The organism is Affinirhizobium straminoryzae, from assembly GCF_007004135.1.
Lineage (GTDB): Bacteria > Pseudomonadota > Alphaproteobacteria > Rhizobiales > Rhizobiaceae > Neorhizobium > Neorhizobium straminoryzae.
In genome coordinates this window covers 1-50,978 of the sequence record NZ_VJMG01000065.1, presented here as the reverse complement: position 1 = coordinate 50,978, position 50,978 = coordinate 1, and the positions used below count along the sequence as shown (strand labels likewise).

65 protein-coding genes and 1 pseudogene are annotated in these 50,978 nt (G+C 60.4%); 49 read left to right on the top strand and 17 right to left on the bottom strand.

Annotation, left to right across the window (positions count from 1 at the left end; genetic code table 11):
* Positions 1-1,085 (top strand): hypothetical protein (locus tag FNA46_RS20230; RefSeq protein WP_210245906.1); only part of this gene is annotated, 1,085 nt, incomplete at its 5' end.
* Between the two features lie 378 nt (positions 1,086-1,463).
* Here FNA46_RS20230 and FNA46_RS20225 read toward each other — a convergent pair.
* Entirely contained in the window at positions 1,464-1,970 is a 507-nt protein-coding gene (locus FNA46_RS20225) for a hypothetical protein (protein ID WP_185969932.1), read from the bottom strand.
* Positions 1,971-2,239: 269 nt separating this feature from the next.
* Between FNA46_RS20225 and FNA46_RS20220 the strand changes: the two are divergent.
* Together FNA46_RS20220 and FNA46_RS20215 are read left to right on the top strand one after the other, a co-directional pair.
* Positions 2,240-2,962 (top strand): annotated as a pseudogene (locus FNA46_RS20220) (Tn3 family transposase); the annotation flags it as partial.
* Between the two features lie 129 nt (positions 2,963-3,091).
* Positions 3,092-3,571, top strand: a complete 480-nt coding sequence (locus FNA46_RS20215) for a YfbU family protein (protein ID WP_185969931.1) — start codon at positions 3,092-3,094, stop codon at positions 3,569-3,571.
* 44 nt (positions 3,572-3,615) lie between these two features.
* Here the strand turns inward: FNA46_RS20215 and FNA46_RS20210 are convergent, their stop codons facing one another.
* Positions 3,616-4,290, bottom strand: coding sequence for a hypothetical protein (locus tag FNA46_RS20210; RefSeq protein WP_143127013.1), 675 nt, complete (start codon positions 4,288-4,290; stop codon positions 3,616-3,618).
* Positions 4,291-4,488: 198 nt separating this feature from the next.
* Between FNA46_RS20210 and FNA46_RS20205 the strand changes: the two genes are divergently transcribed.
* On the top strand, positions 4,489-5,343 hold the full coding sequence (locus FNA46_RS20205) for a restriction endonuclease (RefSeq protein ID WP_185969930.1): 855 nt from the start codon (positions 4,489-4,491) through the stop codon (positions 5,341-5,343).
* A 49-nt stretch (positions 5,344-5,392) separates the two neighbouring features.
* Entirely contained in the window at positions 5,393-6,127 is a 735-nt protein-coding gene (locus FNA46_RS20200; RefSeq protein ID WP_143127011.1) for an HNH endonuclease, read from the top strand.
* 167 nt (positions 6,128-6,294) lie between these two features.
* Here FNA46_RS20200 and FNA46_RS20195 read toward each other — a convergent pair whose 3' ends face one another.
* From FNA46_RS20195 to FNA46_RS20175, 5 genes are all read right to left on the bottom strand, one after another.
* Positions 6,295-7,005 carry a helix-turn-helix domain-containing protein gene (locus FNA46_RS20195; RefSeq protein ID WP_143127010.1) on the bottom strand — a complete coding sequence of 237 codons (711 nt, stop codon included), beginning with the start codon at positions 7,003-7,005 and terminating at the stop codon, positions 6,295-6,297.
* A 195-nt stretch (positions 7,006-7,200) separates the two neighbouring features.
* A complete protein-coding gene (locus FNA46_RS20190) occupies positions 7,201-7,431 on the bottom strand; it encodes a ribbon-helix-helix domain-containing protein (RefSeq protein WP_246103236.1) in 231 nt (76 codons plus the stop codon).
* A 296-nt stretch (positions 7,432-7,727) separates the two neighbouring features.
* Positions 7,728-7,907 carry a hypothetical protein gene (locus FNA46_RS20185; protein ID WP_143127009.1) on the bottom strand — a complete coding sequence of 60 codons (180 nt, stop codon included), beginning with the start codon at positions 7,905-7,907 and terminating at the stop codon, positions 7,728-7,730.
* A gap of 294 nt (positions 7,908-8,201) precedes the next feature.
* Positions 8,202-8,531, bottom strand: coding sequence for a hypothetical protein (locus FNA46_RS20180; RefSeq protein ID WP_143127008.1), 330 nt, complete (start codon positions 8,529-8,531; stop codon positions 8,202-8,204).
* Between the two features lie 57 nt (positions 8,532-8,588).
* Entirely contained in the window at positions 8,589-9,305 is a 717-nt protein-coding gene (locus FNA46_RS20175; protein ID WP_143127007.1) for a hypothetical protein, read from the bottom strand.
* Between the two features lie 48 nt (positions 9,306-9,353).
* On the opposite strand from FNA46_RS20175, the gene FNA46_RS26670 reads away from it, so the two are divergent.
* From FNA46_RS26670 to FNA46_RS20145, 6 genes are all read left to right on the top strand, one after another.
* On the top strand, positions 9,354-9,599 hold the full coding sequence (locus tag FNA46_RS26670) for a helix-turn-helix domain-containing protein (RefSeq protein ID WP_143127006.1): 246 nt from the start codon (positions 9,354-9,356) through the stop codon (positions 9,597-9,599).
* Positions 9,600-9,920: 321 nt separating this feature from the next.
* Entirely contained in the window at positions 9,921-10,427 is a 507-nt protein-coding gene (locus FNA46_RS20165; protein WP_143127005.1) for a hypothetical protein, read from the top strand.
* Positions 10,428-10,431: 4 nt separating this feature from the next.
* A complete protein-coding gene (locus FNA46_RS20160; protein WP_143127004.1) occupies positions 10,432-10,659 on the top strand; it encodes a hypothetical protein in 228 nt (75 codons plus the stop codon).
* 190 nt (positions 10,660-10,849) lie between these two features.
* On the top strand, positions 10,850-11,269 hold the full coding sequence (locus tag FNA46_RS20155; RefSeq protein WP_143127003.1) for a hypothetical protein: 420 nt from the start codon (positions 10,850-10,852) through the stop codon (positions 11,267-11,269).
* Positions 11,266-11,775, top strand: coding sequence for a hypothetical protein (locus FNA46_RS20150; protein WP_143127002.1), 510 nt, complete (start codon positions 11,266-11,268; stop codon positions 11,773-11,775). Before FNA46_RS20155 ends, FNA46_RS20150 begins: the two co-directional genes overlap by 4 nt.
* Positions 11,772-11,978, top strand: a complete 207-nt coding sequence (locus tag FNA46_RS20145) for a hypothetical protein (protein ID WP_143127001.1) — start codon at positions 11,772-11,774, stop codon at positions 11,976-11,978. Before FNA46_RS20150 ends, FNA46_RS20145 begins: the two co-directional genes overlap by 4 nt.
* 143 nt (positions 11,979-12,121) lie before the next feature.
* On the opposite strand, the gene FNA46_RS20140 is transcribed toward FNA46_RS20145, so the two are convergent.
* Together FNA46_RS20140 and FNA46_RS26665 are read right to left on the bottom strand one after the other, a co-directional pair.
* Entirely contained in the window at positions 12,122-12,508 is a 387-nt protein-coding gene (locus tag FNA46_RS20140) for a type II toxin-antitoxin system HicB family antitoxin (RefSeq protein ID WP_143127000.1), read from the bottom strand.
* Positions 12,509-12,547: 39 nt separating this feature from the next.
* Positions 12,548-12,733 carry a type II toxin-antitoxin system HicA family toxin gene (locus FNA46_RS26665; RefSeq protein ID WP_143126999.1) on the bottom strand — a complete coding sequence of 62 codons (186 nt, stop codon included), beginning with the start codon at positions 12,731-12,733 and terminating at the stop codon, positions 12,548-12,550.
* Between the two features lie 131 nt (positions 12,734-12,864).
* On the opposite strand from FNA46_RS26665, the gene FNA46_RS20130 reads away from it, so the two are divergent.
* The 3 genes from FNA46_RS20130 (at position 12,865) to FNA46_RS20120 (ending at position 17,090) form a co-directional block, all read left to right on the top strand.
* Positions 12,865-14,220 carry a primase-helicase zinc-binding domain-containing protein gene (locus FNA46_RS20130; protein ID WP_185969928.1) on the top strand — a complete coding sequence of 452 codons (1,356 nt, stop codon included), beginning with the start codon at positions 12,865-12,867 and terminating at the stop codon, positions 14,218-14,220.
* Positions 14,213-16,006, top strand: coding sequence for a phage/plasmid primase, P4 family (locus tag FNA46_RS20125; protein WP_143126997.1), 1,794 nt, complete (start codon positions 14,213-14,215; stop codon positions 16,004-16,006). The genes FNA46_RS20130 and FNA46_RS20125 overlap by 8 nt, the downstream gene beginning before the upstream one ends.
* A gap of 316 nt (positions 16,007-16,322) precedes the next feature.
* On the top strand, positions 16,323-17,090 hold the full coding sequence (locus FNA46_RS20120; RefSeq protein WP_143126996.1) for a hypothetical protein: 768 nt from the start codon (positions 16,323-16,325) through the stop codon (positions 17,088-17,090).
* A 137-nt stretch (positions 17,091-17,227) separates the two neighbouring features.
* Here FNA46_RS20120 and FNA46_RS26585 read toward each other — a convergent pair whose 3' ends face one another.
* Positions 17,228-17,935 carry a hypothetical protein gene (locus FNA46_RS26585; protein ID WP_185969933.1) on the bottom strand — a complete coding sequence of 236 codons (708 nt, stop codon included), beginning with the start codon at positions 17,933-17,935 and terminating at the stop codon, positions 17,228-17,230.
* A gap of 108 nt (positions 17,936-18,043) precedes the next feature.
* Here FNA46_RS26585 and FNA46_RS20110 point away from each other — a divergent pair, with 108 nt between their 5' ends.
* From FNA46_RS20110 to FNA46_RS20000, 24 genes are all read left to right on the top strand, one after another.
* The gene (locus tag FNA46_RS20110; RefSeq protein ID WP_246103234.1) at positions 18,044-18,634 is read left to right on the top strand and encodes a hypothetical protein; all 591 of its coding nucleotides are present in this window, start codon (positions 18,044-18,046) and stop codon (positions 18,632-18,634) included.
* A gap of 146 nt (positions 18,635-18,780) precedes the next feature.
* Positions 18,781-19,434, top strand: coding sequence for a hypothetical protein (locus FNA46_RS20105; protein WP_143126994.1), 654 nt, complete (start codon positions 18,781-18,783; stop codon positions 19,432-19,434).
* Between the two features lies 1 nt (position 19,435).
* The gene (locus tag FNA46_RS20100) at positions 19,436-21,406 is read left to right on the top strand and encodes a phage terminase large subunit family protein (protein ID WP_210245905.1); all 1,971 of its coding nucleotides are present in this window, start codon (positions 19,436-19,438) and stop codon (positions 21,404-21,406) included.
* A 95-nt stretch (positions 21,407-21,501) separates the two neighbouring features.
* Entirely contained in the window at positions 21,502-23,034 is a 1,533-nt protein-coding gene (locus tag FNA46_RS20095) for a phage portal protein (RefSeq protein ID WP_246103232.1), read from the top strand.
* Positions 23,035-23,037: 3 nt separating this feature from the next.
* On the top strand, positions 23,038-23,307 hold the full coding sequence (locus FNA46_RS20090) for a hypothetical protein (protein ID WP_143126993.1): 270 nt from the start codon (positions 23,038-23,040) through the stop codon (positions 23,305-23,307).
* Between the two features lie 13 nt (positions 23,308-23,320).
* The gene (locus FNA46_RS20085) at positions 23,321-24,394 is read left to right on the top strand and encodes a head maturation protease, ClpP-related (protein ID WP_143126992.1); all 1,074 of its coding nucleotides are present in this window, start codon (positions 23,321-23,323) and stop codon (positions 24,392-24,394) included.
* A gap of 16 nt (positions 24,395-24,410) precedes the next feature.
* Entirely contained in the window at positions 24,411-24,773 is a 363-nt protein-coding gene (locus tag FNA46_RS20080; RefSeq protein ID WP_143126991.1) for a head decoration protein, read from the top strand.
* A 12-nt stretch (positions 24,774-24,785) separates the two neighbouring features.
* Positions 24,786-25,805, top strand: a complete 1,020-nt coding sequence (locus FNA46_RS20075; protein WP_143126990.1) for a major capsid protein — start codon at positions 24,786-24,788, stop codon at positions 25,803-25,805.
* Positions 25,806-25,856: 51 nt separating this feature from the next.
* A complete protein-coding gene (locus tag FNA46_RS20070; protein WP_143126989.1) occupies positions 25,857-26,357 on the top strand; it encodes a hypothetical protein in 501 nt (166 codons plus the stop codon).
* Between the two features lie 4 nt (positions 26,358-26,361).
* Complete coding sequence (locus FNA46_RS20065) at positions 26,362-26,751, top strand: hypothetical protein (protein WP_143126988.1); 390 nt, start codon at positions 26,362-26,364, stop codon at positions 26,749-26,751.
* Positions 26,748-27,533 carry a hypothetical protein gene (locus tag FNA46_RS20060; protein WP_143126987.1) on the top strand — a complete coding sequence of 262 codons (786 nt, stop codon included), beginning with the start codon at positions 26,748-26,750 and terminating at the stop codon, positions 27,531-27,533. The genes FNA46_RS20065 and FNA46_RS20060 overlap by 4 nt, the downstream gene beginning before the upstream one ends.
* Positions 27,523-28,059, top strand: coding sequence for a baseplate assembly protein (locus FNA46_RS20055; RefSeq protein WP_185969927.1), 537 nt, complete (start codon positions 27,523-27,525; stop codon positions 28,057-28,059). The genes FNA46_RS20060 and FNA46_RS20055 overlap by 11 nt, the downstream gene beginning before the upstream one ends.
* 14 nt (positions 28,060-28,073) lie before the next feature.
* Positions 28,074-28,289, top strand: coding sequence for a hypothetical protein (locus FNA46_RS20050; RefSeq protein ID WP_143126985.1), 216 nt, complete (start codon positions 28,074-28,076; stop codon positions 28,287-28,289).
* On the top strand, positions 28,276-28,665 hold the full coding sequence (locus tag FNA46_RS20045) for a GPW/gp25 family protein (RefSeq protein ID WP_143126984.1): 390 nt from the start codon (positions 28,276-28,278) through the stop codon (positions 28,663-28,665). The genes FNA46_RS20050 and FNA46_RS20045 overlap by 14 nt, the downstream gene beginning before the upstream one ends.
* Positions 28,662-29,606 (top strand): baseplate J/gp47 family protein, encoded by a 945-nt coding sequence (locus FNA46_RS20040; protein ID WP_246103230.1) that lies wholly within the window; start codon positions 28,662-28,664, stop codon positions 29,604-29,606. The genes FNA46_RS20045 and FNA46_RS20040 overlap by 4 nt, the downstream gene beginning before the upstream one ends.
* Positions 29,603-30,268, top strand: a complete 666-nt coding sequence (locus FNA46_RS20035; RefSeq protein WP_143126983.1) for a phage tail protein I — start codon at positions 29,603-29,605, stop codon at positions 30,266-30,268. Before FNA46_RS20040 ends, FNA46_RS20035 begins: the two co-directional genes overlap by 4 nt.
* Before the next feature lie 9 nt (positions 30,269-30,277).
* Entirely contained in the window at positions 30,278-32,542 is a 2,265-nt protein-coding gene (locus tag FNA46_RS20030; RefSeq protein ID WP_143126982.1) for a hypothetical protein, read from the top strand.
* An 11-nt stretch (positions 32,543-32,553) separates the two neighbouring features.
* Positions 32,554-32,721, top strand: a complete 168-nt coding sequence (locus FNA46_RS26175) for a hypothetical protein (RefSeq protein ID WP_185969926.1) — start codon at positions 32,554-32,556, stop codon at positions 32,719-32,721.
* Complete coding sequence (locus FNA46_RS20025; protein WP_143126981.1) at positions 32,705-33,907, top strand: hypothetical protein; 1,203 nt, start codon at positions 32,705-32,707, stop codon at positions 33,905-33,907. The genes FNA46_RS26175 and FNA46_RS20025 overlap by 17 nt, the downstream gene beginning before the upstream one ends.
* A gap of 338 nt (positions 33,908-34,245) precedes the next feature.
* Entirely contained in the window at positions 34,246-34,470 is a 225-nt protein-coding gene (locus tag FNA46_RS20020) for a hypothetical protein (protein WP_143126980.1), read from the top strand.
* A 100-nt stretch (positions 34,471-34,570) separates the two neighbouring features.
* A complete protein-coding gene (locus FNA46_RS20015; protein WP_143126979.1) occupies positions 34,571-35,803 on the top strand; it encodes a phage tail sheath protein in 1,233 nt (410 codons plus the stop codon).
* Positions 35,804-35,866: 63 nt separating this feature from the next.
* A complete protein-coding gene (locus FNA46_RS20010) occupies positions 35,867-36,379 on the top strand; it encodes a phage major tail tube protein (protein ID WP_143126978.1) in 513 nt (170 codons plus the stop codon).
* Positions 36,380-36,386: 7 nt separating this feature from the next.
* Positions 36,387-36,746 (top strand): phage tail assembly protein, encoded by a 360-nt coding sequence (locus tag FNA46_RS20005; protein WP_143126977.1) that lies wholly within the window; start codon positions 36,387-36,389, stop codon positions 36,744-36,746.
* A 3-nt stretch (positions 36,747-36,749) separates the two neighbouring features.
* Positions 36,750-38,609, top strand: coding sequence for a phage tail tape measure protein (locus tag FNA46_RS20000; RefSeq protein ID WP_143126976.1), 1,860 nt, complete (start codon positions 36,750-36,752; stop codon positions 38,607-38,609).
* Here the strand turns inward: FNA46_RS20000 and FNA46_RS19995 are convergent.
* A complete protein-coding gene (locus tag FNA46_RS19995; RefSeq protein ID WP_143126975.1) occupies positions 38,606-38,845 on the bottom strand; it encodes a hypothetical protein in 240 nt (79 codons plus the stop codon). The two genes, FNA46_RS20000 and FNA46_RS19995, sit on opposite strands and share 4 nt — an antisense overlap.
* A 98-nt stretch (positions 38,846-38,943) precedes the next feature.
* Here FNA46_RS19995 and FNA46_RS19990 point away from each other — a divergent pair, with 98 nt between their 5' ends.
* The 8 genes from FNA46_RS19990 (at position 38,944) to FNA46_RS19955 (ending at position 44,394) form a co-directional block, all read left to right on the top strand.
* Positions 38,944-39,387 (top strand): phage tail protein, encoded by a 444-nt coding sequence (locus tag FNA46_RS19990; RefSeq protein ID WP_143126974.1) that lies wholly within the window; start codon positions 38,944-38,946, stop codon positions 39,385-39,387.
* Complete coding sequence (locus FNA46_RS19985) at positions 39,387-39,611, top strand: tail protein X (protein WP_143126973.1); 225 nt, start codon at positions 39,387-39,389, stop codon at positions 39,609-39,611. The genes FNA46_RS19990 and FNA46_RS19985 overlap by 1 nt, the downstream gene beginning before the upstream one ends.
* A 4-nt stretch (positions 39,612-39,615) precedes the next feature.
* On the top strand, positions 39,616-40,647 hold the full coding sequence (locus tag FNA46_RS19980) for a phage late control D family protein (RefSeq protein WP_143126972.1): 1,032 nt from the start codon (positions 39,616-39,618) through the stop codon (positions 40,645-40,647).
* A gap of 74 nt (positions 40,648-40,721) precedes the next feature.
* Positions 40,722-41,663 (top strand): glycoside hydrolase family protein, encoded by a 942-nt coding sequence (locus FNA46_RS19975; RefSeq protein ID WP_143126971.1) that lies wholly within the window; start codon positions 40,722-40,724, stop codon positions 41,661-41,663.
* On the top strand, positions 41,663-41,917 hold the full coding sequence (locus tag FNA46_RS19970) for a hypothetical protein (RefSeq protein WP_143126970.1): 255 nt from the start codon (positions 41,663-41,665) through the stop codon (positions 41,915-41,917). Before FNA46_RS19975 ends, FNA46_RS19970 begins: the two co-directional genes overlap by 1 nt.
* Positions 41,918-41,920: 3 nt before the next feature.
* Positions 41,921-43,684 (top strand): phage head spike fiber domain-containing protein, encoded by a 1,764-nt coding sequence (locus tag FNA46_RS19965; protein ID WP_143126969.1) that lies wholly within the window; start codon positions 41,921-41,923, stop codon positions 43,682-43,684.
* Positions 43,681-44,013, top strand: a complete 333-nt coding sequence (locus FNA46_RS19960) for a hypothetical protein (RefSeq protein ID WP_143126968.1) — start codon at positions 43,681-43,683, stop codon at positions 44,011-44,013. Before FNA46_RS19965 ends, FNA46_RS19960 begins: the two co-directional genes overlap by 4 nt.
* A gap of 54 nt (positions 44,014-44,067) precedes the next feature.
* Positions 44,068-44,394, top strand: coding sequence for a phage holin family protein (locus FNA46_RS19955; protein WP_143126967.1), 327 nt, complete (start codon positions 44,068-44,070; stop codon positions 44,392-44,394).
* 23 nt (positions 44,395-44,417) lie between these two features.
* Here the strand turns inward: FNA46_RS19955 and FNA46_RS26170 are convergent, their stop codons facing one another.
* Positions 44,418-44,588 carry a hypothetical protein gene (locus tag FNA46_RS26170; protein ID WP_185969925.1) on the bottom strand — a complete coding sequence of 57 codons (171 nt, stop codon included), beginning with the start codon at positions 44,586-44,588 and terminating at the stop codon, positions 44,418-44,420.
* A 181-nt stretch (positions 44,589-44,769) separates the two neighbouring features.
* Between FNA46_RS26170 and FNA46_RS19950 the strand changes: the two genes are divergently transcribed.
* Positions 44,770-45,090 carry a hypothetical protein gene (locus FNA46_RS19950; RefSeq protein WP_246103228.1) on the top strand — a complete coding sequence of 107 codons (321 nt, stop codon included), beginning with the start codon at positions 44,770-44,772 and terminating at the stop codon, positions 45,088-45,090.
* A gap of 44 nt (positions 45,091-45,134) precedes the next feature.
* On the opposite strand, the gene FNA46_RS19945 is transcribed toward FNA46_RS19950, so the two are convergent.
* A complete protein-coding gene (locus FNA46_RS19945) occupies positions 45,135-45,443 on the bottom strand; it encodes a hypothetical protein (RefSeq protein ID WP_143126965.1) in 309 nt (102 codons plus the stop codon).
* 310 nt (positions 45,444-45,753) lie between these two features.
* Between FNA46_RS19945 and FNA46_RS19940 the strand changes: the two genes are divergently transcribed.
* Positions 45,754-46,590: a DNA adenine methylase gene (locus FNA46_RS19940; RefSeq protein ID WP_143127017.1), complete on the top strand. Its 837-nt coding sequence runs from the start codon at positions 45,754-45,756 to the stop codon at positions 46,588-46,590.
* A gap of 289 nt (positions 46,591-46,879) precedes the next feature.
* Here FNA46_RS19940 and FNA46_RS19935 read toward each other — a convergent pair whose 3' ends face one another.
* From FNA46_RS19935 to FNA46_RS19925, 3 genes are all read right to left on the bottom strand, one after another.
* On the bottom strand, positions 46,880-47,584 hold the full coding sequence (locus FNA46_RS19935; protein ID WP_143126964.1) for a hypothetical protein: 705 nt from the start codon (positions 47,582-47,584) through the stop codon (positions 46,880-46,882).
* Positions 47,585-47,804: 220 nt separating this feature from the next.
* On the bottom strand, positions 47,805-48,092 hold the full coding sequence (locus tag FNA46_RS19930; protein WP_143126963.1) for a hypothetical protein: 288 nt from the start codon (positions 48,090-48,092) through the stop codon (positions 47,805-47,807).
* Positions 48,089-48,763 carry a ParA family protein gene (locus tag FNA46_RS19925; RefSeq protein WP_143126962.1) on the bottom strand — a complete coding sequence of 225 codons (675 nt, stop codon included), beginning with the start codon at positions 48,761-48,763 and terminating at the stop codon, positions 48,089-48,091. The genes FNA46_RS19930 and FNA46_RS19925 overlap by 4 nt, the downstream gene beginning before the upstream one ends.
* Before the next feature lie 307 nt (positions 48,764-49,070).
* Here FNA46_RS19925 and FNA46_RS19920 point away from each other — a divergent pair, with 307 nt between their 5' ends.
* Positions 49,071-49,676, top strand: coding sequence for a hypothetical protein (locus tag FNA46_RS19920; RefSeq protein ID WP_143126961.1), 606 nt, complete (start codon positions 49,071-49,073; stop codon positions 49,674-49,676).
* A 71-nt stretch (positions 49,677-49,747) separates the two neighbouring features.
* On the opposite strand, the gene FNA46_RS19915 is transcribed toward FNA46_RS19920, so the two are convergent.
* Entirely contained in the window at positions 49,748-50,341 is a 594-nt protein-coding gene (locus FNA46_RS19915) for a recombinase family protein (protein WP_143126960.1), read from the bottom strand.
* Positions 50,342-50,978: the final 637 nt, after the last annotated feature.

Below are 50,978 nucleotides of genomic sequence, written 5' to 3'. Positions count from 1 at the left end.
ACAAATCTCGGGGCTATTCAAACCTCACTCTCTCGCAGGAGGAAGGCGACCATATTTTTGACGCCCTAAAGAGGCTCAATCATGGACGTGCTGTCTGGCCTAAAACTATGGCTGACGGAACCTCGCGGTCGTTTGGATCGATGTGTACAACCTATCTTCTCGACCCTCACATTGGGCTACCTAGCCAAACGACCGCCGAATCTATTCTCGCACAAGCAAGTGAAAGTCAGGTATCAAAAGGTGAAAGGCGTGTGATATTTCAGGTATTGGATTCGCTGTGTGACTTAATCCATACCACAGCAGGTACTCGAGAATTCCGACGAGGACTTTTGGAGCAGTGTATAGCCCGCGTTCTAAATTGGCCGATGTCTGATTTTTATGAGCGTATATGGAGAGAACCTGGCGCGCTGGGCGAAACATTACGTTCTAGCGTAAGAATGATTTCTTCAGTGTACGAGCTAAACCAGTCCCAAAATTTTGGAACAAGCCTGCTCTTTACCCTCGAGCAAGATCCTATTGTTGCTTTTAACGAGGAAACATCATCAATCATAACGCAAGGGCGTGTCGCAACTCATGCCGTTGAGCTTATGAGGGAAGTTAATTTTGGTAAGCTTACAGTAACAGATATTGGTGAGATCCGAGACGAAAGCGAGAATGACCTGTTTACACAGGCAAAAAAATTTCGTCGAGAAGCCCTTATAAACAAGGACATTACCTCAGTTGAACGCTTAAGTAACTTCTTAAGACAGGAATACGTGCCTCACATTCTGAAGCGGGCGCCACATGCAAGGCGGGCTCCTATTGAGAGCACATCCCGAAGCGCCGTCGATTGGATCGGAAAAGCTGGTGCTGCGAGCACGGTACTTTCACTAGTTGTTGGAAACAGGATTGGTATTGGAATTTTTGAACCGGCATATCAACATACCATGGATATCATAACAGTTCTTGGTCTTACAGGTCTCGCGACTGAGAAGGCTTACAAGCGCGTAGGGGAAGCAGACCGGTTCTTCTTCAATGATCCCTCCCACAAAGCGGCGCTGCTGCAGCTTCAACGAGAATTTAGCATCATCGACTCTTACCGCTGATAGTCGCAGCAACTATAAATCTTACGCAAAGCAGTCGTCAGTGATTTTCTGGATCGATGCACCCGAAAATCTTTTCCAAGTCAATGAAAAGCAGGTGTCAGGTTTCCGGTCGTTTTCGTTACACTAGTTACAACGCTGTAACCTGTCGCTAGTCCATGCAGCTTAATCTTCCAAGATGCTGTTGTCTTTGCACCACTACCAGTCGCAGTGGAGATAAGTGGCTTTCGGCTTTTTACACGGCGTCAGTGGATCTTCCGAACAATATACAATGTGATTTTTGTCGCTGTTTCGCAGACAGCACGCGCCATTCTAAGTAGGGCTACCGGATATTATTATCTAAAGCAATTATAAAGTGCAAATTACGATATATAAAAATAATTACTCTTTTGGACTTTTTTCGCTTCTATTTGAAGAACCATTCTCTAATTCATCAATGATAGCCTGAAAATCCGCAATATTGTTCAGCGTACGCTCTTCGCCTCCTACCTTCACCTTAAGGGTCTTTCCTTTGCGAAGGTTATTTAAATCGTTGAGTGTTCCCAAAAGGTTGCGCAAAAATACGACGGCTCCTGTAGCGCCTACGCATACAACCTCGATTACATGCCATATCTCCTGAGCGCCGTCTGGCGGTATCCAGTATGCTTGAGAAGCGGTACCATATTCTTCTTCAACATCCGTACCAAATTTTGGATGTTCTTCACTGTCGAAATTCGGAATATTCTCCACCCGGTTGAATTCATGAGATTCTTTTGTTTTAAGGCCAAGTTCAATCGCGGTGTATAAGATTCTTTCAATGGTATCGATGTCCGGCAATATTGTCTGCTCAGAATTTGCCGCACGATATTCGTATGTAGAGAACACTAGCTTTATCGAGTTATCTGACATATATCACCCTCAGATTGATATAAATTCCCAAGAATCAAAACATATATTCCACGCATAATATCCCGAATTTTATTATGTAAATGTAATTTTTGCTATATTTTAAACGGTTTCGAGATTTCACACAATAGTTTCATAGGAGTTCTCAAAAATCGCTTTGCAAGGTCCTGCTCCGATATCTGAGAAAACGGAGCGTCCGTTTCCGCCCGAACTTCTCGTATCTCGGCACGCATTCCCTCTAGTCCTTCATAGCTGATTAGCTCCTCCACCTTGTCGTTCGCCATCATGTCGATGGCGGCGGTGTCAGCGATCTAGTCTTCGCCTTCTGTCATGCGCTCGGTTTTGCCTTCGTGCCGCGAATTCCCGATCTCGACGGCCGATGCCTCTATGGCTTCGCTCCTGGCAAACAGTATGGCATTCTCCAGAATGTCATGGGCGATCGCATCGATGTCGACCTGATCCGGGCGCACTGGGACGAGATTCTGCGTCTCATGACGTCGCTGCGCACCCGTACCGTCAGCGCCTCGCTCGTGCTCAAAAGGTTGTCATCAACAACCAGGCAGAGCGGTCTTGCTCAAGCACTGCGCCAGATGGGCAGGATCGAGCGAACCCTGTTCACGCTGGACTGGATCAACGACGAGGAATTGAGAAAGACGACAACGGCAGAGCTGAACAAAGGGGAAAGCCGCAACAGCCTGGTGCGAGCTGTCAATCTCCATCGACTCGGCCGCTTCCGCGATCGCAGCCAGGAAAACCTCTCGATCCGGGCATCCGCCCTCAACCTGGTCGTCACCGCCATCATCCACTGGAACACGATCTATACCGGCCGCGTCGTCGATGCCTTGCATGCCGACGGGCAGAATGTCCCTGATCATCTGCTATCGAGTTTGTCGCCGCTCACCTGGGAGCACGTGAACCTCACCGGCGATTACATCTGGGAGGACAAGCCGGCGATCGACGAAACAGGCTTCCGAACCTTGCCGTTCTCTGTCTGATCCGCCAACCGTATATCTGTGCCCCTTTAATGTTCAGGGGCCCTTTTGCCGGCCCGATACTACGGCTAGCGCTAGGTATTGATTCCGCGCTTCGGCAACCCCATGTTGTGGCGCCCGAAGGAGAGCTATATGAATCTTACATCTTATGAACGTCTTATGCTGTCTCTGAAGCTGCGCAGCCTTGCTGAGGAAGACCCCTCATACGCACCCCAAGCCGAAATTATCGAGCAGGGTTATACTTTTCTTTACTCAGAAGTTTTCGGATCGACTGCCGAGCCTGAACTTCCGCAGGAAGTCCAGGAAGAGGTCTTCGATATTCTCGATATGTTTCGCGCACTCCATCCTGGACACGAAGTCGGTCCCGACTGGAACCCCGAGGGAAACAGATATTACCAGAAGTTCCGCGGCTTCGACGGCAACAATGATCCTCACTACGGCTTCGCTCGCTTCCTAATCGAGAAGTTCGGACGTTTCGAAGAATCAAAGTCTGAACTCAATTCTCATGGCCCGACGCTGAGCACCTATCGCGGAATGTTCCGACGCTGGAAAGCACTCGGAAAGCCGAGCAGCCCCACCGAAGAACAGATCGACGGGATTATCGGGTCATAACCGACTTTTAGCACCTAGTGCCGAACCACCGCTGCCGCAGTGTTTCAAGGCACCTTTGAAGGTCGAAGACTTATAAGCATCGACACTCTCTGGATACGATCCATCCAGGCAGCGGCCGTCGGATTTCTCCACTCCACCATCTGGTGGATGCGCTGATATTCGACGGCAACATCTCGCGTGAAAATCGGCTCGTGATGGGCGATGCGATTGCGCAGCTCGCGGATGGCCTGGAGTGCGGCAAAGGCGTCGGCTCGCGCCATGGGGATGGATCTTGCTGCGGGAATACCCGGGAAGGCGGCCCTCATATGGGGAAGCCAGAGACGGTTGTCCTGGCCTGCAGTGAAGGTCTTTTCCCAGAAGGCGAATTTCAGTTCGGCCACCACCTTGCCAGCGGTCGGCATGCGAGCGGCAACCGTTCTCAGGTCGGTCTGCGGATTGTAGTGCCAGGGCTTCTTGGGAACGGGCAAACTGCGAATGAAACCGTTCGACCAGGGCCAGTTTGCGCCGTGCACCTTCTCCAGAACCTCCACGACACCGTTGCGAACGGCGACCTCGCAGATCTGCAAAGGCACGATGAAGGCGGCAGAAAGCTCCAGATTCCACTGATAGAGGGCGAGCGCGTCGGCGCGGTGATTACCCGTCGCCTGCAGATAGGTGGCAAACCGTGGCGCAGAGATGACATCCGGCAGGTCGTTCAGCTCGCTCGTCGAAAACGCCAAAAAGCCCTCCCTGGCATGCCGCGGCCTTGATTATGCGCCCTCTGTGGCGTATATCCGCTGCATAGGCTTTGAGACACGCGAGCGCAAGCTCCCCCTCATCGTCACCGGAAGAGCGAGGGCTTGCCAGAAATGGCGAGCCCTTTTCTTTTTTGTTTTGTCAGATGTGCGGCCCTATCAGCAAGGGCCTGCTTTTCGTGAGTGGTTAAAACGGGTATCGATTTTCGTATATCCGTTGATACCTCGAAATTTGATAATATGTCTGCATTACCCGCTGTTTCGATAATCTTATTATCCGTATTCGTGCTCGTCGTTTTTGTTGTTCTAAGCGGGAAAAGAAGCCCGCAAGAAGCAAACAACTCGTGGCAAAACATAAAGCGGAATGAACCGCGCCACGCTGGTGAGACGATGGAGGCCGCCCTGAAGCGAAAGTTCCTCGCCTTTAACGGCAGTGAGCTTGATCGGGTGGCGCGACGTTACTTAGATCTTCAGGCGCGAGGCTACGACACGGAGCGTTTCCGGAAGACGTTCGCCCCGGAGCTGGCGGGTTTTATCGAGAACCACCTCTGGGGAGAATTGTCAGATGAGGAAAGGGATTTTCTCCGCCATACTCGTAATGAAGGCGACGAAACCCTTTTCCATCTGTTTGAGCCACGAATCCTATTGCGAGCGACCTATCTAAAAAGCTCATATCGCTCGCCGACCATGACACCCATCGAGTTTGAGAAATGGTGCGCAAAGATGCTCCGCGCAGCCGGTTGGTCAACGCAGGAGACGAAGGCAACTGGGGACCAAGGGGCCGATGTCATCGCCACGAAGGGTGATCTTCGCCTCGTCGTACAGTGCAAATTCTATTCCTCGCCCGTCGGCAATAAGGCGGTTCAAGAGGCCTTTGCAGCGAAAACGCATTATGCCGCCACCCATGCAATGGTCGTTACAAATGCCTCGTTTACGCCCGCCGCGCAGCGTTTGTCGACTTCGACGCGTGTTATTCTCGTCCATGCAGACGATCTCATCAGTGTGGATCGTTGGATTCAACGACAGGACGGAGTCTGATCGCCGATTGGTCCTAATCGCCAAGATCGCAGACTGAAGGGAGAAAGCCGTGCCAATTACGAAAGGCCAGGGAAATCCGGACTGGACGCGAGACGAAACCGTCTTGGCGCTCAGTCTGCTCTACAAACACGGGAAGCCCGTCGATCGGCATCATCCGGACGTGCATGCTCTTTCGCGGTTGCTGCGCGAGGCTACGATCCATCCGCCGGCGGACAGGAATGAACGATTTCGGAATCCCGATGGGGTAGCGTTGAAGCTGCAGAACCTATTTTCAGCTGTTGATCCTAACAGGGGCCTGTCTTCATCAAAAACAGACCGGGCGTTGGTTGAAGATTATCCGCCCGAAAAGGCTGCAGATCTCGAGCGTCTCGCATCAACCATTCGGGATCTCATCGGGCGGGCAGAGCAATTTCAGCCCAGCAGCGAGGACGACGAAAGTGCCTTCTTTGTGGAGGGGGAGTGGCTAACTACACGACACAGGCGGAGAGAACGGAAACTTCGGACCAAAGTGCTTGCGCGCCGAACCGAACAGCAACTGCGCTGTGAAATTTGCGCATTTTCAGCGCCGCGCCATTTAGATCGGTTCGTCCAGGAGAGCTATTTCGAAGCCCACCATACGATCCCGCTGGCAGAAGCCGAGGGAACGCGGCTGACGCGTGTTTCCGACATGGCGCTGCTATGCGCCTGCTGCCATCGAGTGATCCACAAACTCATGTCGTCAAAGCGGCGGTGGATTGGCATTGAAGAAGCCCGAACCCTGCTGGTTTCCGCGAGTGAGACATAGAATATTTTTCCACTTCCCCCTCCTCCTTAAATCTTCCTAAGCCCATTGCGACCTTTCCGCGGCTGATGTTGGTTCTGTTTGGCTGTTACGGTGCAGCCCGAACCGCATAACAGGCGGTTCGGAACCGCCGCAGGGACGCGTGAGCGGCCCGAAACAGCGGCGTCCGCTCATTCCTTTCCTATAGGAATAATCTTAGATCCGGGTTCAGTCTGTCTGGCGGACTCACGCTGTTGGACAAATTTCCCGAGGCGGGCGAGGGCCCGGCCGAGCGGGTTATCACCGGTTTCGAAGAGGGCCAGCTGATCGAGGTCGAGGCTGTTGCGGTACTCGTCCAGGATCGCCACTTGGGCGGCCACCCGCTGCTCATGATCTTCCGGCGGGGGAGGGGCTTCGCCATAGCGGCCGAGTGCCGCCTCGCCCTTGGCAGGCAAAATGAGGCGATAGGCATTGCTGGTCTGCTTCACCTGCGGGCCAGCGCCTTCGTTGTCGGTCGGCACGTAGCGGCGCAGCCAGTCGATGAAGCCGTGGCTGCGTAGCGCCTTCAGCGCCCGCACGATCGCATCGCGTGAGCGGCGCAGTTTGTTCATCATGGTGTCGATCGAGGGCTCCAGGCGGCCGCTCTTGTAATCGACCAGGTTCGCCAGAAGCTCCAGCACCTCGATCGCGACGGCGCCCAACGGGCCATTACGCCGGCCGGCTTCCTTGTTGGCGATCTCGTAGCGGCGAGCGGCAAGCACAATGCGGCGCACGTCCTGCCGGTTCGTCCTGCGCCAGAACATGGCTTCGCATTTGCCTGCCTCGCGAGAGTTGCGACGCACGGGCATGCGGCTTCGCCGCGACGGCGCATGTCGCAGCGCCGCCCTCATCAAACTCGACATGGTTGGTCCCCATCTCCTTCGTCGGGAGAGCCGGGGCAACGGCAAAGATTTAGCGTTCCCGCAAGAATAGACTCTTGCCGGTTCGTGAAATCTGACCTATGTTGAGGGTGTCTTTGGACCGTAGGTCTGTCTTCTCAACACAGGCTTGCTGTCATCCCAAAAACCCCTGCCGCGCCAACGGCGGGGTTTTTTCGTTTATGCTCTCATGTTTTCGATATAAAACCTCACGGCTTCCTCGATCAGCGGCGCACGCGAAGATGCGCCACGTTCGTCCTTCATGCGGTCGAGCTGCTGAACAGTCTCGGCCGACAGATATGTGTTGACCGCCACCCGACCGGCAGCAGCCTGCCGCGCCCGATGGGCAGCCACATTCTTGCGAATCTCTTCGGGTGTGCGTTTCGTCATGATTACGAGTAAGCGCATCATGTTTCCGATTCTGCAACCATCGAATTTCCGGATTGGCGCATCCCGGGCATTCGTCCCCTTCATTCCGGGGGCTACGGCAGTCTTCGGGCAGCCGATTTTCAATGCCGCGTCCGGTCAGAGAAGCACAAACCCGATCGCGGCCAACGCCAGGAAAATGAGGGCGCAGATGCGGCGGGCGTGCTGCACGTGTTCAATGAGGTGCAAATGGTGGTTAGGCATCCAGATCTCCATCTGTTCGGATAGCCTCTTCGGCAGGCCCCGCAATGCAGGCGAAGAGGCTGCGCCGAGCAGGTGCGTCAGGCCGCTGCGCGTTCGGCCATTGCCGCAAACAGCGCGGCTGCCTCGTTGATGTTGGCGTCGGAAAGTTCGCTCTCCGAATAGCCGAGGCTGCGGAAATCGGCACGTGTGAGCGCCTCCCCCCGTTCCCGTTGGATCTGGGCAAGTTCGAGGGGCACATTGCGGTGTCGTGTCGTCATGGGCTGTCTCCAGAGGCGTTGAATGAGCGCAAGACATCGCCGCCCGCTTCCGTAGGGGCATTGGTTACGGGCGACGATGTCGGGTTTCACCGGTCACGAGGTGCGGTGATGAGGGTCAATATGCATTTAGCACATTTCAGCGTCAAGCGATAAAATGCATAACGCACACTGACCGGGAAATACGCCCCGCAGTGTGCAAAATGCGTGTAATTTTTACTGACACGGCGAACAAATGAAAAAGGAACTGCGTCATCGCAACCCCTTTCTTCACCTGCGCGGCATTCGACTGGCTTGTTACTTCTGCTTCAAAAGCCCGGGCACATTGGCGCCATTGGGGCCATACAACATTAGACCAGCGATGCAGGCGCTTTCAGTAGGCTGCCCGGTCCAAGGAGCCATCTGGTTCAAAACCTGCGTTCTTAGCTCGGTTTCGTCCCTCTTGAAGTCAATCCCGAAACGGGTGGCCATCAGGGCTATCGGGCCCGTTTGCGGCTCGAGACTTGGGCACAGCTGGTTGATCGCAACCACCTGGGCGATGTGGTTTAGCGCATTCTCGCGCGGACCTGCCACGGCCGGTGCAATGCCAACGGCACATGAAGCGCCCAAAAGGGCAAGTAGCTTCAATCTCACTTTGCTCTGCCCCCTCCGTTGAACCGACCGACAGATTGCTCAGGTTGGAAATCAGGACATCAACCGCCTGCCGGAAGTTCCAACGTCATCAATCCTGCGGTCCGGATTATTCGAAATGAACCGCTTCGCCGACCGGCGCGGTTTGATATTAGTCACGAAGGCGAACGCTTCGACTGCGACGTCACGCATCATCGGGGCGCTAACGCTCTCCAGATGGAAGAGACCAGGCTGGGAGCCCGGATATGGTGTCTTTATAAGAACTCTCTCATCTTCAAGAAAACAAACACATAGTTCTCCCATGTGCTCTTCGCGTGGCGCTTCCTTTTCATCATAGAAAATAAGCCAGCCATCATTCGCGACACCACGCATAGAATCACCACGTACTTCAAGCGCTTCCGTTTTGTCAGTGGCATCAGATGGAGCTATAGCTTCACCAAAGTTGCCATCACCGGTTGCGAAAAGCACAGTACCATCCGGCCCAGCTCCTGCAAGTCCCACAATCGGGATTGTCCGCAGGTTTTGTGTGTTGTCCTCCGGACCGACCGGACCACGACCTTCCCCCGTCAGAAGCCATCCCTTGCTGACCTTGAAGGCCCGTGCGTATCGGTCTGCCGCCCGCGAAAGACCGCGCGTCCCTTGTTCGTGTTGGATATAGGTCTCGTAGGTCCAACCAAAATACAAAGCAGCAGCCTTCGCTGTGGCGAAGTTCCGCGCCTTGCGCGCCTGTTCGAGGCGCTTGGCCTCGTCTGGTCGATCATCGATGTCCATACTGTGCATATTGCACGTTATTAATATGCGTTTCGACTTGACAGCGTAATGTGCGTTATGCATTTTTTCCTCATGGCCGACCCTGTTGACATCAAATCGCTGCGAGAAAAGCTTGGCTGGGATCAGGGTAGAATGGCCCGGTTTCTTGCCATCGCTCGTTCCAGTGTGTCCCACATGGAAAATGGCCGCCCTCCACAGGGGCCTGCACGACGGCTGCTGGAAATCCTGGCGCGTGCGGCTGATGCTGACGAGGTAGAGCGGCTCCTTCCCGAAAAGCTTGAGACGAGGGGATGAAGTTTTCTACGTCAGCACTCCCGGCTAGCCTGCGAGCATCAGATCTGCTGCACACCTGTAGGCAGCTGCCCGACCTCGCGTCGCCGGGACTTTCTTCTTCACTCCAGCTGCCGGCGCCTTCCTCCCGCGCCGCGCAGAAAAGGCAGGCAAGGTCTGGCCGGACGAGGGTGACGGGCCTTGCCTGCTTTGTTCCTGAAACACGCACATGCGGTCCTCCATGAGTTGACCGCCTGAATCTGACAGATCCGGACCTTTCCCACGATGGGAAAAACCCCGCCGTTTTCCCGGCGCGGGAAAGCTTTTTGCGCGCGCGAGGCAAGCATGAAGGACACACTCACCAACGCCTGGTTCCACCAGCTGAAGGCCGCCAACCGGCAGCTCATCAAGAAAAATGGCGGCATTGAAGCCTCGGCCGATCTCTGCTCGCTCTCAAAGAGCCAGGTGGGGCGGTGCCATTCCGACAGCGATACCGAACTGCTGCCAATCCCGGCGGTGCTGCGGCTGGAAGCGGAGTGCGGCGATCCCGTCGTCACCCGGGTGATGGCCGCGCTGCACGGCTGCAAGCTGACAGATCCGACGCTGGAGAGCGGCGATGGCGCCTGCCTGCTGCGCGAAAGCCTGGAACTGTCCGCCCGGGCTGCGGAATACCAGCGCAATGCATCCATCGCCTTCAGCGACCTGAAGGTGAACTCGACGGAAGCCAAGCAGGCGCTGCGTGACCTCGCGATGATCGTCGAGAAGGCGAGCGCACTCAGCAGGCAATATGCCGAAATCGCCGCATCCGGCGGAACCGATGCGCCGGCTCTCCAGATCGTCAGGGGAGGGTAGCGCCGTGCAGGCAAGACGCGTGCTCTTTCTCGACAGCAGAACCCACTGCACCGCCTGCGGCGCGCCGCGCGCGGCAGATGGCTTTGCGTCCATGGGAGAGATCGCCTTCGCCTGCGGTGCGCGTTTCGCCTTGAACCCTCTGAAACGCATCGTCTGCCTCTTCCCCTGCGCCACGCGCAGCCAGCTGACCGCACGCCTCTGGAACGAACAGACGCGGGAAGGAAGCGTGTGATGACAGCGAGCCGGACCCCGCCGCCCCCTTCCGCAATCCCATCCGCAAGCCTGGCTAGCCGGGCGCTCGATCTGTGGGCGAGGGGCACCATGTGCACATTCTCGATCGCGCGGGCGCTCGCCGTGGATGAGCAGGAGATCTGCCGCATCCTCGACCAGGCAGAAGCGTCAGCCGGCAGAGAGGCGCGGACATGAGCGGCAATTCGGTGCGCTTCTATCTGGTGACGGACCGTCCGCAGGAAGCGGCCCTGATCATGTTTGGCCTGGACCTGCCCTTCGTGCCGGCCTGGGCGCGCGTCGTGCATCAACCTCAGGATATCCTCGCCATCCCATCCGGTGTGCGGGCTGTGGCCCTTTGGCTGGGGCCGCCTTGCTTCCTGCAGGAGATCTGGACGCTGAGGCGCACGCAGATCGAAATCCGGGGGGAGGGGTGGGACACCTGGGACGCGCTGAACGGCTGGCGAAAGCAGAGGGCAGCCGCGATGGCGTCACCCGAGGATGGTGCGGCCACCGCGGCCGAGGCTCCCCCGCCCCCACAACAGCAGCTGGAGACTGTCAAAAACCCTCCGGCCAAACCCGCTTCCCATTCCCAGACATCGAGGTGGCTATGACCGTCGTTCCCTTTTACGGCACTCCGAGCGATATGACGCCCGCCCTGTTTTCCGCCCTCACACCGGATCTGCAAACCCTCGCGATCCTGCTTATGCGCGAACGCGACGCGCCTGCATCCCTGATGATGCGAGCCACCGGCCTCACGCAGCGCGATCTCGATCGCTGCGCATCCGCGCGCCATTGCGTGATGATCGGTGCAGGCCCGGAGCGGATGGCGGAAGATTGCGTCGTCGAGGCCAGCCGGCGCTACGCCTTGCCGGTCAATGCAGCCCGCGCGCTGGTCTGGCTGCATGCACAGGGCGGGGAGGCGACGATCTCCCACCAGGCGCTCGAGGAAAATGCCGGGCTCGGCATCGGAACGGCGCAGACCGCACTCCCCTGGTTGATCACGGCAGGGCATCTCGACAGGCTGGGGGCGAGCCACCGCAACGTCGCCTCCACCTATCAGGTCACGCCAACGGGCAAGGCGCTGGCTGCCCACCTGACAGGCGGAGCGGCGGCATGATCGGTCTTTCGCACGCAGACACGCGCAAGGCAGGCAGCGCCGCCATGAGCGGCAAGCTGACGGATCTTCAGGCCCTTGCCGCCATCGTCCTCTGGAACAGCGGGCTGTTTGACACGCTGGAAATCGCGACGGCGCTGACGGTCGGCGAAGACGCCGTTTGCCGGACCCTGCATGCGGCCCGCTCGATCGGTCGAGAGGGGTAAGATGGTAGCGGAGGCGGCATGAGCGCGCATATCGGTAGCCTGTTTGCGGCTGGTGCCAACACGGTCATAGCGGCAGCCTATAGGCATCTGGCCGTCAACCGGAAAAGGCTGGCGGCATGAGTGCACGCCGCCAACCAGCGTCTTCAACCGCCCATCTGGGCGATTCTTCGGGTCATATACGAAACATAGGCCGTTCGTGTCATCGAGCGGCGTTTGGCTTCAGCATCGATGAACGCAAGCACGGCTTCGTCCAGCATCATGTTTGCCCGCACGGGTTTGCCGCTCTCACGGATCAGTGGAATGCTCGTGAGCGTGGAGCCGGCAGGCACTTCCACTTTTTCCATGGGCGTCGGCGCGGCCAAGGTTCCGCCGTCTCTTTCCGTGTCCAATGCGGCATCCCGCAAGGATTCTTCGGCGTTCAACATGGCTTCATCAATGGTCTCGCCCATGGCGACGACACCATCCAGATCGGGAAAGACGACGCCATAGGCTCCGGCTTCGCCGTCTATAAGGGCAGGATATCTGATCATTACATCTCTCTCTTTCTCGCCGCGATGGAAAGGATGGGCCTAATCGGCCCACCCCGCTTTTTTCGCCGTGGATCTGGCTACTCCGGGAGAAAGTTCCCGGTGCCTCGGAATCTGCACGAACCCCTTTTCCGGATGCCGGTAGACGTCGTGCTGGCTTCCGTGGCGGTCGAGGGTCCATCCCTCCGAGAGAAGCCGTTTGATGATCTTTGCGGTGTTTCTTTCCATCGTGTCTCCGTTGTTTCGATGTGCATATATATGCACTATAAAAGAGAGAAGGTCAAGCGAAAAAGTGCATATATTTGCACATTTCCCTTGCATGTATTCCTTCTCTTAGGGAGGGATACGTGTCTGACGCCGTGAAGGAATTTGTCGCACGGGCACGCGGGGTCTCTCTCGGGGCTGTGGCAGACCGACTGGAGATTCCACAACCACCGAAGGGAAAGCCGGATTACGAAGGCCCGTGCCCGCGCTGCGGTGGAACGGATCGCTTTGCGGTCAATCGCGGGAAATCCAAGTGGCTTTGCCGTGGCTGCGGCACGGGCGGGCGCGATGCCATCGGGCTGGCGGCCCACGTGCTGCACCTCGACATGCGCACCCGTTCGGGCTTCCTCGAAGCCTGCGCGGCCGTGCTGGACGAGGATGTTCCGGCAGGTGGCGAGCGGGAAACGGACGAAGAACGCGCGGCGCGCAAGAAGCGGATCGCGGAGGCTGAGGACCGCGCGGCGCGCAATCGAAAGGCTCAGGAAGAACAGGGGAACATCTTTCGGGAAAAGGAAATCCAGAAGGCGCGTGGCTTTTGGTTCTATGCAGTCGATTGCCGGAAGAGCGGTGATGACGCGCGGCGCGGCCGCATTCAGGTGCGCGATTATCTGCGCGCCCGCACGGGCTACACCGTGCCGGACGCGATCTTTGCAAACCTCCGCGTCCGGCTCGCATGCGGTTATTATTTCGGGGAGGATGATCTCGGTCGTCCATGCGAGATCTATTCGGGCCCAGCCATTATCGCGCCCATAGTAGACCCGGCGGATCAGGTGATCGGCTGCCATATGACCTGGACAGACCTCGGCAACAGGAAGGGCAAATCGCGCCCGGTACTCTGGGGGCTGACGAAAGAAGGCGTTAAGGCCGGCAAGCCTCCCCTGCATGAGGGCGGGCGCCTTCGCCCACCGTCAACAGCCGATATTGAGGCGGGCTTTTACGCACGGCTGAAGACGAAGAAAATGCGTGGCCGGAAAACAGGCGGCTTGATCCCGCTGCTGGGCGAGCCGGAGGCCGCGCGCTGGCTTGGTGGGGAAGGTTACGAGAATGTCCTTGCCATTGCCGGGACCGAAGGCTTCCGGAAGGACACCTTCTACTTCTCGGCAGGCGACCTCGGAAACCTTGCCGGGCCGGCCGATCCCGATTCCGCATTTCTTCACCCGACGCTCAAGAAGCAGGCCGCGAACGGCCAATGGCGACGGATCCGGATCGCAGGCCCCGTACCCCGCAAGGATCTGAAACCGGATGAGGCTCTGCAGGTGCCAGGGCATGTGCGCGAGCTGCTGATGGTCGCTGATGGCGATAGCGAGCCCGTCTGGACCGCATCGGCCATGGCGCGCGCGCAAGCGCGCCTGTCTCGCCCCGATCTCGACATCACCAGTCTGTGGCCGCCGGAAGGACAGGATTTCTCCGGCGCCATCAGCGCCGCGATAGCAGGAGACGACAGTGAGTAAGAAGAAGCCGCCAAGTGTGCCCGAGGAAGTGGCAAACGTGCTGGCGCAGGCTGCTGCACAAAGGGAAGGTTACAAGCCGAAAGCGCCGGACGAAGAGCCGGCCGCCGCAGAAAAGGAGACCAAGGCTGACCCGGCCGTGGTGGAATTCTGCGCCGAGCTGGACCACTCGGACACGGATAACGCCCGCCGGCTGCAGCTGCATTTCGGGCATGACCTGGTCGTGGTTGCCGAGGAGAAATCAAAGGAGCCGCTTTTCGGTGTCTGGACCGGCACGCATTGGGACCTTGCCAACGGGCGGCCGAAAGCCATCACGATTGCCCAGCGCCTCGGAGACCGCATTGCCGAGGAGGCTTTCTATGTGCGGCCGACCGAAAAGCAGCAGGCTCTCCTCGATGTCGCTGCGAACGCGATCGCCAAACCGGAAGAGGATCGATCGCCACCCGAACGCCGGCTGGTCGTGGCCGCGGCAAAGGTTGACGAGGATGTGGCCAAGCGGATCAAGCGGCGGCTCGATCACGCCGTGGCGTCCAAAAACATCGCCAAACTGAATGCAATGCTCGCCTGCATCGCGCCCCACATCATGCGAAAGCCCGACGATTTCAACGCGGACAAGTGGACCGTGGCCGTCAAGAACGCCACGCTGACCTTCCGCCGCGTGATGGCGAAGAAGCCGAACCCTCGCCACAGGAGCGTCGAGGAAACGCCCGACGCGCCGCCGTTTATCGAATATTGCAAGAGCTTCCACCTCGACGTGATCGACGGGCACAGGCGCGAAGACCTGATCACCTCAATCGTGCCGGTCAGGTACGATCCTGCCGCCCAATGCCCGAACTGGACAGCCTTTATCGACAGCAAGCTGCCGGATCCGGACGTGCGCAAGCTTGTGCAGGTGAGTTCAGGCCTCGGCATGCTCGGTGTCACCGTGCAGTATCTGTTTTTCCATTACGGAAACGGTGCGAACGGAAAATCCGTCTACATGGAAACGCTGGCCCGGATGATGGGCGAGGCGGCAGTGACACTGCCTGCCACCAGCATTATCGGCGAGGGTGGTTCTTCCGGAGGCGCAAGCCCGGATATCGTGCGGCTTTACGGCAAACGCCTGCTGCGCGTGAAGGAACTGCCCGAAGGCGAGCCTCTTCGCGAGAACCTGGTGAAGGAGCTGACCGGCGGCGAGGGCATCACCGCCCGCAACCTGTTTTCCGGCTACATGGACTTCGAGCCGAAATTCATCGCGCTGATGTCCGGCAATGGATATCCGAAGATCACCGGCACGGATGACGGGATCTGGCGTCGCATGGCCGTGGTGCATTGGCCTCGGCAGATTGCGGTGGAGGACCGGCGCGAGTTCCAGGAGGTGGTTGCATCCTTCCAGCCGGAATATCCCGGCATCCTGAACTGGCTGCTGGAAGGGGTGCGGATCTATCTCCGGGAAGGTCTGATCATCCCGGAAGCCGTCCGGCGCGCGACACAGGATTATCGCGACGACATGGATCGCACGGCGGCCTTCGTGGCGAGCTGCATTCGGAAGGAAGCGGATGCGCCGCCCGTCTCGGGCAAGGATCTCTACCAGGCCTATTGCGACTTCACCATCGATCAGGGCGGCAGGCCCATGAACCTGACGGCCTTTGGGCGCGAAATGGGGAAGAAGTTCGAAAAGGACCGGGATTCCGGCATTGTCCGCTATCGCGGCATCCGCCTGACCAACGTGCCGACACCGCGCGCAGCCGACCCGCCGGCCGGCCGTTTCGACGCGCCGCTCCCCGGCGATATCCCGGAGGGCTTTTGATGCCCGCTTCCCCGCGCCCCCATTCGGACTTTGTCGAAACTGTCCGTTTCCCCCGCAACTGTCTGACAGTTGCTGACAGTCCACCCGACAGTTCGTCGGACAGTTCGGGGCCGGAAAGGCGAGCAAAATCAGCGGCGTCTGACAGTTCGGATAGTTTCGCGCGCCCTTTGCATAAAGGGAGCGGGGAGGGGGAGAAGGCCTCAAGCGTGAAGGCGTGAACAACTGTCAAAACTGTCTAAGACATTGATAAATCTATCCTAAACTATCCTGACGACTGTCAGGAAACTGTCTGAACTGTCTGAATGGAGAAATGCCCATGAAGAACATCGGGATTGAGGAACTGCTGCGCTGGGCTTTCACCTTTGAGCTATCCAAGGTGGATGCCGGGGGAGGGGCCTCCTTCAGTGCGGCCTGGAAGATGACGGAAGCAGTTGCCGAACTGGGGACGGTGATCGACCGGACCCCGAACAGTTACGGTGTCATTCCGGGCTTCATCGAGGACGGCGAGCCGCATCCGGATGCTGTCCTGATCGGCGACGCCGTGCGTGCGCTTGATCGGCACGGCTTCGACATTCCGGATGGCTGGAATCCCTTTCCGGAATTCGATGATGCCCATGGCCTCATTGCCGCAGAAGTGGAAAGCGTCGTTTGCGAACTACGCTTGAAGGGGGATCGTCTCGCCGGGCGACATATCGTCAGCCTCGTGATCTCGTCTGCGGTCCTGGGGCGCGGTCCGGAATGGCACATGGCGCCCCCTGAGTATCAGCTTGTAACCGCAAACGGCCAGCCGCGCTGGTTCCGGATGAAGAAGGGTCGCGATGCGTTCCGCCGCGTTTATTGGCTGGAAGTGGACGGCTTCGACAAGAAGCGGCGGCGCCCGTTTCCGGATGCCTATCGCAAGTATGAGCTGGTTGCGCCCCTGCGCAGCGATGTGCTGTCCCGGCTCGACTGGCAGATCTGGCAGAATGCCCTTCTCACGCTTCAGACGACCCTGGCGGGGCGTCTTTCCGCGCACCGGATCCTCCCGTTTCGACCCTTCGTCCAGCCATGGGCGAAATCACGCCACGCAGTTGAAACTGCATAAGTCATTGAAAATTATGGATAATAAATTCATCCAATACCCCTTACTTTGCGACGGTCGCTTGACATAGCTTTTAGGCAGCCCAAAAGGGGTCAAACGAACCCGCCAGCGGAAACGCGAGGCGGGTTCATCGTTTCCAGCTATTTGACTGCCCTCAGCAGCGCAATGGGCTCTCCATTATCAACGCCCTTGCGTTCGAAAACGTAAGACTTCCCGTTCAACCAGGAAAACATGCATTTGGTTTCGAAAGGACAGCCTTGGCGACCGCGGTCAGGCACTGAAATGTAGATAACATCAGACTCCATCAGGTAGACGCGGGCGACCAGAGCGCCATCGGAACGACAAAACTCCTGACCTTTCTTGACAATTATAACCGGTTGCGACGCGATCTGATCGACATTGATGCAGCCACTGGTATCGAACAGATTGGGTGCCACACTGGGCACACCGGCAGAGGTACTACCAGTACGGGGCAATGAGGCAATTTTGCTCTGCACTTCTTGTGCGATCATCTGACGGAGCGTGGCTTCGCTAACCCCGCCTTGCCCGGCAGGGCCTGCCGGACCCTGCTCCCCCTGCAGCCCGCGAGGACCGGGCGGCCCCGCTGGTCCTTGTTCGCCAGGCTCGCCTTTCGGCCCTCTGGGCCCTGGCACTGCCTCGGTCTTACTGGCAAGCAATGCCTGTAGTTGAGTGATTTGGCCTTTGAGTTGCTCCACCTCTGTGCGGGAGTTGTCGACCTGGTTCTTGAGGTTCCCGACCCAGATACCAAGACCAATCAATGCACCGGCAACAGCAACAAGGCTCGGAAGATCTTTCAAGGTGGTGCGGAACCAGCTCTCAGTCGTCATTTATGCCCCCATGTTGACGATGAGATTTTGCACGCCGAATGCGTAGTGTCGAGATATTGGCTATGCGGATGGGAGAAAACGTACATGTTGACCATGACGTGGCAAGACATGGCCGGGCTCTCCAGGCTTGCGAACGCACTGGGGCAACTGGATGGTCCGAAGAAGAACCTGGCACTTCAGCGCGCCCTCAACCACACCGGCGACAAGGCGCGAACACAGGTGGTGCGCGCACTCGTCGTCCAAACCGGGCTGCGTTATGGCGTGATCCGCAGAGCGGTAAAGGCTGGCAGAGCATTCGGCGCTCGTTCTGAATTCAGCCACCACCCGGAAGGCAAGGCCTCGCTCGCTTACACCTTGTCCACGACGGGCGGCGACATTTCGCTGAAGTTCTTCAAGGCTCGCGAAACACGCGCTGGTGTGTCGGCGGCTCCCAGGGGAAAGCGCATGCTGTTTCCGGGATCGTTCATCAAAGGCGGCCAGTTTCCCAATCGTGTCACAGCGCAAGGGCTGAACGGCCACATCTATCGGCGTCTCGGCAGGTCGCGGGGGCCGCTTGAGTTGAAGGACAGCGGTGTGATCATCCCGGTGGAAATGCTCGAGGGAGCATCCGCTGCAGCCTTCCTCGATACCGTGAACAAGCATCTGCCTGACCGCGTGATGTACGAGATCGAGGTTCTCGGCATGGGGTTCTTCAGTTGACCCCACCCCCGGGGGTTAGGGACCGTACCCCTCAACCACCCCCCGCGGGCAGAGCTGCTCCCGAAATCTCGCCAGTCTGAGGGTAAAAACGAAGCCTAAACTCCTAAAGTCCGGCTAAACAGCTAAAGAAGATCGGTAAAGTCGGCATGGACGCTGTTACGAAAGGACAGTTCGCGGCACTGATCGGCGTGTCGCCCGGGCGCGTCAGCCAGTACCTGGCCGAAGGCAAGATTTCGCCGGCCGCCCTGCACGGAAACGGTCGTAACGCGCGCATCATCGTCGAGCGGGCGAAAGCAGACCTCCGGCTCGCCCTCGACATCTCCCAGCGGATGGGCAACGGGATCGATACCCGCCTCGATGGCAATGACGAGAGCCTCGCGCCGCTCAGTTCATACCGAAGCCGCGGCGACGCCGACGAGCCACCGCTCAAGACACAGAAGAACGCGGTCGATCACGAGATCAAACAGCAGAAGCTGGAGCAATTGCGGCGCGTAAACCGCAACGGCGCCATCGCGGATGCGAAGGCCATCGGAACGCTGACGGAAACGGAGGCCGCCCGCGCGGAGATGGCGCGCATGGCAACCCGGATGATCATCGTTTTCGAGAGCGGATTGTCCGATCTGGCGACCGCCATCACCGAAGAATTCAAGGTGCCGCAACGCGACGTGCTGCACCTGCTGCGCCGCGAGTTCCGAAAGCTGCGTTCCGCTGCTGCCAAACAGGCCCGAGACGAGGCCGCGGCCTTGCCCGAAACCACCGAAACGGCCCTTGAGGTCGAGGAAATCGAGACACTGAACTGACATGACCTCGATGATCGTGCATACGGCCAATGCTGCGCGCCTGGCCTATGACGTGATGGCCGAGATCATGGAGCCGCCAGCCGAGGTGGATTACCTCGCCTGGGCCGAGAAGAACGTGTCCTTCTCGAAGCGCGAGAGCCCCTTCCCCGGCCCCTATAACCGGGAGAATTTTCCGTACTTCGACGAGATCCTGCGGGCTCTGTCCCCCGCCGACCCCTGCCGCACGGTCACGATCATGAAGTCGGCCCAGCTCGGGGGCACGGTGCTCGCGAACATCTTCACGCTCGGCTCCATGGATATGGACCCGGGCGACATCCTGTATGTCTGGCCAACCGTCACCAAGGCGGAAAGCTGGAGCAAGATGAAGCTTGCGCCCATGCTGCGCAACACGTTGGCGCTGGCCACGGCCTTCCCGATGAAGAACCGGGACGGCCTCGACAGCCTGCTCTACAAGGAGCGTGTCGATGGTCGCGGCGCCATCCTGATCATGGGCGCGAACGCTCCGATCGATCAGGTATCCATGGCGCGGCAGGTGCAGGACGACCTGTCGAAGTGGGAAAAGAACTCGGCCGGCGATCCGGAGACGCAGGCAGACAGCCGGTCGCGCGCCTACGAGTTCGCGAAGGTCCTCAAGATCTCAACGCCGCTCGTCATGCCGGGCTGCCGCATCACGCGGAATTTCGAGGCAGGCAGTCAGGAGCATCTCTATGTGCCCTGCCCTCACTGCGGTCATATGCAGACCCTCGAATGGGAGAACATGCTCGCCAATCTGGACGAGGCCCATCCGGAGAAGGCGCACTTCACCTGCATCGAGTGCGGAGCCGTCATCGAGGAGCATCATCGGGCAAAGATGGCGCGTGCCGGCAAGTGGCGCGCCCATAATCCGAAGGCCAAGCGCCAGCATCGGTCGTTCTCGTTGTGGTCAGTCATCTCCGCCCTGCAGAGCTGGGAGCGCATTGCACGCGAGTGGCTGTCGGCGCGCGGTGATCCGGCGTCGGAACAGACCTTTCTGAACGACACCGTCGGCCGCGCCTATGTCACAGCCGGTGAAGCCCCGCCCTGGGAGACATTGCGCGACAGGGCTGCCGCCTCGCCCTACGCCCGCGGACGCATTCCGCAGGGTGGTCTTGTCCTCACGATGGGCATCGACTGTCAGGTCGACCGCGTGGAGTGCCAGATCGTCGCCTTCGGCCGGGACTTTAGACGCTTTGTGGTCGATTACCTGGTCGTACCCGGTCATATCTCGGAGCCCGTCTGCCAGGAGCGCCTGGACGCGCTGCTCTACCAGACCTGGAAGAACAGCGTTGGCCGGCCGATCCAGCTCGACCGGGTCGCGATCGACGGCAATGCCTATACCGAGGAGGTCTGGGAGTGGGCGAAACGGCACCCCGCCGGCAAGCTGGTAATGGTGCGCGGCGCCAGCTCGGATCTCGCACCGCTGACGCAAAGGGTAAAGAAGGAACGGAACCACCGCACCGGCAAGCTCAACCGGTACTCGCGGCGCTTCTACACCTTCAACGGCTCCATCCTGAAGATGGCGCTTTACCGCAACGTGGCGAAGACAGATCCGCTCGAACGTGGCTTCGTCGGGTTCCCGACGGGGCTCGAGGACGAATATTTCCGTCAGCTGACCGCCGAACGGCGGGTGCCCGTGAAGCGGAAGGACGGGCACACCGAGTACAAGTGGCAGAAGGACCAGGCCCAGGCCAATGAAGGTCTGGACACCATGAACCAGGCCGAGGTGGCCGCAATCCTCTTCGGTGTGCGTGATCTCCCAGAGGCCATCTGGGACCGCCTTGAGGCAGAACGCGAGGCACCCATCCCGGAAGCCCAGCTTGATTTCGAGGAAAGCCTCTTCGGCCTTTCCGCCGGAAGGCAGGAGCCGCCAGGCGCGCCTGTACCCAAACAACATAAGCCGGTGGCACCAGCCCCGAAGCAACCCGCTGAGAACAGGTGGAAGAAGCGCAGATGATGAAGCCGAGGTTCAGGATCCAGGCAGGGCGATCCCCCGTGCCCGGGGTCCAGCCACAAGGCGCGCCGTCAAGCCCGCGCGTCAGATCCGCCTATATGCGCGACACGCAATCCGGCGTGATCGCTGCGCGGCCAGCCTCGCTGCGCGACCACCGCGACGAAGTCCGTCGCGTCTGGGTCCGCTCAGCGGGGCTGGCCATGGACATGCTCCAGAACAGCGGCAAGCTGCGGGGTGCGGCAGACCAGATCATCGCGGACACCGTCGGCGTGGAACTGGCCCTGAACCCGAAACCTGACCTCAGCCGGTTTGGCTATGACGACAAGGAAGCCGTGGATTGGGTGCGTCTCGTCAAGGCCCGGCACAAGGTCTGGGCATGGAACCCGCTGGAGGTTGATCTCCGAGCCAAGCTCAACAACCCGCAACAGACGGACATCGGTATTCGAAACTGGCTGGCCTTTGGCGAGTCCACCGCATTGCTGGTTTATCTCCCGCGTTCGCAGCGGTTGCCTGGCACGCGCACGGGCACGAAGTTCCTGCTGACGACGCCGTCCCGGCTGGTGCAGGACACCAACGAACTGGAGAACCTGTATCAGGGCATCGTCCATGACGACTATGGCAGGCCCATCGCCTACCGCTTCGAGGAGCGGCGTAATAGCCAGACCGTCAAGCGCGATTATGCCGCCTGGGACGCGCAGGGACGGCCCATGGTCATGCACGCATACGATCCCTTTTCGGCCGACGACGTCCGCGGCGTCTCTCCGCTGCTGCCTACCTTCCGGAAGTTCCTGATGGGGGAGAATGCAGATGACGCGACGGCTCAGTTGCTCTTCCTGCAGACGATGTATTCGATCATCCTGAAGAGCGACAAGCCGAGCGCCGAGGCTTTCGAATTCCTGGAGAACATGAAGGATCTGGGCGGAACCGGGGCGGATGGGATTGCATCCGACCTGCTCAATTACTTCAAGGCACAGCTCGATCGGGCGGCGGAAGCGGAAATCCGGCTGGGTCCCGGCGCGGGTGTCAGCCAGCTCGCGCCGGGTGAGGATCTGGAGTTCAAGAACATCACCGGCCTCAGCCCCGATCTGCCGGCGTTTCGCGCGGCAATCGATCGGGAGACCGCGCGCGCTCTGGGCATCTCCTACGGCGGCTATACGCTCGACTACTCCGACGCGACCTATGCCAGCACCAATATGGAGAACAGCGCCCTCTGGCCCCTGGCACAGCGCCGAACGGACCGGATTGCCGCACCGCATGTCCTGCTTCCGTATGGCAGCTGGCTCGACGAGTCGATCGAGGAAGGCGAGATCCCGTTCAAAGGCGGCCTCGAGGCGTACCGCGCCAACCGGGACGCCATCCAATACGCGATCTGCCATGGTCCGTCGAAGCCGACCGCAGACGATGCCAAGCGGGCGAACGCGTCGAGCGAGCGTCTCGCAAACGGCACCTCCACGCTGGAAGCCGAATGCGCCGAGCTGGGGCAGGACCCCGAAGAAGTCTTCGAAAGCCGGGCGCGCTGGCATCGCCGCTACAAGGAGGCGGGCATGCAATCCCCTTTCGAGCGCGGCTTTGGCAGCAAGCCGGCAGCACCCGAGCAAAACGACAATCAGCGTCAGAAGCAGAAGGCGTGAGGAATGGCCAACATCCAGAAAATCGGCGGTGCCTCCGTCGATACGGACGATCCGTGTCAGGTGCTGGCCGCCCTGCGGCTGGTCCGTACCAAGCTCGCCGCAGGCGAAAATGTCGAGGAGTTCTCGATCCAGTCGCCGAGCACCCGCGAAATGGTGCGTTTCACGCCCGCCAAGCCCGCACTGCTGGAGCAGGAAATCCAGCGCTACGAGCGACTATGCGCTGAACACCAGGGCACCCGCACCTGCGGGCGCCGCGCCCAGTTCCGTTTCTAGAAGGATCCCTATCATGACCGTTCTCGTGAACGGCGAACTCGTTCTCTACGGGTTCGTCGGTGAAAGCTATTGGGGCGATGGCTTCACCGCCCGCGAGGTCCTCGACGCCCTGATCCAGCATGGCCGGGACGAGCCGATCACCGTCCGCATCAATTCAGGCGGCGGCTATGTCGACGATGGCATCGCAATCTTCAATGCGCTGAAGGCCCATGCCGGCAAGGTCACCGTGATTGTGGATGCCATGGCCGCGTCGAGCGCTTCGGTCATCGCCATGGCAGGCGACGAACGGCTGATGCGGACCGGCTCCATGATGATGATCCATGACCCGTCCGGCGGTGTCTGGGGCACGGCGGCCGACATGGAAGCCTATGCCAAGGTCATGGAGAAGCATGCCGAGAACCTCGCCTCGATCTACGCCGAGGTGACGGGAAGCGATCCCGCCGACATCCGGACCGACATGAAGGCAGAGCTTTGGATGAACGCCGAAGAGGCCGTCTCGAAGGGCTTCGCCACGGCTCAGGATAAGGCCCGCGCCAAAGCTGCGGCCGCCCACGATTATTCCGTTTACGCCCATGCACCCCAGAAGCTCGTTGCTCTCTCCCAACGCAACGACTGGACCCGGGCACGGGCGCAGATACCGGCAGAGGCGTCCGCCCCTGCAAAACCCAGCATCGACAAGGAGAAAACGATGGCTGACCAGAATGCGGCGGATGTGACCACCGCCGACACCAGCAAGCTGATTGCACAAGCCGTCGCCCAGGCGCTGGCCGACAGCAAGGCGCGGATCAAGGCGATCACGGGCTCAGACGAAGCGAAGGGGCGCGAAGCCCTGGCAGAGCATCTGGCGCACGAAACCGAGATGACCGTCGAAACGGCGCTGGCCGCCTTGAAGGCAGCGCCGGCCGCCTCCACCCAGCCTGCGTCCCAGCAGGCCACCGGTTCCTACGAGCAGCAGCGTCTTGCCGCGGCGAGCCTCGCCATGCCGGGCAGCACACAGCCCACGGGCGGTGCGGGTTCCGATGGCTCCTGGCAGACCGCCGTGGCGCGGGCGAACAAGAAGATGGCAGCCCTGAAGACCGGCCGCTAAACGGAGGGAATGACCCATGACGGTTCTTACGCAAAAGCTCGGCCCGGGCTCCTGCATCATCTCAGAGGCCGCAGACTATTACAGCCGCGACGTGGTCGTCGTCAGCGCCGGCGCAGGCATCACGCTCCCGCCCAATACGGTCCTCGGAAGGATCGCGGCAAGCGGCAAGTACGTACCCTGGAACCCTGCCGCCAATGACGGCAGCCAGACCGTGGCAGCCATCCTGATCTATCCGGTGACCGGTGAACAGGAAGCCACGGTTCTGCGCCGGGTCGCCCAGGTGAAGACCCCTGCCCTCAACTGGTTCTCCGGAGCCACCCTCGCCAACAAGGCAGCCGGGATCGCGGGTCTCGCGACGCTCGGCATCATCGCCCGCTAAGGAGTTTCACCCATGGCAAGCATGGATATTTTCAGGACCGACGCCTTCGGCATGGTGGAGCTTTCCGCCGCAGCAAAGGACATCGACTATGTTCCCCAGACGCTGGGGGCGCTCGGGATCTTCGAGGAAAAGGGCGTGTTCCTGCGCAAGGTCGCCGTGGAAAAGAAGGCCGAAAGCCTTTCGCTGATCGAGACCTCGCCGGATGGTGCCGCACCGCGCAACACCATGCCGACACAGGCGAACATCCGCGATTTCCGCACCCAGCGCCTGGCCGATTCCTTCACGCTCTTCGCCTCGGAAGTCGCGGGGATGCGCGCATGGGGGACGGAAACGGAGCTGCAGGTCGTCATGGACGAATATGCCGAGCGCATGGGGACCTTGCGCGGCAACATGGATCTCACCCACGAGTTTCATCGTCTCGGCGCACTGCAGGGGCTGCTGCTCGATTCTGACGGCACCTCGGTCATCTATGATTACTTTGCCGAGTTCGGGATCGCTCCTGCCCCCACCATCAACTTCCGCCTGAACGTCGAAACCACGGATATTCGCGGGCTTTGCCACCAGGTGACCCGCAGCATGTCGCGCTCGGCCAAGGGCGCCTTCACCACCCGGACGAAGGTGCACGCGCTCGTGGGGGACAACTTCTTCGACGACTTCGTCAATCATCCCAAGGTGGTGCGCACCTATGACGGCTGGGCGGCGGCAGCCGACCTTCGCAACAGCCTCGCCTTCGAGGCTTTCCCCTTCGGCGGCATCCTGTGGCACAACTACCGGGGCACGGATGACAACTCGACCGTCGCGATCGGCGCGGACGAAGCGAGGTTCTTCCCGGTCGGAGCAACCGATGTCTTCAAGAAATTCGTCTCTCCGGCGGACGAATTCGCCCCCTTCGTCAATACGAAGGGCCAGGACGTCTACGCCATGAACATCGCTGACAAGGACCGCCAGTCCTGGGTGAAAGGTGAGCTGTACTCATACCCGCTCTACATGTGCATGAAGCCGCAGTGCCTTCGCAAATCGGTCGGCCGCTGATCCCTCTCAACGCTTGCAGGGCAAAGAGCCCTGCTCATCAGGAGAACGACGATGGCAACATTGATTGCCCGAAATGATGGCGGGCGGCCCCAGGCCATCAGGGTGCATGGCGGCCACACCATCCTGCAGCCCGGCGACCGCCAGCCGGTGACCCCCTGCCCCGACCTCGACGAAAAGCTGATGGCGCACTTTGCTTCCAGGGGTGTCACCTTCTCGACGATCGACGATGCCGAGCAGAGCGAGAACGAGACGGGCATCCGGAAGCCTGCCAGGACGACCCAGTCCACGCGAGCAGGCCAGTCCGCTCGCAAGGCCGCCTCTTCGACTGCCAGCAAGCAGGCGGCCGAAGAGGTGCTTCTGGGCTCCAGCATTCTGCCCGCGCTCATCGAGGTCGCGCCGGAAAGGACGGTCCCGCTCGGAGAAATCGTGGCGCTGGCGCACAAAGTATCCGGACTGTCGGTCGAGGACTGGAACAGCCAGCCCGACGCTGACCGCGAGGCCGCCCTCGCCGCGACCATCGACGGACTGAAAGCAACCCCGCAGCAGGACTGATGTCATGGATCTGGACGCCATCCGTTCGAGCCTTCCGTCGATGACGCGGGAGGCATTGGGGGAACACGTCACCATCCATCCCATGCAGGAAGGAAAGATGGGGGCGGCTGCCGATCCCGGGCGCACCATACTGACCGGCTTTCGGGGTCGCTTCGATATCTCGCCCGAGATCGAGCAGATGGGCGGTGGACGCGAACGGCCTCAGGCTGCCCGGATTGTATCCGCGCATGCCACCATCAGCTTCGCGCTTTCCGACCTCGACAACGTTCCAAGGACGGGAGATGTGATCATCCGGGCACATCCGCAGACGGGCACGCCGGAGCGATATCGCATCCACGGCGATCAGCCTGCGGTTGGTGGCGTCGTCCTGTTTCAGCTGTCGAGGATATCATGAGCCTTGTGCGCCAACTGATCCAGATCGCCCTGGTCGAGGCCTGGCGGGGTCGCACACTGGCGGGGGAGTTCGTCTATGACAGCAAGATCGACCCGCTTGCCGGCTTTCTCGCTGGCCAGCCGGCGCCCATCCTGATCGCCTCTGTCGAAGAAGCCGAGCAGGCCGAGGATGGACAGGCCACGCGGGGCGTGATGGGTCGTCCGGCAAGTCTGACCATCATGGTGCAGACCGGTGTGGCGACAGGGCGCGAGATCCGGGACGAGAACGGTGTGATCGTCCTCGGTGCGATCGGCGAAAGCGATGCCTCCTACGAGGCGATGCTCAACCTGCTGGACTTCCAGTGGCGCTGCGCCCTGCACGATCCGGATAACAGCTGGGCCGTGCTCTTTCGCAGCCTGGTCACGTCGATCGGTACCATCAAGGACGTGCGGGCGACGGATCCCGAAACGGGCAGCAAGCATGCCGCCCGTTTCACCCAATTCAAGGCCGAGGTGCTTCCGGACCCCATGCCCGGAGACACCCTGCCTGATGCGATCGAGGCAGGGCTCACAGCTCTCGAAGCTGATGGAGATCCGGGCTTTGCGCTGATTGCCGCATCATGGCGATTGATGCTGGAGGGCAGTCCGGACCGACCGGATTGGCGCATCCTGCAGTCCGGCCTGTTCACCACAGATGCCGGCATGGCCGCCCTTGGACAAATACCGGCAGCCATCGACACACCCGCCGACGTAGAGCTTTCCATGCCCGGCGCCAAACCTGTGGTCATCAGCCATGATCCGTGAGTTTCTCGCCCTCAGGATGGATGTCGAGGCGCTCAGGAACGCTTTCGGCCGGATGATCACGGTGGGGCCGGTCGAGCATGTGGACGCCGCAAAGGGCTATCGGCTCAAGCTCGGGGAAAATCCGGACGGCAGCCCTTACCTGTCCCCGTGGCTTCCTCATCCCGAAACCGGCAAGACGTCGATCCCACTCGAAAAAGGGCAGATCGTCGGCGTGATCAACCCCGGCGGCGATCCCCGGCAAGGCCTGCTGATCCGCGGGGGATATTCCGAGGATCACGCAAGCCCGAACGACAACATGGCCGCCAACGTCTTCGCGGCGGCCGGCGTGCGGATCTCTGTTGTCGATGGCGTGCTGCATATTCGCGCAGACAGCCACGTCGTCGTCGAAGCGCCATCGGTTTCACTCGGCGGAGAAGGCGGAAAGCCGGTCGCGCGTATCGGCGACCTCGTCGAAGTAAGGTCGGGGTCTTCTGCAGGACGCTGGCCCATCGTTGAAGGCTCATCGGTCGTCAAGGCCGTGGATTGATCAGGAGACAAGCAATGGCAAGACGCAAAGCGGCGGCGCAAGCAGCGCCTGCCGGCGACGACGGACGCACGATCTACGCAGTCGCCAAGGGCGTGGACATGGTCAATGGCCATCCCGTGACGGAGGGAGCCGTTCGCCTCACGACGGCCGAGGCTCTTTATGATCAGGCGCTCGGCCGGATTTCACCCCAGCCCGCCGTGCAAGACGGGACCAGTGATGACCGGGCTTGACCGGCGCACCGGCGCCCGGATCTCCAATCTCGATAGCGCCTATCAGGCGGTCACATTCACGCTCGGCACGCGCATCTCCAGCGTCCCCCTGCTGCGGGAATTCGGCGGAGGGATTGCGGAGCTGCTTGGCCGCGCGATGACGCCGGCCCTTTTTGCCGCGTGGCAGCAGCTGATCGCCACCGCCATTGATCTCTGGGAGCCGCGGTTCAAGGTCCGGCGCATCACCGCGACAGGTTCGATCGATGACATCAGAAACGGTGTGGCGGGCCTTATGATTGAAGTGGACTACCGTCCGAAAGGGCACCTCGGCGACGAAACGGTCGACCGCGTGGTGAGCTTCGGGCTCGGTGTCAACGGAGGAGTGACCCTGCTATGATCTATGCGCCGACGACAATCGATCTGTCGCGCCTTCCGGCTCCGACCGCCATCGAAACGATCTCGCTGGAGCAGCTGGAGAGCGACTACAAGGCGCGCTTTCTGACAGAATGGGCCGCACAGCAGGCAATCGATCCGACGCTTCCGGACTTCACCGAGGCCGATCTTGCCACGCATCCGGCAATCGTGGTGGGGCGCGCCTGGCGCTACCTCCGCAATCTGGATCGCAATCGGGTCAACGACGGGCTGAAGGCGCTTCTGGCGCCTCTCTCAACGGGCAGCAATCTCGATGCGCTGGTGGCCTGCCGCAATATCCAGCGTCGGACCATCGCGCAGGCAACGGACACGGCGGCCGCCATCATGGAAGGCGATAGCGCCCTCCTGCGTCGCTACCTCCTGTCATTTGACACGCCCTGCGCGGGATCGGCTGGTCGATATCTCTACGATGCCTGGACAGCCTGGCCGCAATCCGAGGATCGGACCCTCGGCCTCTGGGACGCGCGCGTGAACGGCTATGCGGTGCACGGGCGTCGCGGTGACACCGATGTGGTGATCATCGGCCCCTTCGGTCGCCTGCCGACCTCCGCCGAGCTGGCGCAGGTGCGGGCTACAGTGACGGCTCCCGATCGAGCGCCGGAGGCAGTGTCCATTTCGGTCATGGCGGCGATCCGCCACGAATATACGGTCTCGCTCGTTCTCGAAGTGCCGGGCTTCGGTCCCTCTGCACAGACCGTTCATGAAGAGGCCATGGTTCGGGTTAGGGCGGCTGCGACAGAGCGTGCGGTCATCGCAGGCGAGATCCCCGAGGGTTTGCTCGCAGGTGCAGCCTATGGCGGTGGCGTCATCCGGGTTCGCGATCTCTCACCCGTTTCGATCGATCCTCAGCCCTACGCGGTCCCGGTGATGACCAGTCTGACGATTGCGATCGAGGTGCGCGCATGAGCGACGTAACGGCGCTCCTGCCCGATAGCGCCGGGCGGTTCGAAAAGGCCATGGCTGCGGGGATGTCGGACGAGCTTCCGGTGCCCTATGCGGACATCATCGATCCCTATCGCACTCCGCCCCGCTTCCTGCCCTGGCTTGCGGCGCATCATTCGGTGGATCTGTGGTTCGATGACTGGTCGCCTGACCGCAAACGGGAAATGATCGCCCAATGTGCCGGCGTATCGAGCCTCTATCCGGCGTCTCCGCTTGGTGCGCTGAAAGGCACCCTGCAGGGCCTGAAGCGCTATCTCGCATTCGTCGACGCGGAGATCGTCGACCGCATCGCCTACCCCGCCCGTTTCACATTTGGCCGGGCGGCGCTCGGACGCACTCCGTTAGGGCATAGACCCTTCGTCGCCCACTACCTCGTCAAGGTCGCGCTGAAGGGCCCGGCCAACCGCTTTCAGATCGGACGCGCATCCCTCGGGCGACAGGCTTTGACGCTGATCGACACGGAGCCTCTGCGACGGGTGAAGACGGCCATGACGATCGCGAAAGCGGCCGAGACCCAATACACCGTGACCTTCGCCTGGCGGCGCGGGATCACCTTCCAGGACAATCTGCCGATCGATGCAGGCCACGTTTTCGGGGGCTTCATCGATCGCGCGCGCCTTGACTGAGGACCTGACATGAAGCGCATCTTGTTCACCGAGGCGGAAATCGCCGAACCGAGCGATTTCCAGAGCATCGGAGCCTTCGCCCAGGAGGCAACCGATGGCATCTGGCTTGATGCCATCGGCTATCCCGCACACTGGGCAGCCTTTACCGTGGCGCGGAAATCGGCTCAGGAAATCACCGTATCGGCTGGCCGCTATGTGGCCGGCGGCGGCGTCTATGAGCATGCCGCTCCACGTGATCTGAACTTGCAGCTACAGATCCCGGCCGCCGCCTCCGACCAACGCTGGGTGGCCATCCTGCTGCGCGGCTCGGAGGTCGAGGAAGCCGCGAACCGGCCCTTCGAAACCTCGGAGGATCCGGAAACCAGCGTGATCGTACAGCGCACGACGCCGAAAACGGTCAAGCGTGTCGTGTCCCTGATCGTCCAGGCGGGCGAGGCAAACCCCGTGCCGGCAAAGCCTGTCGTGGCGCAAACGGACGCCTGCATCTCCTATGTCCTCCTGAAATCCACCGGGGTCGACACCATCGAGCCCGGCAATGAGAGCCGCGTAAAGACGCTGTACGAGGTCGAGGGGCGTGTAACCGCTCTTGAGGTGGATCTGTCGGGCCTGTTCCTGCGCACGGAAACGATCGAAACCCAGATCACCAATATTCAGGGCAGGCTGATCGATATCCCGCGCCCCGAAATCATTCGGCAGATGCAGCGGGATATTGGCGCCACCCGGCTGAAGCTGGACCTGCCGGATACGGCCAGAGCCTATGTGTTCGATCCGGGCCTCATCCCCAACAAGTGGGACCTGGCGCATGCGGACTGGCTCGCCCGTGTCGATGAAGGCGTGCGCTTCGGCTTTGCCGCCAGCGCCCAGGCGCGGCTCGAGGTGCAGGCAGAGGACAATCCCGCGATTGCCTTTCGCGGGCGGCGCATGGTTCCCGCCTTCGACGAGGTGGTGCGGATCGAAAACGCGTCGATCGACGCAAGCGTCAACATCTCGCAACTCGTCCACACGACCACCACAGCCGTGCGCAAGGAGGCAAGCCGGGTCCGTGTCACCTACGGGCCGACACAGGTGGTGTGCGAGAACAAGGCGAACTGGGCAGCGCTCGGTGGCGATGCGCGGGTCGGCCAGATCTTTTCGATCAACGGCGAGACCTTCGAAGTCGTCAGCATCGAGCAGAACTATGGCAGGGGGCATCAGACCTACGGTGTGCGCCAGATCCGGCAGGAAACCTACACGGAAGCTTATTGGGACTATGTGACCGAGGAGATCGGTATCAACGGCTCTGTCTATGCGCAGACCTTCCTCGTTGCGCAGCCGATGCAGATGACCAGCCTGGACCTCCATTTTGCCCGGGTCGGCATCGATGGCGACGTACATGTCTTCATCGTGGAGACGACAAATGCGGGAACGCCCCGTTTTGATGCGGTCCTCGCACAGGGGGTGCTTGCCCATCGCGGCCTGACGGTCGGCTGGAACAGGTGCAGCCTGCCGATCACGCTTCTGGAAAGCGGCCGGCGTTACGCGATCGTGACGGTCACGACCGGTCCGCATGCGTTGTCCATCTCGTCGTCAAACAAGTACACCGGCGGCTCGCTGTTCATCACCACCGACGGTGCATTTGCGCAGGGGTCAACGGAAACCGACCTGTGCTTCCGGATCAACGGAGCGCGCTACCGGAGCCCCCGGACAGTGGTGCCCATGCAGGCACTCACGCTCGCAGACGGCATGACGCAGATTGACCTGCTGTTTGCCGGCTGGGTGCCGGGCGGCTGCCAGCTGGGTTTCGAGATCCGGCCCGCCGGCTCATCGACCTGGACCGAACTCGACGATGGCGATCCGACCAGAAACCCCCTCGTCGGACTGCCGGCAAGCGTCGAGCTGCGGATGGTGATGCTGGGCACGGCCGACCTGCAGCCCATGATCCAGCTGGATGACAAGGCCGTCTCCCGCGTGGCGCGCAACCGCAACAGCATGGTGGGCGTCAGTGCGGAGTTCGCATTCGGCATTTCGACCAGCTCGATCGTGACGCAATTCACGGTCGATGCCTTCGATGCAGCGCGTCACACCTTCAGCCCCCGCATCATGGTGGGCGGGGCCGTGATCACCCCGTCGACGACCGTGGTGACCGTGGACCCGGCCGCTCCTGCAAGGCGCACCTATGTCTCGACCTACGCCCTGGGAGCAGCCACCGGCTCGGCGCGCATGCGCGTTCAGGCCTCCACCAACAACGTCGTCAGCGTCCCCTTCCTGCAGGACGCCTTCATCGCCGCACTTTGAAAGAGGATACCATGACGCTCGATCCATCAGCGACCTACCTGGTCAAGCTGGCGCGACCGGTGAAGCTCGGCCCTTTCACCCATGGTCCGTTGAACGAAATCGAAATGGACGGGGCGACGCTTGCCCGCATTATCGAACAGGAAGGCGAGGAGGCCGTGGATTATGCCCGACCGCTCTGACGACTATCAGCTGCCGTCCTGGCCGCCGACCCCGATCAACCGCGCGCTCTGGAACGGTGCGCTCGGCGATATCGGCGCACGCCTTCGAGCGCGGGAAGCATTGGAAGCGAGCTTCCAGAATCTCATGGATCAAGGCGTGCAGGCCTCGCTCGACTATATCCAGGCGACCGTCGCGCCGCAGATTGCCAATCTGCAGGCGAGCATTTCAACGGCCCAACGGGATCTCGATCAGATCCTGATAGGTGGCGCGTTCCCAAATGCTCTGAAGCTTGGCGGGCAACTGCCATCCTATTACGCTACGCAGCAGGACCTCGCAGCGTTTCAGACCACGATGTCAACCGCTCTCGGTGAAAGGGTTCCCGCAACTCGCACTATCAATGCAAAGGCACTTACAAGCGACATAACCCTGTCGAAGGCTGATGTCGGCCTTGGGCAGGTCGACAATACCCCGGACAGTGCAAAGCCGGTTTCAACACCGCAGAGCCAGGCGCTAGCACTGAAGAAGAACTCCGCCACTCCCTTCGTCGACGTCGCGGCAGCCGCAACCGTCAATCTCGGCGCAGCTGGTTCGCCATCCGTGAATATTACCGGGACGGCTACGATCACCAGCTTCGGCACATCGGCCGCGGATGGGACCGAATACCTGGTGAGGTTCGCAGGCGCGTCCGTCATCACTCACAGCGCAAGTCTGATTCTGCCAGAAGGGGTAAATATTACCGCCTTCACGGGAATGTTGATGTGGGTGAAGAAGGAAGGGGCTTCAACCTGGCGGGTGATCTGGACCAGCAGCCGACTGTCTCAGACAGGTGGCGGAGCCCGGCGCGTGACCTTCGATCTATCTGCGTTGACGGCCGACCGAACGATCACCGTGCCAGACACGCCTGTCGATCTCGGAAGCCTGACAAGAATACCGGGCGTCGCGCAAACCTGGAAGGATATGACCGCCAGCCGGGTGGCCAACACCGTCTACCAGAACACCGAGCCCCGGATCATCAAGGTCGCACCGTCTGCAAGCGGGAGCACTGCAGGCCAAGGTGTCTATGTCGGTGAAACGCCGGCCAGCCGAATTTTCATCACTGAGCTGGGCGGCGGCGGTTACAAGAGTCCGATCGTGGATATCCCTCCGTGGCACTACTACGAATTCCGGACGCCCCAACTTACCTACTGTGCGGAGCTTAGATCGTGACGACAGAATATGGGTGGTACAATCCAGACCCCGATTGGGGGTACTGGCAAACCATAAGCTGGCCCAGCGATGACATCATCGCAACGTACCCGCCGGGAACGGTCCAGATTCCGCTGAAGCCTGGCGCTGCCTACGAGTGGGACGGAACCCGGTGGCTTCCGCCACGTCAGGAGGCTCCGTAAGCTCCTGCTTAGCGCGAGCAAAACCATCGCTCGATAGCGGCGGGATCCGCGGATGTCAGCAAAACCAGTTTTCAGTGCCGCGATCAAAGCACTGGGATTGCTCCACTTCCGGGCGCTCCAGAGCGAATGTGTGGTCATTGAAACGGAGACGCAAACATGACCGACGAAGCGATGAAACTCGCCGCCTTTGCCCAGATGATCAAGGCCCTGCAGCGTGACGCCGCCGAGATCCTCGAGGCCGTAAACGCTGCGGCCACGCATATCGACGAAGGGCACCGCAACAGCGCGGTGGGTGCGCTCTGCGTTCTCGACTTCCACCTGGAGCGGGTGAACGCACTGAAGACCGCGGTCTTGACCCTGCACCGCGTCGAGCCGCTCTGAGAGCGGCCACCTGCCCGAACGAACCCGCCCTTGAGGCGGGTTTTTTTATGCCCGAAATCCGGCGCCTGGAGCAGGCGCACCTGTCTGGAGACAATACGACATGACCGCACCGACCTTCGGCATGCAGTTCTTCCGCCCCACCACCGAAACGACCCCGGCGTCGGGAGCGGACTTCTCAAAGATCCTGGTGATCGAGACCTCCGCGAACGCGTCCAATACCGAATTCCCGGTGGGCGTCCCCAAACGCATCTCCTCTTCGAATGCCGAAGCCGTCCAGGCGCTCGGAAGCGGGCTGCTGGCCGATTGCGTCCGGGGGATCAACGATCAGATGATCAGCCTCAATGCCGGCGCGGACGTGACGGTTTTCCGTGTTGCCGAGGGCGCCAACGCCGCGGCGACTGCAGCCGCCATCGCCGATGTCGTCAAGTCGATCTCCTCGATCCCGAGCGCGGTCAATGCCACGCCCCGCATCGTCCTCGCCGGCCGCACCGCGTGGCGCCCGGACCTGAATACGGTCAATCCCGTGATCGCGGCTCTGGAGGCCAATCTCGGCAAGGTCCTCGCCATCGCTCCGGTGGACGTGGACGACACCTCCGCTGCCAATGCGATCAATGCGCGTCAGACCATGTCCTCGGAGCGCCTGATGCCGATCGGCGTCGCGGCCCGGGTCTATGAGGGGGCTGCAATCGTCACGCGGCCGATGGCGCCGCGCATTGCCGGCCTGATCGCGCGTATCGACAACCAGGGCGACGGGCTTCCCTTCAACCCCTTCGCCAATCAGCCGGTCTATGGCCTGGCGGGTCTGTCGCGCAAGATCCCGTTCTCGCTGCTGGACGGATCGACGGAGGGCCAGCAGCTGCTCGCAGCGAATGTGTCGATCGTGACGGCCGGCGAGACGGGGGTGGATGGTGCGATCGCGGATGGCGGCTTCGTTTTCATCGGGACGGACAACGCCCAGACCGGGGCACTCTGGCAGCAGATCCACCAGGTGCGCGGCACGGACTACATTGTGACGCAGATCATGAACATAACCCGACAGTTCCTCGGCCGCAGCAAGATCACGGCCGACATGGCGGAAAGCTGGATCAATTCCATCGCCTTCGCCCTGAAGGACCACAAGGCGGAAAATCGCATCCTCGGCTACACGCCCAAGGCCGACATGTTCAAGGCATCCAGCAACAGCCCCGAGGAAATCCGCCTCGGCACCCTGAAGCTGGATATCGGGATCGAGCCCGCTCCCGTCTTCAAGCGCGCCGACCACACGATCACCCGCTATCGGCCCGCGGTCGAGGGCCTCGTTGCAGACATCGTCGCACGCTTCGCGCAGGCGTGAGGTTCCGTTTCCACCGCTCGGGGCGCGCCACGCCCCTCCCCGTCTTCCGAAAGGACCTGACCCATGGCCGCCAAACCCTTCCTGATTCTGCAGGACATCGACGTGCGCAAGGCAACCGAAGCCGACAGCAGCCGCACCACCACCATCGCCAAGATGACCATCCCGCCCATTCGCTTCAAGACGTCGACCCGCAGTGCAGGCGGCGGGGTGATGGATGTGGAATACAGCCAGGACAAGCTGCAGCCGATCGAGCCGGCCTTCAGCGTCCACGGCTTTGACCAGGACATGATGCCCGGTCTGCGCGAGCGCTGGACCTTCGCCGCGGCGCTGCGCAACCGCAAGACCGGCGGCGCGGTGCCCTTCCGCGCAACGATCGAGGGCGTCATCGTGGAGTGGACGCCCGACGAGGCGGACCCCAGCCAGTTCAACGGCTGCAATGCGCTCCTCAAGGAAGTCACCCATTTCGAGATGACGATCGACGGCGTCGAATACTGGTATGTCGATGAAGACGAACGGGTCTTGCGCCGGATGGGGGTGGATCTGATGGCTTCGCGCCGCGCGGCCCTGGGTGCCTGAGGCCGCCATGCCGGATATCGATTTCTCCGATTATGAACCGCTGGCCGATGGCGCATCTTCCGCAGACCACGCAGGTGACGCGGCAGGCCCGCGGATCGAGGCACTCGAACCGACGGCCGGCGAACGCAGCTACGTGTTGCTGGCGCCGCGGCGCGTGGATGGCGAGCCGCTGCGCCGCATCACGCTGCGGGCATTGACCCAGCAGGATCTGGACGATGTCGCCAATGGCGAGATCGCCAGCCGCCGGCTGCTGCTCTGCCGCCTGGCCGGCCTGCATCCGGATATCATCCGGTCTCTCATCTGGCCGGACAGCGAGGCAATCCACCAGATGTTCATCGACATGCTTCCTGACTTTCTGAAGGACTGAACCATGGGCCGACTGACCGCGACGATGGTGGTCGATCTGAAGGATCGCACCGGAAACACCACGCAAAGCATTATCGGCAATCTCAATCGCCTGCAGCGCGCCGAGCGTGACCGGGACCTGGCTGAGCGTGGCTTCACCCTGAACCGTGTCCAGCGGGCGCAGGAGCGCGAAATGATCGCGCGCGCCGCAGCCCGGGAACGGATGCTGATCGAAAACGAGGAGGAAGCCGCAGCGCGACGGGCGCGCTTCACCGGGGCCATCGCGGCCGGCGGGGCTGCTGTTGCAGCTGCCGGCTACGTGGCTGCCCGCACAGTCAAACAGTATGCCAGCCTCGAGCGGCAGATGACCCGCATCGGGATCACGGCGGATGCTTCGGCCCAGCAGACGACGGCTGCGTTTCAACAGGTCGACCGGATGGCGAAAGACCTTCGCCTTCCCAGCGTCGAACCTGCAATCGCAGCGCTCGACACCCTGGTGGCCTCCGGCCAGAGTCTCGAGGAAGCGATGGCTTTCCTGCCGTCCGTTCTTGCGACCGCGCAGGCGTCCGGTGCGGCGACCACCGACATTGCAAACACCGCCTTGAAGGCCGCATCGGCCCTGAAGCTTCAAAGCTCCGAGTTGCAGGATGCCTTCGACATCATGGTGCAAGGCGGCAAGGCAGGCCAATTCGAACTGAAGGATATGGCCCAGTATATCCCCGGTCTTGCCAACAGCTTCGCAAGCCTGGGCTACGAGGGACAGGATGGGCTGAAGCGTCTGATTGCAGTCATGCAGACCCTGCGGGAAGACACAGGCGATGCATCCTCGGCCGCAACGCAAGCGCAGAATATCTTCGGCAAGATCTACGCAGGAGAGACCGCAAACGCCTTCAAGAAAATGGGCATCGATCTGCGACGCGAAATGGAGCGTGCCAAGGCGGCCGGCGAGGATACCCTCTCCGCCTTCATCCGACTTACGGAAAAGGCGCTGAAGGGCGACATGTCGAAGCTACCCCAGCTGTTCACCGACCAGGAATTCCGCCTCGGTATGCAATCACTGCTGACGTCGGAGGAGAGCCTGCGCAAATTCATCGATACGCTGAATTCCGCCGAGGTGAAGGGAACCGTCTTCCGGGACCTGAACCGGGTTCTAACGGATACCCAAAGCAGTCTCGACGGAATGACGAAGAGCTGGGAGACACTGCAGACCAGCCTTGGCAAGGCGATCGCTCCCGCAGCAACAACGGTCATGAACACGGTATCCGGCAACCTCGACTATGGCACCGCCATGCGCGAAACCCTCAGGAAGCGGGGCATGGGCTATTGGGAATCAGAGAACTGGATCGCAACCCAGCTGCCACTTGGCGGTCTCTTTGGGACGTCGGAAGCCGCGGACCAGGCTGCCTACGAGGGCGGCTATCGCGATCCCGAGTTCATGGCGCGCTACAACGAGCGGCTTTACGGTGAGGGCAAGGCCAAGGCCTCCACGGGCAGGCACAGCAAGAAGGCAGCCGAACCGGCTGGGCCAACAGCAGGCGTCGGGGTGGCGATCCCCACCAGCCCGCTCGCGGCTATCATCCTCGATGATGCCCGCCGGACCCGCGCGGCCGGGATGGGGGGCACCACCGATACCCTGCCCGGCAAGCAAGCCGACGATCTCGACATCGGGCGGAAGGTGACGATCGACGGGACGCCGAGCGTTTCGCTTGCCGGAACGCAGACGGTGACCATCACCAATCCGCCGCCACGGCCGAACATCAATGTCCAGATGCACGTCACGATCCAGGAGGCGCGCAACGCCAATGCCGTGGCGGAAGAGCTGGGCCGGCGCCTGCGATCCGAGATGGACGGATTGCAGGCCTCGACAAACGACAGCGGCCTTTAGGGGTTCGTGCTTTCACGCATCGCGCGGAGGTGACGCTCGATCTCGATGAGCGTGGCCAGCACACCGCAAACAATCGACGCGGCAATGAGACCCAGAATGCCGCCTACAATGGCAAAGATGATTACACCGGCCGTCTCATGTCCGGACATCCCGCCAGCAATGGCGCCTCCCAGGGTGATGATGATGGCCAGCAATTGGTTGGCGCTGTCGAGAAAGCTGATCAGTGTACGATTCATGGAAAATCCCCTCAAAGTTGCGCGCATCTTCAACCACAGACCACGCCTGAAATAAACGGGGTGTCGGCACCCCTCCTCAAAAATGGTGAGGTTCATCAATGATGTATCTGCTCGGTGCAGTGATGATCGACACAAAGCCCTTTTCAGCCGACTCCGTGCGGCGCGAAAGCACCGGCTCGCTGGTCGCGAAGCCGGTGATGGGTGGTCGCCAACGCAAGGAAAACACCGGTGAGGGCGAAGACGACCTGACCATTTCCGGACAGCTGCTTCCCTCGCGGATCGGCGGCCTGACACAGCTCGACATGCTGCACGCCATGCGCCGCCGGGGAGCCCGCTTCCCGGTGATGCGCGGTGATGGTGTGCGTCTGGGTTGGTACGCCATCAAGTCGATCTCGGAGGAGCATCGCGCATTGATGAGCGACGGTGTGGGCTTCGAGCTTCTCTACACCGTCGCGCTTGAACAGGCGGACGAACGACCGGGCGACGGGCAATCCGTGATCGGCGCCCTGCTCTCCCTCTTTTCGCTGGGGGGCGTGCTCTGATGCCGGAAACCTACACTGTCCGCGGCGAAGGCCAGACGGTGGAGCTGGTGCTCCATCGCAGGCATGGCGCGCGCGGCCGCACACTGATTGCAGAGACCCTGCGCATCAATCCGGGCCTCGCTGCGCTGGGCGCCTGGTTGCCGCCCGGCACACAATTCCTCCTGCCGGACCTGCCGGCGGAGACGGCCACCGTGAGGCCCCGAAAGAGCCTGTTCAAGGACTGAACCCATGCCCTGGATCAACAACGTCTTCTACGACCTGACGGAGGCGCCCACCTGGTCAGTGGACTGGAGCGTCATTGTCGGCGGAAAGAACCGCACGTCCGCGATGCGACCCTATCTGATCGATATCACCGTGACCGACAAGGAAGGCACCAGCAGCGATACCTGCTCGCTGACCTTCGACGATACCGACGGCGAGATCGACCTGGATATGGAAGGGCTTGATCTCCTCGTCCGCCTGAACGGGATCGCGGTCTTCGACGGCGTGGTCGAAACGGCCAGAAGCACCGGTTCACGCGGCGGTGGCCGGCTGATCCCCGTGACGGCAAAGAGCTTCGATACCCGCGGCAAGGCCAAGGAAGCGCAGGCCTTTCACCGGGACCATGCGACCCTCAGGGATTTCCTCGAGGAGGCTGGCCGCCGCGCCGGCTACACGATCTCGGTTGATGACGCGCTCGGGGCCATCGAACGCGACTACTGGTCGGCCGACTATGAGAATTTTCTGGATATCGGCGAAAAGATCGCGCGGGAGGTCAACGGCACCTTCAAGATCCGCGGCCGGCAGGCCGTTCTGGTTTCACGGGGCAATACGGAACTGCCCACGGTTCACGGGATTGTCGGACCGAACGGCAATGTCATTACCTGGGATCTCGCCCCCTTCACCGGTCGGCCCGCTTACACCAAGGCGCAGGCCCGTTATTTCGACCGGGAAAAGGCGCGATGGGTAACGCAGGAGGTCGATATCGATCTTGGCCGGGATGTGCCTGCCGCCACCCATGTGACGCGGCTGCCCATGGGCGACCGGGCGCAGGCCAGGCGGCGCGCGGAAGGGCGGCATGGAGAGGCAAAGCGTGAGGCCGGCGGCGGAACCGTTCTTCTCGATCTGACACCGGAAGCGCAGGCTGAAGCGCCCTTCGTGCTGTCCGGCGCGCGATCGCAAGTCGATGGCCGATGGCGGATCGTCGACGTCACCCACACCGCAAACCGAGGCGGGGGCGCCACCACCCAGCTCGGCGTGAAGGAACCGGGCGCGAAGTAGTCACGCCCTGAAGAACTGCCCAGCCAGCAGAACCGCCTCCGCCATGGAGGCACAACCACCCTACAGGAGACACCATGTCGGTCACTGCAATCTCGCAGCCCGGGAAGGCCTTCGTGCGCCTGCACGAAGGCAATGTCCTTACCTGCTACCTCGATAGCCGCAAGATCCCGACGATCGGAACCGGCTTCACCATGCGCAGCGAAAGCTGCCGGCGCGAATTCGCACGGATCGGCATCACCCAGCTGGTCCCGGGAAAGACGAAGCTGACGACGGACCAGTCCGATGCCATTCTCGACGCCGTCATGGCCGCAGAATTCGTGCCGGCCGTGATCGCCAACAGCCCTGAGGACCGCAAGCAGCATCAGCTCGATGCGGCAGCATCCGCCGTTTTCAATCTGGGGACGGGCGCCATGCAATGGGAATGGGCCAGGCTGTGGCGTGCAGGCCGGCTGCAGGAGGCGGCGAACTATCTGGCGACGCATTACAACACGGCAGGCGGCAAGCGGCTGGCCGGGCTGGTGCGCAGGCGCCAGGAGGAGGCGCTGCTTTTTGCAAAGGGCATCTACACGGGTGTTGCCGACAGCCTGCCCGAGGGCGCACCGCGCCAGGCAACGGCAGCCCCCACCCCGCCCGATCCGGTTGTCCAGGAAGCGCAGGACCTCCTGACCTCGGCCGGCTTCAATCCCGGCGGCATCGACGGCTGGATGGGCGAACGCACGAAGGCCGCCGTGATCGCCTATCAGCGGGCGCATCCACACCTGGTAGCCGATGGCATCATCGGAACTGCCACGCTGACGCAGTTGCGCCGTGACGCAGCGGCGGCCCGAGAAGCGATTGGCCGGACTGCGGCCAGCGGCCTCGGATCGGCAGTCACAGCCTGGCTCGGCGGCCTGCCCTGGGGATGGTTTGCCGCAGCAGCCATGCTGATCGCCCTCACCTATGTGGCCTACCGCAATCGCGACCTGCTCGTCAGGCGCTGGAACACCTGGCACAGCAAATTGCTCCGGAGAACTTGATGTCGACGCTGTTTAAAACTGCCCCGGTCAATGACTGGCTTAAGGTCGCCGAGAAGAAGGACACCGTTCTGATCTCGCATGAGTGGATCCACACGGTCCATGTCTATGTCGGCACAACTGTCCCCGACCAGGCCAGCGCCTATCACCCCTGCCGCGCCAATGGCGGCTTTGGTGCGAGCGGAATTAGCGCCACGGATGTGTATATTCGCTCCGGGGCCAGAATTCCGCTCGAGGTAACGGTCACGGCGGTTTGAGCCATGGGTAAATTGCGACTTGGCCGCAGGCGCGGCATCTGGCTGGGTGATGGCACCCTTTCGCTTTCCCAGGGTGGCTGGTGGTCATCCACCGCCATGCGGCTTGACGGTGCGGCTCCCTCCGTTGTGATCGATCTCAACAATGATCGATATGCACTGCCCACCTTGGGTCCGGAAATGTTGGTCAATGGCGACTTCTCCCAGGGTGCGGTCGGGTGGGTGGCAAATTCGGGAACGACTTTGGCCGTCGTCAACGGGTCTGCAGGGGTGACAGCAACGTCCGCCGGCACCAGCTCGATCGCTGCGGCGGTCAATGTCACTGTGGGGTCGCTCTATCGGGTTTCCGGGCGCCTGATCTCCGCCACGTCTGCGGCCGGTCTTGCTATTATGACGGCTGTGAATGCCGGAACTTTTGCCAGCACAACGCCTGCTCTGACAGCAGGCGTCTATGAGTTCTATTTTGTTGCGACACAGGCGACGATGTATGTCGGCCCGCGGATCTTCTCCGCGGCCGTTGGTGCAGCAACGACCTGGGATGATGTTTCGGTCAGAGAGGTTCAGCTTAATCGACTGACCCGTGCCGCCTTCGCGGAGTGCTTCACCTTCAGCGCGTCTTCCACTGTGGCGCGCACCTATATCGATAAGGCCGGCATCATGCGCAATGACCTGGCGGCAGATCAGCCGAGGTTCGGCTGGAAAGCCGGAAAGCGTCGATTGCTGCTGGAGGATACGGCAACGAACGCGCTGACGCAGTCGGGCAACCTTTTGGACGCTGCGTGGTCTTTCTTTTTCCTGAGCGTTGCAAGCGTTGATGCCAATAAATTTGGCCCTGGGTTCCCCGCATTTACGCTGCGCGAAAATGCTACAAATGGAGTGCATGCGTTGGGGCGTGCAGGCTCGGCGCGGCCAGCCATAATCTCAGGTCAGAGCTATGTGGACACATACTGCCTGGCGGCCGACGGCCGAGAGTGGCTGCTCTATGAGAACAACGCAACCGGTAGTTACAAGTCTGTTTATGTCAACATTGCCACGCGCACCGTGGGTGCAAACGGTTTCGGTAGTGCTATTTCGGTGAAGTTCACGGATGGGCCGGCAGGATTTGTGCTGGTCAGCTTCGTCTTCACGTCCACGGTCAACAGCGCGCTGGATGGATCTCTCTTTCTGACCACGGGAGATGGTGCTGGGAAGAATTATGTCGGTGATACGGCAAAGGGCATTCAGTTCGGCTGGCGGCAGGTCGAGACAGGATCAGCGCCAACGTCCTACATCCCGACTGCGGGCAGCGCCGTCACGCGCACCATCGAAACCGCGCGCTTTTCGCCGCTTGTCGAGGCGATTATTCAGCGCGCCGCCGCGACGATCCGTGTCCAGTATCAGCTTTACGAGCAGACGAACGTGCAGCGTGTCATTGGCGGTGTAAATCCGACGGCGCTTGTTGGCGATTCAGGGGTGGGGCGCGTCTCCAACTGGAACGGATCAACGACGCTGGCGACCGCTGTAGGACAGGGTGCCTCTCTAATTGTGCCCACCAGTTCCATCATCGCATGGAATGCAGCTGGTCGATCGCTGGTCACCTATCTGGGGCCGGCAGGCGGCGTGGTTGCGAGCGATGGCAATCAGCCTGGTGATCGCTCTCTGGTGTATCTCGGTCGCGGTAGCGTCGTCGGGGTAAATCCCGGCTACGGGGACGGCTTCTACGACACGGTGACGATCTGGCCGATCCGGGGCGCAGACGCATCCATTCAAGCATTGGCGGTTCCGGCATGAACACGATCGACGTTTTCCTGAGGTTCGAAAACGCGGCAGCTGCATTGGCCGTCGCGGAACAGATCACGCGGCGTTATGCGCCGGAGCTGCCCCCGGAATGGACGCTGACGGAACTGCCTGTCGATGGTGGCTTTGGAGGCAATCGGTTCGATATCATCATCGGCCAGCCTCCATTACAGCTGACAGGGAGCGCAGATCCCGAGAGCGGCGAGCCGGTCATGGTACCGCAGCCCGGTCTCTGGATCGTGGGACGATGGAGGGGCCCCGATCCCCTTCCCGAGGAATTGCGGCCTCACAGCGTCGAGCCCTGGGGCCAGATCATCGGATAACAGCAACTGCCGGCCTGAGCCGGCGTCCATTCCCTTCAACGAGTGAGATGCGCGATGAGCGAAAACTACCGCACCTTTGCGGAGATGATTGACGCATGGCTGGGTGGGGCCGGGCTGACCGTGGTCGGCGCCCTGCTGGGTCGTGCCATGTGGCATGTGCAGCAGGCGCGCAAGGGTCTGCGCCGGTTCTTCGGACCGGAAATCATCTACGAGCTGCCGATTGCGATCGGCATGGCAATGATTGGCGAAGGTCTGGCGGCCTGGCTCAACCTGCAGCAGCCGACATCGACGGGCCTCATCGCGATGCTGGCCTATCTTGGTCCGCGTGGCGCGGAGATCATGCTGCTGCGATGGTTCGGCAAGAAAGTGGCGGGCGATTGAGGCATGGAGGCCGGGTCGCTGGATCAGCGGCGCGGTCGGGTCCCTTCTCTGTATTCAGCTTCATCAAGGGCCAAACCGATGAGGTAGATGAGCATCTCGTTCCCATTGCTGCGATGAGGATTATCTTTAAGACTGGCAATCTCCTTGGCCTCTTTTAGTTTTAGAATAACCTCATTTATTCTGGATTGCTCCATTCTTAGCCCCTATCTGTAAAGAACGCCTGATCTTAAGGCGGCGCTAAACTAGAACAATCCTTAAAATCACGGGGAATTTTCAATCTATCATCATTGCCTTTGCGCGTTGGCAGTGTTTTGACTGGCGCGCCATGCTTCAGGTTGCATGGGACGACGATCAGGGGGATCAATGAGAAGAGTAATGGTGATGGGGCTCGTCGCCCTCGCAGTGGGTTCGTGTGCGAAGCGCCCGGATGCAATCGTGCCTGTCGATTACCCCATGGCGGCTTATTCCGGGAAGAGCTGCAGCGAACTGGCGGCCGAGCTTGCCAAAGAAAAGACGAAGCTTTCGGCCGTCTCGAAGGCGCAACATGACGCGGCAACCGGCGATGCGCTGGGTGTGTTTCTGATCGGGGTGCCGATGTCTTCGACGTTTGGAGGCGACAAGGAAGGGGATGTCGCCGTGTCAAAGGGCAAGGTCCAGGCGCTGGAAGCGTCGATGACCGCCAAGAAGTGCAAATAAGACAAGACGTGAAAGCCGGTCACGCGCCGGCTCTCACCCTTGCATCATGCTCCATTCCGGGACTGAGCGAGAGGCTGCTGATGCATCCGCTCGATATCGTAATGCAGGGTGCAGCCGTCATCCTTGTCGCCCACGCGCGGGCATCCTTCGGCCATTGCAATCCGCTTCAGCAGATCCGGCAAGCAGTGGTCGCCTGCCCGCTCCAGAAGGGTGGCGGCATCGTAACGGCGCTGCAGGCCGCATTTGGGACAGACGGTAAAGACCTTGCCTCCCACAAAATCAGATAGATAGGGCGAACTGTGGCGCTGCCCATTGGATAGCTTAGCAACCTTCGCCTGAGGAAAACCTGACATCCGAATCTCCATGTTCGGACCGGCCGCATTCGGTCATCTGAGTTTTTGCCTGCCGCTCTCAGGCACTCCATCCATGAAGAACCGCAGATCGCCTGTCAACGGGCGGTCGAGGCGCGTCTCCAAAGATCGGCCGGGCGGAAAACCGCCCGGCCCTTGATGCCGCCCGACATCGGGTGGCCGCAGCGTTCACACGCTGCAGCGGCGGGATTTGATTGCAGTCTCTCCCCGCCTGGCAATCCCGAAAGGATCATCGCCACACCCGAGGCCTGCGCAGGCCCGCGGGGCATGGCAGAATAAAAGATCCCTGACAATGGACTTGTTTGATTTCACCAGCGTTCGGCCCGTCACCCCGCCCGCTCCCTATCTCGGCGGCAAGAAGCAGCTTGCACAGCGCATCGCCTCACTCCTGGAACAGATGCCGCATACGCTTTATGCGGAGCCTTTTGTGGGTATGGGCGGCGTATTCTTCCGCCGCACGCTGATCCCCCGGAGCGAAGTGATCAACGATCGCTCGGGCGACGTGGCGACGGTCTTCCGCATCCTGCAGCGGCACTATCCCCAGCTGATGGAGGTCATGAAATTCCAGCTGACATCACGACGGGAGTTCGAGCGCCTGGCGGCCACCGATCCAGCAACGCTGACCGACCTCGAACGGGCTGCCCGCTTCCTGTATCTTCAGCGCCTGTCTTTCGGAGGAAAGATCACGGGGCGGAGTTTTGGCGTCGACACAAGCGGCCCTGCCCGCTTCAACATCGCCCGCCTCGGCACCATCCTTGAGGAGGTACATGAGCGTCTCTCCGGCGTCGTCATCGAGAACCTCGACTGGTCGGACTTCATCGACCGCTATGACCGGCCGGACACGCTCTTTTATCTCGACCCGCCTTATTGGGGCTGCGAGAACGATTATGGGAAAAACGTCTTCAGCCGCGACACTTTTGCCGAGATGGCCGACAGGCTTTCGCGCATCAAGGGGCGCTTCATGATTTCGTTGAACGACTGTGCCGGCGTGCGCGAAACCTTTGCACGTTTCCCCATGGTACCGGTGGGCCTGACCTATACGGTGAGCGGGGGCAGCGGCAAGGACGTGGGCGAGGTGATCATCCTCGACGGCCGCCAGCCAATGCCGGCAAATCTGCCCCTCGCCTGATACGGTTTTGCCAAAGCAGCGCCGGCACTCACGAGCCGGCGCGCAGTCACTGAGTTTTTCGACAAAACGACCTGATGATCAAGGTCAACAGGCGTATGAGCTGTCGCGTCGACGGCCAGAACGCCTTACACCGGCCCACCACTGCCACCGCTACAATGGTGGGCAGTGCCTTCGCACTTGTCTGCCGAGGCCGTGGAACCAAGGCCAGATATCGTTGACATCAACAATGCGGCAAGAAGTACTGCCGCCATTCGAAAAGCATAAATCACCGCAGCCTCCACTGTTTCGTTTAGCAGTTCTTATCACTCGGTCCGTTGATGGCCCATCTGAGTGATCGAACATTACTATGTGATGAGGCGTTGAAGCCGCTCGCCAAGTCAGCAGACTTAATGGAGTTCTTGGGAACGCCAAACAAAACCACTTTTACACACTGATCTGATATAAGCGGCCATTTGGCATCTTCAATCGTCGTTGAAATTTTAGGTGGGGCTTGAATTGGAAACGGGTATGGGCCGCTCGCGAAGGGGAACATGCGCTCCATATCGGGGATGTTGCTTGTCGGACCAAACGCGACGACGATATCGTAATCATCACGCGCGCTGTTCGGAATATAGCCGTCTTCGTTCGGACCGGTGGATCCGATCCTCACGTCAACGACCTTCTTTTGCCTGTCAACTTCGAATTCGTTGATGGCTGCCCTCGATATGTCAGTCTTTATCCAGTCTTTCACAAAACCGACAATGGCGACAAACTTGACCGAGAGAAGGATTTGCGCCGCGACTCCGACCAAAAAGTACGTCATCGAGATCTTTAAGAAGTGCTTGATCGCGTTGAGTGTCTTGGTGTTTGGTGTGGCACGCGTTCCATTCGGCCCGGGCGCAGTATAAGATAATTCTTTCCTGAGAAGATTGTATCCGAGCAGAAGGAACGCGAGGCTTCCGCCAATTCCTCCCAGCTGAATCAGATTTCCGAGGCCTGCGATGAAGGTTTCCATGTGCCCCTCGCCACGTTTGCTTCCGCAATTTAATTTTAGAAGACAATCTTATTCAAGAGATAATCAATCGATATATTCCTCGACCCGATTATCGTAACCTGCAAAATACATGCTGTCGCTCACGGACTGAAATAACAAGTGCCTCCTCTCTCGACAGCATGCGCTTGTGTTGGGTTGGTTTGATGATGCGTCAACGGTAACGCGCGTTGACGCAGATGCGTCAATCTATTTTAGCCCTGTCCATCAATTCGCGGAGCGCCTCGGGGTAAGAAAGTCGGTTTTCCATCGCCCATGAGACAAAGCGGTTATAGGTGGAAATGGGTGGGCGAATGTTGAGGTTGGCAGAAGGCTCGGCCGCCTGCCGACGGCGCAGTTGCTGGGTCGGTTGGCGGGAGACAAAGCCATGCCGCTCCGCTACCTCGTCGAGGCGACGCTCTGGAATCGAGGGGGCGGGCTCCGTATCGGGCTTGATGTCCGACAGCTTTCCACCGAAGCCAAGATCTTTCATGCAGCCTTCTCCTTCTCCATAACCAGCGTAATCAGTTCCTCGGTCAGGGCCATCGCGTTCTCCCTGGCCTTCGGCAGGCCGTTGACCTCGTTTTCGTCCAGTTCTTCCAGGTCCAGTTGGTGGAAGAACATGCTCTTGAACGCAGCCCGCTCGTTGAGGTGATTGCGGAACTGCGGAATCTCGCCGCCATTGAGCTGGGCAAGGATAGCTTTCTCCAGCTTTGTGGTGATGACCGGCGAGGTGCGCGTGAAAAGCACGCGATAGGGGATAACCTTGTCGAAAGCGTCCCCCTCGTCCTTGATCAGATGGATGGCGCGAGCCGCCAGCTCGGCGTCTGTGGGGCTCGCCTGGATGGGGATGATCACCAGGTGGGCGCGAAACAGTGCACGCGACATCAGCCGGCTCGCTGTGCCTTCGAGATCGACAAAGACAAACTGCTTCGACGTCCGATGCGCATCGAGCTTTGTCTTGAAGGTTTCTTCGTCAGTCGCGCTATCCACCACAACGGGGTTCTGCGAGTCCCCTCCCCTCCAACCGGCGATCGGCTGGTTCCGGTCACAGTCGAGAATGGTGACGCTGGCGCCCTGACGGGCGAGGGTCGTTGCCAACACCAGCGTCGTTGTCGATTTTCCGGCGCCACCCTTCGGGTTCGCCACGGCGATTACAGGCATCGGGATCTCCTACGGGTTAAAGCAGAGTGATGCGTCATGGAGCGTCATGGAGCGTCATGGAGCGTCATGGAGCGTCATGGAGCGTCATGGAGCGTCATCATGAACGCACGCGCTTTATAAAGCGTTAAGATGCGTCCTCATTAACGCATGTGCACGTTGACGCGTCAAGACGCGCGCACGTTAACGCAGATGCGTCAACGTTGACGCGCGCCAACATTTGCGAGACTCTCATGATCTGCTTGCAAATACTATTTGTTGCTGAACGCGCTTTTTTATATCAAAATACGCGAAATATAGGGGGAGCAACATGGAAAAGATCGTACCTTTAATGTTCGCTGTTTCATTTCTTAGCGGATGTACATACGCAGCAAATCAGGTTCTCGGAGATGCCGCGACACCCATAAATCCTACAGCAGCGCAACGTTACGATGTTGCCAAGGTTTTCCGCGTCAGGAAAGACGGAACTTCATACCAGATATGCCAGCCAGACCTAGAAAATAAGGCGATAAAAGCTATCTCCGTTGAGACAGTCACAGACTCGAATGATGTAGTTACGGATCAGGTTGCCGGAGATGGCGTCAGTTTTTCACTTCCCGGCGCCCCGAAATTCCAAATGCCATATCATAAAACGCAGGTGACCGGATACACAGTGAAAAAGGCCGCGTGGCCAGACGACGACAGCTTTTATGCCTATTTTCAGAAAAGTGTAGGTCAGAGGTGCCGCAACTTGATAAAGCAAGGCAACGTTTTGATTGTCGAAGCTGAGGCACGCGCTAAAAAGTCAGCCCAGCTCATTAAGGGACCGATAGCCGACTTCCAAATCGGTGGCAGCAAAGTTGAGGGGCTAGGCAAAGAACGCACCATTCCAGCGCCAGCAAACGTAACGTTTGGAGTGATTGCAGCTCGCCCATGAGACTGAGCGTCAAGACAGTTCCTAAATAGGTTCGCCGTCTGCACTGTCTTGACACATTTGCCAGTGCATTTTCAGTTTTTAGCAGATCGGTTACTTTGTCGTGCGTTGGCGCGCGCTTGGGGAAAGTGATCGTAGAATGTCACCCGGCTAACACCCAGCCGGCGCGCGATCTCAGCCACGGATATGTCGCCGGCCGCCAGCATCGCCCTTGCCGCCCGCTTGTCTTCCTCGGTGAGCTTCGATGGTCGGCCGCCTTTGCGGCCGCGGGCGAGGGCCGCCTTCAGGCCTTCCATGGTACGCTCACGGTTGAGGTCCAAGAAATACTCGGCCATCGCGCCATGGATCTGCAGGAAGAAACGCCCTTGGGCGCTCTCGCTGTCCAATTCCTCCGTGAGGCTCCTGAAACTGATCCCGTCCGTCCGGAGTTTGTCGATCGTCCGCATCATCTCGACCAGGGAGCGGCCGAGCCGGTCCAGCTTCCAAACGACCAGGACGTCATCCGGCCGGAGATAGGCGAGGGCGGCCTCCAGTTCCGGCCGCCGGCTTCCGGCCTTGCCTGACTTCTTCTCCTCGAAGATCTTCTCACAGCCGGCGCGCGTCAATGCATCCCTCTGCATGTCGAGGTTCTGATCAGCAGTCGAGACGCGGGCATATCCAATCTTCATGTCAGGAAACATCTTTCAGGTGCGTTTTCCTGTCAATTGATTTCCTGACATAGTTTTCTGACAAAAAAGCCCGCCTTGAAGGCGGGCCGATCCGGGGAAGGGGAGGGCGTAAGGAAAACGGTCGATTAGCGGACACACTGCAACGCCGCAGCACCCTTGGTGTGTCCGACTTGGGGCCGTCAGCTGTCGGTCCGGTATCGGGCGCCGTCTAGCCTTGGTTAGGATCGCCGGCGATGTCACGTTGTCTGCAGCTTAACGGTTGAGATAATTGGATGAGGACGAGGACGAGGATGAGCGTAAGACCGTATGTCCGTCTTCGTGACGGAGGTGGCTCGCCCTACATTGGTCTTCCGAGGGTTGCTCGGATAGGCCGAGCCGATCCTCAAGACAAGAAGGACAAGCCACGGCAGATTATAGAGAAGCTTTTGTCTGAATCGATGTCGCCAAACTGAAGAACGCAATTGCGATCGCAGACTCCGGACGAGATGGAGAGATACGGCATTTCGGCCAGGTTGAAGCTTCTCGTCGGGACGCGATCTGTCAAACAAGTAGCAGTGCGAAGATCAACTTTAATGCAGCGGCCGGCTCTGTACCGTGGAAGTAGCATTCTACACAGTATGGCCTGCTGCCGGTTTTT

Bases quoted from the DNA above. Each gene is read 5' to 3' on its own strand.
- FNA46_RS20225 (WP_185969932.1), bottom strand. From the start codon at position 1,970: ATGTCAGATAACTCGATAAAGCTAGTGTTCTCTACATACGAATATCGT.
- FNA46_RS20215 (WP_185969931.1), top strand. From the start codon at position 3,092: ATGAATCTTACATCTTATGAACGTCTTATGCTGTCTCTGAAGCTGCGC.
- FNA46_RS20195 (WP_143127010.1), bottom strand. From the start codon at position 7,005: ATGTCGAGTTTGATGAGGGCGGCGCTGCGACATGCGCCGTCGCGGCGA.
- FNA46_RS20190 (WP_246103236.1), bottom strand. From the start codon at position 7,431: ATGATGCGCTTACTCGTAATCATGACGAAACGCACACCCGAAGAGATT.
- FNA46_RS20185 (WP_143127009.1), bottom strand. From the start codon at position 7,907: ATGACGACACGACACCGCAATGTGCCCCTCGAACTTGCCCAGATCCAA.
- FNA46_RS20175 (WP_143127007.1), bottom strand. From the start codon at position 9,305: ATGGACATCGATGATCGACCAGACGAGGCCAAGCGCCTCGAACAGGCG.
- FNA46_RS26670 (WP_143127006.1), top strand. From the start codon at position 9,354: ATGTGCGTTATGCATTTTTTCCTCATGGCCGACCCTGTTGACATCAAA.
- FNA46_RS20165 (WP_143127005.1), top strand. From the start codon at position 9,921: ATGAAGGACACACTCACCAACGCCTGGTTCCACCAGCTGAAGGCCGCC.
- FNA46_RS20155 (WP_143127003.1), top strand. From the start codon at position 10,850: ATGAGCGGCAATTCGGTGCGCTTCTATCTGGTGACGGACCGTCCGCAG.
- FNA46_RS20150 (WP_143127002.1), top strand. From the start codon at position 11,266: ATGACCGTCGTTCCCTTTTACGGCACTCCGAGCGATATGACGCCCGCC.
- FNA46_RS20145 (WP_143127001.1), top strand. From the start codon at position 11,772: ATGATCGGTCTTTCGCACGCAGACACGCGCAAGGCAGGCAGCGCCGCC.
- FNA46_RS20140 (WP_143127000.1), bottom strand. From the start codon at position 12,508: ATGATCAGATATCCTGCCCTTATAGACGGCGAAGCCGGAGCCTATGGC.
- FNA46_RS26665 (WP_143126999.1), bottom strand. From the start codon at position 12,733: ATGGAAAGAAACACCGCAAAGATCATCAAACGGCTTCTCTCGGAGGGA.
- FNA46_RS20120 (WP_143126996.1), top strand. From the start codon at position 16,323: ATGAAGAACATCGGGATTGAGGAACTGCTGCGCTGGGCTTTCACCTTT.
- FNA46_RS26585 (WP_185969933.1), bottom strand. From the start codon at position 17,935: ATGACGACTGAGAGCTGGTTCCGCACCACCTTGAAAGATCTTCCGAGC.
- FNA46_RS20110 (WP_246103234.1), top strand. From the start codon at position 18,044: ATGGCCGGGCTCTCCAGGCTTGCGAACGCACTGGGGCAACTGGATGGT.
- FNA46_RS20105 (WP_143126994.1), top strand. From the start codon at position 18,781: ATGGACGCTGTTACGAAAGGACAGTTCGCGGCACTGATCGGCGTGTCG.
- FNA46_RS20100 (WP_210245905.1), top strand. From the start codon at position 19,436: ATGACCTCGATGATCGTGCATACGGCCAATGCTGCGCGCCTGGCCTAT.
- FNA46_RS20095 (WP_246103232.1), top strand. From the start codon at position 21,502: ATGCGCGACACGCAATCCGGCGTGATCGCTGCGCGGCCAGCCTCGCTG.
- FNA46_RS20090 (WP_143126993.1), top strand. From the start codon at position 23,038: ATGGCCAACATCCAGAAAATCGGCGGTGCCTCCGTCGATACGGACGAT.
- FNA46_RS20085 (WP_143126992.1), top strand. From the start codon at position 23,321: ATGACCGTTCTCGTGAACGGCGAACTCGTTCTCTACGGGTTCGTCGGT.
- FNA46_RS20080 (WP_143126991.1), top strand. From the start codon at position 24,411: ATGACGGTTCTTACGCAAAAGCTCGGCCCGGGCTCCTGCATCATCTCA.
- FNA46_RS20075 (WP_143126990.1), top strand. From the start codon at position 24,786: ATGGCAAGCATGGATATTTTCAGGACCGACGCCTTCGGCATGGTGGAG.
- FNA46_RS20070 (WP_143126989.1), top strand. From the start codon at position 25,857: ATGGCAACATTGATTGCCCGAAATGATGGCGGGCGGCCCCAGGCCATC.
- FNA46_RS20065 (WP_143126988.1), top strand. From the start codon at position 26,362: ATGGATCTGGACGCCATCCGTTCGAGCCTTCCGTCGATGACGCGGGAG.
- FNA46_RS20060 (WP_143126987.1), top strand. From the start codon at position 26,748: ATGAGCCTTGTGCGCCAACTGATCCAGATCGCCCTGGTCGAGGCCTGG.
- FNA46_RS20055 (WP_185969927.1), top strand. From the start codon at position 27,523: ATGATCCGTGAGTTTCTCGCCCTCAGGATGGATGTCGAGGCGCTCAGG.
- FNA46_RS20050 (WP_143126985.1), top strand. From the start codon at position 28,074: ATGGCAAGACGCAAAGCGGCGGCGCAAGCAGCGCCTGCCGGCGACGAC.
- FNA46_RS20045 (WP_143126984.1), top strand. From the start codon at position 28,276: ATGACCGGGCTTGACCGGCGCACCGGCGCCCGGATCTCCAATCTCGAT.
- FNA46_RS20040 (WP_246103230.1), top strand. From the start codon at position 28,662: ATGATCTATGCGCCGACGACAATCGATCTGTCGCGCCTTCCGGCTCCG.
- FNA46_RS20035 (WP_143126983.1), top strand. From the start codon at position 29,603: ATGAGCGACGTAACGGCGCTCCTGCCCGATAGCGCCGGGCGGTTCGAA.
- FNA46_RS20030 (WP_143126982.1), top strand. From the start codon at position 30,278: ATGAAGCGCATCTTGTTCACCGAGGCGGAAATCGCCGAACCGAGCGAT.
- FNA46_RS26175 (WP_185969926.1), top strand. From the start codon at position 32,554: ATGACGCTCGATCCATCAGCGACCTACCTGGTCAAGCTGGCGCGACCG.
- FNA46_RS20025 (WP_143126981.1), top strand. From the start codon at position 32,705: ATGCCCGACCGCTCTGACGACTATCAGCTGCCGTCCTGGCCGCCGACC.
- FNA46_RS20020 (WP_143126980.1), top strand. From the start codon at position 34,246: ATGACCGACGAAGCGATGAAACTCGCCGCCTTTGCCCAGATGATCAAG.
- FNA46_RS20015 (WP_143126979.1), top strand. From the start codon at position 34,571: ATGACCGCACCGACCTTCGGCATGCAGTTCTTCCGCCCCACCACCGAA.
- FNA46_RS20010 (WP_143126978.1), top strand. From the start codon at position 35,867: ATGGCCGCCAAACCCTTCCTGATTCTGCAGGACATCGACGTGCGCAAG.
- FNA46_RS20005 (WP_143126977.1), top strand. From the start codon at position 36,387: ATGCCGGATATCGATTTCTCCGATTATGAACCGCTGGCCGATGGCGCA.
- FNA46_RS20000 (WP_143126976.1), top strand. From the start codon at position 36,750: ATGGGCCGACTGACCGCGACGATGGTGGTCGATCTGAAGGATCGCACC.
- FNA46_RS19995 (WP_143126975.1), bottom strand. From the start codon at position 38,845: ATGAATCGTACACTGATCAGCTTTCTCGACAGCGCCAACCAATTGCTG.
- FNA46_RS19990 (WP_143126974.1), top strand. From the start codon at position 38,944: ATGATGTATCTGCTCGGTGCAGTGATGATCGACACAAAGCCCTTTTCA.
- FNA46_RS19985 (WP_143126973.1), top strand. From the start codon at position 39,387: ATGCCGGAAACCTACACTGTCCGCGGCGAAGGCCAGACGGTGGAGCTG.
- FNA46_RS19980 (WP_143126972.1), top strand. From the start codon at position 39,616: ATGCCCTGGATCAACAACGTCTTCTACGACCTGACGGAGGCGCCCACC.
- FNA46_RS19975 (WP_143126971.1), top strand. From the start codon at position 40,722: ATGTCGGTCACTGCAATCTCGCAGCCCGGGAAGGCCTTCGTGCGCCTG.
- FNA46_RS19970 (WP_143126970.1), top strand. From the start codon at position 41,663: ATGTCGACGCTGTTTAAAACTGCCCCGGTCAATGACTGGCTTAAGGTC.
- FNA46_RS19965 (WP_143126969.1), top strand. From the start codon at position 41,921: ATGGGTAAATTGCGACTTGGCCGCAGGCGCGGCATCTGGCTGGGTGAT.
- FNA46_RS19960 (WP_143126968.1), top strand. From the start codon at position 43,681: ATGAACACGATCGACGTTTTCCTGAGGTTCGAAAACGCGGCAGCTGCA.
- FNA46_RS19955 (WP_143126967.1), top strand. From the start codon at position 44,068: ATGAGCGAAAACTACCGCACCTTTGCGGAGATGATTGACGCATGGCTG.
- FNA46_RS26170 (WP_185969925.1), bottom strand. From the start codon at position 44,588: ATGGAGCAATCCAGAATAAATGAGGTTATTCTAAAACTAAAAGAGGCC.
- FNA46_RS19950 (WP_246103228.1), top strand. From the start codon at position 44,770: ATGGTGATGGGGCTCGTCGCCCTCGCAGTGGGTTCGTGTGCGAAGCGC.
- FNA46_RS19945 (WP_143126965.1), bottom strand. From the start codon at position 45,443: ATGTCAGGTTTTCCTCAGGCGAAGGTTGCTAAGCTATCCAATGGGCAG.
- FNA46_RS19940 (WP_143127017.1), top strand. From the start codon at position 45,754: ATGGACTTGTTTGATTTCACCAGCGTTCGGCCCGTCACCCCGCCCGCT.
- FNA46_RS19935 (WP_143126964.1), bottom strand. From the start codon at position 47,584: ATGGAAACCTTCATCGCAGGCCTCGGAAATCTGATTCAGCTGGGAGGA.
- FNA46_RS19930 (WP_143126963.1), bottom strand. From the start codon at position 48,092: ATGAAAGATCTTGGCTTCGGTGGAAAGCTGTCGGACATCAAGCCCGAT.
- FNA46_RS19925 (WP_143126962.1), bottom strand. From the start codon at position 48,763: ATGCCTGTAATCGCCGTGGCGAACCCGAAGGGTGGCGCCGGAAAATCG.
- FNA46_RS19920 (WP_143126961.1), top strand. From the start codon at position 49,071: ATGGAAAAGATCGTACCTTTAATGTTCGCTGTTTCATTTCTTAGCGGA.
- FNA46_RS19915 (WP_143126960.1), bottom strand. From the start codon at position 50,341: ATGAAGATTGGATATGCCCGCGTCTCGACTGCTGATCAGAACCTCGAC.